The sequence below is a fragment of the Cohnella phaseoli genome (assembly GCF_003386235.1).
Taxonomy (GTDB): Bacteria; Bacillota; Bacilli; order Paenibacillales; family Paenibacillaceae; genus Cohnella; species Cohnella phaseoli.
In genome coordinates, this window is the sequence record NZ_QRDZ01000047.1 from 1 (window position 1) to 56874 (window position 56874).

Genomic DNA, 56874 nt, shown 5'->3' on the forward strand with positions numbered 1-56874 from the left:
TGGAAAGCTTTTTTGCTACGCTAAAGAAAGAGAAGCTATACAAGATCCACACTGAGCGCTATCCGATGGCCTCTATTAAATCGATCATCTTCAGGTACATCGCCGTTTACTACAACAGACGGCGGATCTACACCTCTAATCCAGGGGGCTGGCCCCCAGCTATTTATCGCGAAAGAATGCTGTCACAAGCAGCTTAGCAGGGATTTCTGTATGAGGGTGTTTTCAAACTGCACTTTTTTTGACAACTCCAGAAAATGCTTACAAATTTTCCCCCTCAAGTAGAAGATTTTGGCCTTTTTGAAGAGACAATTCCGTTTACAATTTATGTATCCGAACCAGCAGACGATGCACCTACGAGCCAGAGATCGGCGGGCATTTCATCGTTTTTTGCATTTGCTTCTAAATCAAGGAGGTGGTACGGAGGAGTAAAATTCTATCTCTTGTAAGCGTTTTCTAAGAGAATCTATTATCCAGAGGAGGAGAATTAATGTACGCCATTTTTAATCGCTCGTTAACGCTTGGGTTCCGGGTTACGCTCATTTTAGCATTGGCCTTGGCCGGACTGCTTCAAAGCGCCAATATCAATCGTGCGGAAGCAGCCGTTCCCAACAACAAAATCATCGTCGGCTATTGGCACAACTTCGACAACGGTTCGACCAATATCCGGCTCCGCGACATTTCGCCGGATTTCGACGTCATTCAAGTCGCTTTCGCCGAGCCAAGCGGAGGCCCGTCCAGCGGCAACATGGCTTTCACTCCTTATAACGCTACCGTCGCCGATTTTCAATCGGATATCGCTTACCTGCAGAGTCAGGGCAAAAAAGTGCTGATCTCCATCGGAGGAGCCAACGGCACGGTCGAGCTGTCCTCCGCCCAGGCCAAACAAACCTTCGTTACGACAATGAAAAATCTCATCAACACCTACGGATTCAACGGCATTGACATCGATCTGGAAGGCAGCTCCCTTAGCCTGAACGGCGGGGATACGAATTTCCGTAGTCCGACGACTCCCAAAATCGTCAATCTGATCGCGGCGATTCAAGAGATCCTCGGCAGCTACGGCAGCGATTTTCTGTTGACCATGGCGCCTGAGACAGCCTATGTGCAAGGGGGCTCTATTTCTTACGGCGGACCTTGGGGCGCTTATTTGCCGGTCATTTACGCGCTGCGCAACGACCTGGATTACCTGCACGTCCAGCATTACAATTCCGGGCCAATGACGGGTCTGGACGGCAAATCGTACAGTCAAGGCACAGCGGACTTCCAAGTAGCGATGGCTGAAATGCTCCTTGCCGGTTTCCCGGTCGGAGGCAATACAAGCAATTTGTTCCCTGCATTGCGGGAAGACCAGGTGCTGATCGGACTGCCTGCGTCCCCTCAAGCTGCCGGAGGCGGCTACACTACCCCGGCCAACGTGCAAAAAGCGCTTGATTACTTGATCAAAGGCCAGTCATACGGCGGCACGTACGTGCTGCGCAACGCTTCCGGATATCCAGGCCTGAAAGGGCTGATGACCTGGTCGATCAACTGGGACAAATACACCAACTTCGGGTTCTCCAGCCCTCATCGCACTTACCTGAATCAATTCAACGGACCTGTGGAAAACGTGCCTCCGTCCGTTCCAAGCAATCTGCACGCTACTGGCGTAACGTCCAACAGCGTCAGCCTTGCTTGGAACGCTTCCACCGATAATGTAGGCGTAACGGGCTACATCGTCACCTACGGTTCGACGAATGTCAATGTAACAGGCACAAGCGCGACGATTAACGGCCTTGCTTCCAGCACGCCATATACGTTTACCGTGAAGGCTCGGGATGCCGCCGGCAACATATCGGGCGCCAGCAGTCCGATTACCGTCACAACAGGTGCGCCGCCAACCGATCCGATCAAGCCGACCGCGCCGACCAACCTTACCGTAACTTCCACGACATCTTCGGAGATCGGCCTGTCTTGGACAGCCTCAACCGATAACGTGGGCGTCACCGGATATACGGTTTCTTACGGATCGTCGAACGTCCAAGTCGCCGGCACGAGCGCAACAATCACGGGCCTCGCGGCTGGCACGACCTACACCTTCACGGTTACGGCGAAAGACGCGGCAGGCAACGTCTCCGACGGAACGACGATTCAAGCGACGACAGCAACTACCGGAACTCCTGCCTGGGCGCCGAACACGAGCTACAAGGCCAACGACCGGGTCGTCTACCAAGGCAAGACCTACTACTGCATCCAGGCCCACACGTCCCTTACCGGTTGGGAGCCGTCGAACGTTCCTGCTCTGTGGGGATTACAGTAATAGGATTTTCTTCCAGGGTTCGCATAGAAATAGGAAATCCCCTCGACCAACGAAAGGACCTCAGATTCCGTCTTGCAGCGGAGTTTGAGGTTCTTTTTCTCGATAAACCCATTATGCCGCACCTCCCTTTAGCCGATAAGAACGGACAATCCGCAGTCCTTTCCGCAACCTCGCCGTTCCACAAATATTCGGAATTTTTCCTACTTAATTCTTTTCCTGTCGTTAACTATCCACGGGTATAGTAAAATCGAAATAGTTGTAAAATCAGAAAGTTACATATGCGAAACGAGGCCGCAGCCTAGATGGAACAACCCAAACCTCATCCAACCAAAAAATCAATCGCCAAACGAAACGTCTTGAAATACGTCGGCCTCACGGTCGTCCTATTCGGGATATTGTTCTGCCTGCGGTGGGCATGGTTGCAAGCGTTCTATACGACGGAGGCTCCAAGCCCCGTGGATGGCGTTGTAGATATGCGCGGCGTTGATTTGGCGAGCTCGCCTTCCTTTTTTCTGAATGGACCGTGGCTCTTTTACCCAAATCAACTTCTGTCGTACGAGGACCTACGGTCGGAGGACAAGGCGTTCAGCATCGTCAAGGTTCCGGGAGATTGGAGAAAAGGATTCGAGCCGGACTCCGGCACATCCTACGGGTACGGCACCTATCGGCTGCGTATTCTCATCGATCCTCTTCAGCAACCCGTTGCGCTTTGGATTAAGGGCATTCAAGCCTCCTCCTCCGTCGAAATCAACGGTTTTTCCGAAGGAGCTATCGGCAAGCCGGCATCTGACGTCCAAGATTACACGGCACGGAATATATCCTATACTGCCTCCTACACTGTAGCGGGAACGACTGAGCTGGACGTACTGATTCGAGTTGCTAATTACGACGAGCCGTTCCACGGCGGAATTACTCGCTCCATTCGTTTCGGCTCGCAAGCCGCGATCGATACGATCCGGTTGTTTTCCATCGGCTCTCAGTTGGTTACAATTGTCATTCTGCTGCTTCACGGACTGTATGCTTTTATTCTTTACTTGTTTAACCGCCAGGAGCGAGGATTGTTTACGATGGCTCTGTTGACGCTGTCCGTTGCGCTCGCTTTAATGGCAGGTCAAGATAACATCCTGCAGATATTGGTACCGATTACTTATGCATGGCAGATCCGGATCAGACTGATCGCTTTACTATGGCAAAATCTGTTCATCCTCTTTCTATTTCGTAGATTGGCTTCGGCGGCTCCTCGCCGCGATTTGTGGCTGCGCAGCTACACCGCTTTACTAGTCGTTCTGACGGGAATCCTGATGACGGCTCCCGCTTCCTGGGCTAACGCATTCGTCGATTTTTACGGCTTTATCGGCATCTATCTCATTCCGTTTATTTGGCTGTTCTTTGTCTTGGGCAAGATGATTGCCAACGAACGGAGCGACAGAGACGTTGCGTTTTTGCTGCTGACCGCGGCTGGAATCATTTCCAACTTGATCTGGAGTCTATTCGAATCAGACTTTGACGTGACTACCGTATACTATCCGCTCGATTTGATGATTACGATGATTGGCTTCTCCGCTTACTGGTTCAAAAAATATTTTCGCCAGGCTCACGAGAACAGTATACTGAACAACCAGTTACAAAGAGCGGATAAGCTGAAGGACCAATTTCTTGCCAATACGTCGCACGAGCTGAGGACGCCGCTGCACGGCATCATGAATATTGCGCAGAACGTAGTAGCCAAGGAAAAAGCCTCGCTGGACGAAGGCAGTCTGAAAAATATGGAGCTGCTGATCACGATAAGTCGTCGCATGTCCCATATGTTAGGGGATCTGCTTGACGTTGCGCGGCTGCAAGAGCATCGCGTCTCGCTGCGTCAGGAGCCGTTGCAGGTGCGCGCGCTCGTACCCGGAATCGTCGGCATGCTGCAATTCATGTTCCAGGGCAAGCCCGTAAAACTAAATATCGATATTCCTGAATCGATGCCGCCGGTGTTCGCGGACGAGCAGCGACTCGTGCAAATTATGTACAATCTTATTCACAATGCTTTGAAATACACCGAGGAAGGAACGATTACCGTCGCCGCTGAGGTGAACAAAGGACGAGCCGTCATTCAGGTGGCCGATACGGGAGTCGGCATGAATCGAGAGACTCAGGCGCGCATATTTCTCCCCTACGAGCAAGGGGCGCACGGCGTGAGCGACGGAAGAGGCATCGGACTAGGGCTGAGCATCTGCAAGCAATTGGTGGATTTGCACGGAGGGACTTTGACCGTCCAGTCAGCCCCGGGGGAAGGCTCGATGTTCAGCTTCGATCTGCCGGTGGCGAATTCAACGAATATCCCGCAGGCACCCGTGGAATTGCCGCTGCAGCGAGCATTCGACGAGACGGAAGAGCGTTTCTTCGGGCTAGCCGCCCCGGACATCGCGGCGGAGGAGATCGCAGCGTCCATGCTTGTCCCGCCGCTGTTAAGCGATACAGTGCTGCATATTCTGGCCGTGGACGACGATCCTGTCAATCTGAACGTGCTCGCCGGCATGCTGGAGCTGGAGCCCTACCGGATCACAACGGTGCAATCCGCTCGCGAAGCGCTTGAATTGCTTAGTACAAGGCCGTGGGATCTGCTGATTGCGGACGTGATGATGCCGCAGATGTCCGGCTACGAGTTGACGCAGCGAGTCCGGGAGCGCTACTCCCTGTCCGAGCTTCCGGTGCTGCTGCTCACTGCTCGCAGTCAACCCGCCGACATCTACACCGGTTTTCTGTCAGGCGCAAGCGACTACGTAACGAAGCCGGTGGATGCGCTGGAATTGAAATATCGCATTCGAGCGTTAACTTCGCTTAAACAGTCCATTAACGAGCGTCTGCGAATGGAGGCCGCTTATTTGCAGGCGCAGATTCACCCCCACTTTCTGTTTAATACGCTGAATTCCATTCTGGCGCTAAGCGAGATCGATACCGAGCAGATGCGCCTGCTTGGCAACGCCTTCGCTTCCTATTTGCGGATCAGTTTTGATTTTCTGAACACGGGGGAACTGGTGGAGCTGGCCCACGAGCTGGATCTCGTTCAAGCTTATCTGCAGATCGAAAAGGCTCGTTTCGGGGACCGGTTGAAGATCGAATGGGAGATGGCGCCCGGCCTTGATCTGCTCGTCCCCCCGCTGTCCATCCAGCCGCTCGTGGAAAATGCCGTAAAACACGGCGCGCTTGGCCGAAATGTCGGCGGCACCGTTCGACTGCGAATCGTTCGCAAGGATGGAGCGACAACGATCGAAGTGAGCGACGATGGCCGAGGCATGAGCCAGAAGCAGATCGATACGCTATTGGACGCTTCCCTGCAGGGCAAAGGAGGCATCGGGATCGCCAACACGAATCGACGCCTGCTTCAACTGTACGGTCAAGGCCTATCCATTTTCAGCCGTCCTCTGCAAGGAACGGTCGTCTCGTTCGTCATTCCTGACGCTCGCGGCGGGGCCTCCTTGCCCACAGAACAACGGGAATAAGCAGCAAGGACATCGCACCGCCGATCAGCGAAAGAGCGGCATAGCTGGAACCGGCGACGACCATGCCGGACAATGCGCCTCCCGAAGCTCCGGTCAACGCGATTAGCACGTCGATCGTCCCCTGCGTCTTGGCGCGGGTCGTCGGCGTCGTCGCGTCGACAATCTGGGCCGTGCCGCTAATTAGGCCGAAGTTCCAGCCAAGCCCGAGCAAAGCTAACGCTGCAATCAGCAGCGGCAGCGAATCGGCGGGGGCTGCTGCGGCAAGACCGCCGGCCAGCAGCAGCGTAATCCCGGCCACGCATGACATCGCATAGCGGCCAATCCGATCTACGAGCACGCCAGTCACCAAGGACGGGAGATACATGGCGCCGACATGGATGCCGATAACCAGCCCGACGTCTCCTAGTCCATGACCGTGATGCTGCATATGGACGGGCGTCATCGTCATAATCGCGACCATCACGATCTGCGTCAGTACCATTACGGTCGTTCCGACGACAAGTCCGCGATTGCGGAACGGAGCCGAAGGCTTGCCGGCGGAGGTCTGGGCTCTTCCCGCCTCCTGCCCGGCGGCGATCGCCTTGGCCGCGATGTAGGGATCGGGTCGGAGAAAAGCAAACAAGATCAGCCCGGCCAGAGCAAATGCCGCAGCCGACAACAGAAACGGGCCTGTCAGTGCGGGAAGGCCGAAGGAAACGGCGACATCGCCCATCGGCCGAACCAGATTCGGCCCCGCCACCGCGCCCAAGGTAGTGGACACCATCGACAGGCTGACCGCCTTCGCCCGCTGCTCCGGCTTGGCCAGATCGGTTCCGGCGTAACGGGCCTGCAGGTTCGTCGACGTTCCCGCCCCATAGATCAGCAAGGAAGCAAGCAGAAGCGAGAGCTGATTTGTCGCGCCGGCCAGTACGATGCCGACCGCTCCCGCGCTGCCGGCCAGAAAACCCGTCGACAGGCCGGCCCGCCGTCCGTAACGATGCGTCAGCCGCCCCACGAGATAAGCCGATACCGCGGAGCCGAGCGTGATTAGTGCAACCGGAACCCCCGCATAGCTGTCCGCTCCCAGCATCTCCTGAGCCATCAGCGCCCCGACGGTTACCCCTGCGGCTAGTCCCATTCCTCCGAATATTTGCGAAATGATAATAATGATCAATGTCCTGGAATAAAGCCGTTTTACTTCATTTTCCGTCATGGGATCAGCTCCCTCCTGTTCGTTCGGGTAATTATAGCACCGCTTTGCAGGCGAATCTATTGTTGATTTTGGGGGCTATGAACGGATTTCGACTTCCAGTTCCTCCCGGCTCAGCCTGCTCATCCTCTTCCAATCAAGCAACTGCTCGATCGAAAATACGCCGGCAGGCATTGTCGAGCCGCAGACGGCTTCGGAGACATCCAGCGCGCAAAAAGCGGTCAGCTCGGATTGCCTGCGGCCTTGCAGCCGATATACGGCGGCAGCCATGCGTCCGTCCTTCTCGCCGACCGCTTCGACCTGTACAGCAAAGCGCTCCGAGCCAAGGTGCACGCGGCCGAAGCAGGCGATCGCCGCTGCGCGGAGCGGCTTCAACCTTAACAGACGGTGCAAGCCCAGCTTGCGAAATCCCGCGAGAAATGCCGTTATGAAAGCCGGGTCGAGGCATAATCTCGTCGATATGTCGGGAACGCCAAGCGTGCTCGGCAAGGAACGTTGATCCGAGAACGGAAACCGGTAAGCCGATCTGCGGCCGATAGCGCCCCGAAAATCCGCCAATCTTGCGTCCGTAAAGCTGCCGACCGTCTCTGAGCGACCCTTCTTGATTATTTCGAAACGCGTTCCTAGATTGTCCACCGTCCATTCAAGCGCAGCTTTCCCATGCCTATCGCCCAGCCCGAGCAGGATCGTAATTTCTATAGCTTCGGTACGATCGAGACGACGACAGGCTTCCAGCGCCAGCAGATTCGTGACCCCCGGCGCCAGCCCGACATTCATAACCGCCGTCGCTCCTCCGCGCTCCGCTTCCTTCTGAAGAGCCTCCACCTGAGCCTGGAACGAAATATTTGCCGATACGTCGATATAATGCGCGCCGCTCAGAAGACAGGTGCGAACGAAGGAAACATCCTTCTGATCCAAGCACATGACGACCAGCTTGACGCCCTCCAGCAGCTTGGGATCGACCGGCCGGCTAATGTCCAACTGCATGGGCAAAACCCGCCCCTCCGTCTCTCTGCTGAGCTGTTCCGCTCGTTCCAAGCTTCTGCCCGCCGCATACACTTTGCCAGGGAACCTGTGACCGAGCTCCCGACATACGATGCTGCCAACCGCCCCATAACCTCCTACGACAACGATCCGGTCTTTGTCCATGTTGCTCTTGCCAGCTCCCTTGCTTATTCTAGATGTAATCAGTTTATTCTCACTCTAGACGAATAAGGAGCTGCGGCGCCATCCCAGAAAGGTGGGATTCTTCCGCAGAAGACGATATGAACAACATCAAGCAACGGATCGAACGGCTGGCCGAGCAAGCCGTCTCCTCCAAGGAGTTCAGATTGGCGCTTCTGGCGCATCTACGCGAAGCCTTCCCATTCGAAGGGGCATGCTGCACCGTCGTAGATCCGCGGACGCTGCTTTCTGCGGGAGCCGTTACCGAAGACGGCGTAGAGGCGATTCATCATCGTCTGTTCGAATTCGAATACGGACATCGGGATTATAATCGGTTTGAGGATTTAGCCGAAGCGGATCGTTCTGCTGCCGCTCTGGGGTTGGCGACGAACGGCGATCCTGAACGCAGCGCCCGCTTCCGCGAAGTGCTGCAGCCCGCCGGCTTCGGGGACGAGATGAGGGCGGCCCTGGTAAGCGGGGGAAAATGCTGGGGCTTCCTTACTCTGCTTCGCGGGAAGGATCAGCCTTTGTTTGCGGCAGAAGAATTGGCGCTTCTGACGTCGCTCGTTCCGGCGATCGCCGGCGCCTTGCGGCGAACGAGCCTGGACCTTGCAGACGAATCCGCCGAGGAACCGGGGTTAGAGTCCGGCGTGTTAATCGTGGAGGCCGACGGCGTTCTGCTGTCCGAGCTGGCGGCGACCGATGCGGCCGCGCATTGGCTGGCCGCTATCCGCGAGGCCGAGGGCATCGGCGACGAAGTGCTGCCCCGTCCGATCAGGGCGGTATGCATCCGGGCGCTGAACGGGGAGACGGGGACGGGCAAGGAGCTGGCGCATGGAAAAGCCGCCCGTACCTGCGTCAGGCTTGCGGGCGGCTCCTATGTGACGATTCGGGCCGACAGGCTGCTCGGCAAGGCTTCGAGCGCGCAGCTTGCCGTCATTTTCGAACAAGCCCAGCCGGCCGACAGGCTGCCGCTGATCGCCGAAGCCTACGGATTGTCGGAGCGCGAGAAGCAGCTGCTCGTCGCTGTCGTCCGTGGACTATCGACCCATGAAATCTCACGGGAACTCCACATCTCGGTCTATACCGTGCAGGACCATCTCAAGTCGATCTTCGCCAAGACCGGAGTATCCAGCCGCAGAGAGCTGATCTGGCAGCTGTTCTCTCGTTACGCTTCCCCGATAAGCACCTCGGAACGTCCGGCAGGGGAATCCTGACGACGAGGTGACGCGCAGTTAGCAGCTTGACTCGAGAGAGCGCGCTCCCTCGGGTCAAGCTGCTTTTTTAATCCAGATGGAATACTTCCTCCATGCTTGCCCACCATTCGCCTTCCGCCCGGGTTTCAAGGGGTTGCTGGCAAGGTTTGCAGACGTCCCACCATTGTTGAGTGATCGGATCGGCTGCCATTCTGGCCGAATCCGCTTCGAAATCGGTTCCGGTATACTCGAAATAACTGAACAAAAAACCTTCTTTGTAATAAATCGAATAATTCTTGATATGGCATTCCTTGATCATCCTAAGCACATCCGGCCATACCTTGGCATGCAGCCTCTTGTATTCCTCAAGCCTGTCTTCTTTTACGCGAATTAAGCTTCCGTAGCGCTGCGCCGGCATGCTCGCTTCCCCTCCCCTCGAAAAATTAGCCGATCTCTTCGAGCGCGACGATACGGCCCAACTCCATGGAACGATACGCCGCGAACACCGTTTGCATCGTAATCAGGTTGTCCTCCACGCTGTTTTCCGGCTCCCGCTCTTCCTCGATCGCCCTCATCAGCTCGCCCATCGTCCCCATGAATGCATGAGGGAACCAGCGTCCCTCTAGCTTAGGCGCATACCAGCCGTGCGGTTGCAGATTTTTCGAATAAAGCGCAACGGTATCCTCCTGCCCCACCGGATAATTGTACAGGGCCCCGTTCGTGCCTTTGACGACGCCCTCCGTACCGTCGAAACGGAAGGTCGCGAACCAGTCGCTCTGCTCTATGAAGTTCGTATGATTATCATAGACGAGCCCGCGCGTGTCGTCTTCGTACAGCATTTGGATGGTCGTTCGGGTTTCACCTCGGACGGCAGTCGCTCCCGGATAGCTTGCGCCGTCGGCGAATATCGCTTTGGGCGAACTGCCCAGCACGTAGCGGATCGCATCGAGGTAATGTATGCTATGATACATAACTTCCAATCTGTCTGCCTGAGCCAGCCACTCCCACGTTTCCCATGGGGTGTTCACATGCACTTGTATCGCACCCTGATAGGGTGCGCCGATCCATCCTCGCTTCACGGCAGTGCGGCTCGCCTGAATGCCGGGAGCCCAGCGCATTTGCTGGTTGACGGCGGCCTTGACGCCCGCTCGGCTGCACATCGCCGCAATGTCCAGTGCGTCCGAGTAGCATTCCGCAAGCGGCTTCTGGCAAAGAATATGCAGCCGATAAGGCACAAGCTGGCTGATGACCTCCGCTTGAAAAGCTGCCGGTACGGCAACGTCCGCGATCGCAATCTCGGAGTGGGAGGCCAGCCGCTCCAACGAATCGAAGACGTTCTCAATGCCAAATTCTCGCGCCAGTGCCTCGGATTTGGCTCTATCGCGGTCGTACACCCCGACGATCCGGAAGCCGGCCATTCGATAAGCGGGCAGATGGCAGCTGCGGACGATATCCCCCGCACCGACGATTCCGATACCCATATCCCGTTTTCTCGGCAGCCGAGGTTGATACGCCCAATCCATATTCCCCAGAGTCGATTCAAGAGCCCGTTGGTCGGAGTGCTCCGTGCGGCTCATGCTTCGGCCCCTCCCCGTTTTCTGACCATTAACAGATGCTCGCAGGCAAGCACGACTTCATCCCGTTGATTCAGAATAGCCAAGCTTTCGCTGACGATACCGAAATCCGGCCGTTTCGCATGGTCTCTCTTCCCGCCGATCGCCACCTGCGCGCGGATCGTGTCTCCGATATGCACAGGCTTGATGAAGCGAAGCTTCTCGTAGCCGTATGAGAACGCTTCGGGATTGATCTCCCCGGCAGTCATCCCGACGCCAATGCTGAAAATAAGCGTACCGTGGGCGATCCGCCGTCCGAAGTCCTGCGTCTTGCACCATTCCTCGTCCATGTGATGGGGATAGAAATCGCCCGTTTGTCCCGCATGCAAAACAATATCCGCCTCGGTAACCGTACGTCCCCAGGTGTCGCGGGAATCTCCAATCCGATAATCCTCGAAGAAAATCGACCTCATTCTCGATCAGCTCCTTTCCGAAGGGACTCCCGGTATAGCCGGTTCATTTCCGCTAGCGCCGCTTGCGGCGACATCTCTCTCTTCAGACAGGCTTGAACCGGGTAACCGGCACCGTCTTGAAAATGAAGATAGCCGTTATATCTCGGGCGCACATAGGCCCGGTCCAACGCGGGAAGCGTACGGGAGAAATAAGCGCCGCTGGCCGCATTCAGGCTTTCGCTGAGCCAAGCGGAACGATGCCCCGGTTGGCCGCCGCACTCGGCGTAAAGCGTTCTTTGCAACTCCGGAGACGCGACAAAAGCGGCATAAGCGACCGCAATGTCCCTATGCGGGCTGACCGAAGAGACCGCAATTCCGGTTCCGCCGAGCGTAGTGCGCAGCCGTTCTCCGCCGGTTCCGAACCTGGGTGCGTCGCCGAAAATCAACGTCCGCTGCCCGTACCCGGGTTTCGCGTAGTTAGAATATCCGTATGCGAACGGGCAGTACGCCAAGTCGTCCCGCTGCGTCATCGCTTCGTACATCCGAATCGGATTCCAGCCGAAAACGGCCGGATCGCACAGAGATGCCAATTCGCGCAGCGCCTCAAGCGCAGCGTAAGCCGTATCCGCTCCGACGACCTCATCTTCGCTCAAGAAAGGCGTTTCTCCGAGCGCAATGCAGAACGTATAGAAGTTCATCAGACTATCGATCGGAATACCGGGGATGGCCACCAGTCCCTTGCGAGCCAATGCCAGAACTTCTTGCCATGTCTCCGGCGCTTGTGCGTCATTCCGCTCCAGCACGTCCTCCCGCCAGGAAGCTACCGGCGTCGCGGCATCGATCGCAAGCGCCGTCTGTTTGCCGTTGAAGGAATAGCTTCTGTGGGACGCTCCGACCGTGTGCTCGGCCTGATCGTTCATATAGTCCCGGGGAAGAGCTTCGTTAAAATCGACGAGCGCGCCGCTTGCAGCCGCATACCCCGCCCACGGGTGATCGATGACCAGCAGATCGTAATGCTCAACGAGCTTTTGAATCGGCGCATCGGCGAATTCCTGCAAGGAACGCTTATCCCAGTTAATCGTCACTCCTTCATGTAGTTCTTCGAACCGCTGGGAAGTCGCAACCATTGGAACGAATCCCCTGGAGTGGTTCCATGTCATTCCTTTTAACTGTACCATGCTCGCTTCTTCCTCTCTAGATGCGGTAGAAAGCGGCTGCGGTTCCGCCCAGGATGGCTTCCCGATCCCGTAGCGCGTACCCCGACAGCGCCTTCTTCGTTTCTTCCCATACCGCATCGTAATCGCCATTCAGATTCGCGACCGGCCAATCGCTGCCGTACATTAGCCGACTCGCTCCGAAACAGTCGATTGCAAAGTCGATATAACGCTGCAGCTCCGAAGACGACCAATCGGGGGAGGCCGCCGTATTAAGCCCGGACAGCTTCGCGTACACGTTAGGACACGCCGCGGCTGCCGCCAGTTGAGACGCCCATGGCTCCCACCCTTTGTCCTTGATCGGCGGCTTCGCAAGATGATCGATGACCATGCGCAGATCGGGCACTTGTTCGGCCAGGAAAGGAACATGCTTCAGGTGGTTCGGAAACACAGCAACGACGTCGAAGGTCAAATCGCGTTCAGCGAGCAGCCTTAAGCTTTCGATGACAGCCGGCTGTACGACCCAGTCCGGATCCTTCTCCTCGTGTATCAGATGCCTGACTCCCTTGAAATAACGGTTTTTGGCATAGCGCTCCAGCTTAAGGTCCGCTTCGGCCGGCCGATTCAGCGGCACCCATCCGACTACCGCCCCCACCCAATCGTGCGATGCTGCGGTATCCAGCATATAATCGGTGTCTTCGTAGGAGTCCATCGCCTGGACGATGACCGTTTTGTCTATGCCTGCCTTGCGCAGCAAAGGTTCTAGATCGTGCGCTTCGAACGTGCGATAGATCGGTCCGTGCTCAGGCCCAAGCCATGGATAAGCCACTTTCGTCAAGTTCCAGAAATGCTGGTGCGCATCCACTTTCATCCTCTGCCAGCCCCCTCACATCTCCATCAATTGTTCTTGCGGTTCTTCCCCCATTTTCCTCCAAATATCCTCGGTATGCTCGCCGATTTTGGGCGATCCGACGGGAGAGAGCAGCAGCTCTCCGTCGATTCGAATCGGACATCGAGTCGTCTCCAGCTTTGCGCCCCCCGCGCGAGCAACCTCCTGCGTCATGGACAGGGAGCGGAACGCTTCGTGCTCCAGCAGCCGCGGCCATGTCAGTACGTCCGCGCACCAAATATCTGCAGGCTCCAAAATGCCAAGCCAGTGAGCGGTTGAGCGCTGCGATAGATGGCCCGCCAGCAGCTGCTTGATCTCGTCTCGTCTCGTAAACCAGGTTTTAGCGTCCGAGTATGCGGCAAGCGGCGCGCAGTCCAGCAATTCGCCCAATTGCGAAACCGGAGTCATCGCGATGGCAAGATAGCCGTCGGACGTCTTATAGATGCCGTAAGGCGCAGCCAGGTAGGCATGCGCATTGTTGATTCCGCTTCGCTGCGGAGCCTTCTCTCCGTCATTGAGGAAGGTGGTTAGAACCTCGAATTGGACGTCGAGCAGCGATTCAAGCAGACTGACTTCGACTAGCCCGCCTTCACCGGTTACTCCTCTTCGAACGAGGCAGGCCAAAATGCCTTGCACCAAATGCGCCCCGGCAAACATGTCGGCGACGGCCAGCCCCATTGGAACGGGACCTTGCTCTTGGTCGCCCGACAACCAGGTGATCCCGGAAAGCGATTGTACCAGCAAGTCCTGGCCGGGTTTATTTTTCCAAGGCCCGGTTTTCCCGTATCCCGTAATCTCTCCGTATACGATGCGAGGGTTGATTTTTTTCACAGCCTCGTAGTGAAGGCCGAGCTTCTCCATAACTCCGGGACGGAAATTTTGAATGAGGACATCCGCGCTCTTGATCAGTCGGATGACCTTGGAGAGATCGTCCGGGTCCTTCAAATTGGCCGCGAAGCTCATTTTGTTGCGGTTGATGGAATGGAACAGCGTACTGTCGCCGTCCAGCTCCAGGTTTGAAATATATAGCCGCCGGCACAGATCGCCTCCGTCGGGACGCTCCACCTTGATCACGCGAGCGCCCAAGTCAGCTAGTCTGAGCGAAGCCGAAGGCCCAGACAGGAACTGACTGAAGTCGAGCACGGTGAGTCCTTGGAGAGGTTTCATCGATTTCCTCCTATAATGGATTACTGGTACTACCACAAATATAAAGTACCACATACCTGCCGAAGGTGACAATAGAATTGAATTCGGTTTATGATAGAACAGTGGTAGTACCGCGAAATGGAAATCGATCAAAGGGGATTGTTCGGATGGCCAAGTTTGAATCGATCAAAAAAATTACCGTTACCGAGCAGATCATGGAGCAGATCGCTTCTCTAATCACATCGGGTAATTTGCAGCCTGGAGAGCAATTGCCCCCCGAACGCGACCTCGCGGTCGAGCTCGGCGTTACCCGGGGACGCATTCGAGAGGCGCTGCGTGCGCTGTCGCTAGTCGGACTGGTGACAATCAAGGCAGGGGAAGGAACTTTCGTATCGCTCAAGGAAATGCCCATTCCGGGAGAAACGATTGCCTGGATGTTCCATAAGGAAATCGATAATCTCGATGAGGTGTATGCCGCGCGCAAGCTGATCGAATCGGCAATCTATATGAGCGCCGTCGATCATATGGAAGAGAGCGAGTACGCGCCCCTTGAGAGTATGCTCGACGAGCTTGTCGCGCTCTCCGATACCGGTACGCCCGAGAAGTTGGCCGGTCTGCTCGATCATATCGACATCTACGTCGGGGACAGATGCGGCAATCAGATATACGCCAAGCTCATGCAGACGATCATCCACCTTCGTCGGCAAACAAGCCTGAAGCTGCTATCCGTGCCGGGCGCCGCCAAGACCGGAGCCGAAAACAGACAACGCATCGTCGAGCAGATGAAAGCCGGAAACAAGAGCGCCGCATCGCAAGCGCTCTCCGCCTTTTTTTCTCAATCGCACCGCTTTTACCGCAAAATAGGGGAATAGCGCCTATGAGAGGTTGGCCCATTCCGGATCAACCGGACGTTATCCGTCTCCGCGTTAAGTACCGCAGAACGTTCGATAGGGGAGCCCTGACGGATCGGGAAGCGTGCAGTACGGCGCTTGCTCGGCGGTATGCGCATAAGGCTGCGCGAGGACGGCAAGCAGCCTCTCCATGACGCTGTAGTCCCCGCGTTCGGCAGCAGCCTCCAGCGCTTCTTCCACTCGATGGTTGCGCGGAATGACGGTAGGATTGCTGCTCCGCATCATCTGCCGCGCTTCCTCCCGGCTTGCTACTTGCCGATCGAGCCTAGCCTGCCACCGCTCCTGCCAACGTTGAAATTCCTCGATCTCGTAGAGCGACGTCTTCTCCGGCTCGTCTTCGGCCAGCGCGCGGAAAGTATTCGTGTAGTCGGCGCGGTGCTTCTGCATCAGGACGAGAAGGTCTTGGACGAGTTCCTCATCCTGCTCCTCTGCATTGGAAATCCCCAGCTTTGCGCGCATGCCTCTCAACCAATGTTCGTGGTACTGAACTCCGAACTCTCCAAGGGCTTGTTCGGCAATGGAGATCGCCCTTTCCTCCTCGTCATCCAGCAAGGGCAGCAGCGTCTCCGCAAATCTCGACAGATTCCACAGAGCAATCTGCGGCTGGTTCCCATAAGCGTACCGGCCGTTCGAATCAATCGAACTGAACACTGTCGCCGGGTCATAGACGTCCATGAAAGCACAAGGGCCGTAGTCGATCGTTTCGCCGCTAAGCGCCATGTTGTCAGTATTCATCACCCCATGAATAAAACCGACATGCTGCCATTGAGCGATCAGCTTGGCTTGACGACGGATCACCTCGTTCAGAAGCAGAAGGGAGCTTCCTCTCGCGCTGTCTTTCCCCTCCCCGCCGACTTCGCCGTTCGCGGCAGCCTCCGGAAAATGCCGAAGCAGCGTATATTCGGTCAGCTTCCGCAGTTCCTCTGCGCCTCCCCACGCCGCCGCGTATTGAAAAGTTCCGACGCGAATATGACTGGCCGCTACACGCGTCAGTATGGCGCCAGGCAGCTCCTTCTCGCGCTGGATAGGCTCGCCGGTCGTCACGACCGCAAGACTCCGCGTCGTGGGAATGCCTAGAGCGTGCATCGCTTCGCTGATGATATATTCGCGCAGCATCGGCCCGAGCGCAGCCCTTCCGTCTCCTCCGCGAGAGTAAGGCGTTCTGCCGGAGCCTTTGAGCTGAATATCGAAGCGCTCGCCTGAAGGTGTAATTTGCTCGCCAATCAGCAAGGCCCTTCCGTCTCCAAGCCGGTTGAAATGCCCGAACTGGTGCCCCGCATAGGCCTGAGCGAGAGGCTCGGCGCCTTCGGGAATTCGGTTACCCGCAAATACGTCCGCCGCATCGTCGCTCCGCAGTGCCTCCGCGTTCAGTCCAAGCGACTCCGCCAGCCGCTCGTTCAGAACGACCAGCTTCGGTGCGCGTACCGACTTCGGGCTCATTTTCGTATACAACATATCGGGCAGCGCTGCATAGCTGTTATCGAAATTCCATCCCGCGCTCAGCGGTTTGTTGTTTATATCCATCGTCTCTTGTCCCCTTGGTTTTTTGATCAGCTATCCCCATCGTGTCACAGTTAATTATATTTTACAACAAGTGCCATTCCGATCTCGGTATTCCTTTGTTTTTCCCGGAAACTGCCGGTTAAACTCAATGTATTATTTCCGGTGAGTCATCCGAAGCAATTACCTATGCGGCTACCTAAGCGGTGAAATTCCTCCGCGGGAGGAACGAATTTTAAAAACTACGGCTGACCACCTGGCCTCCGCACTTCTGTCCCTCCACCGTCTAGGCACTTTTTTGGCCTCCACATTCCTGTCCCGCCACCGTCAAGGCACTTTTTTGGCCTCCATACTCACATCCCGCCATCGTCAAGGCACCTTTTTGACCTCCACACTCCTATCCCTCCACCGTCAAGGCACTTTTTTGGCCTCCATACTCCCATCCCGTCACCGTCAAGGCACCTTTTGGGCCTCCATACTCACATCCCACCGCCATCTAGGCACTTTTTTGGCCTCAGCTCCAAATCATCGGCTGGCTAAAGCAACCTTGTTTGCCTGAACCGTGGAGCGACAAATCTAATCTGAAACTGCGGGCACCTAGCATCTGCATAAGAGCCGCGCAAGCAGCGAGAAACAGGCGGAAATTCGAATCTGCTCACATAATCGGCACCCCGGGCTGTAGGGGCGGTCAGTTCGAGCGAAGTTTCATGATTCCCTCAAGTTTATGTATTCGAATTGGTCCGCTTTAGAAAAAAATCTCCCCGGTTGATAAGTTTATATTGTCTTTTTAGCTCCTTTTTGGTTCAATTTGTAATAACAATTTCACTAATCACCTTGGATAATAACTACAATTTTCAACAAAATTATTCCATTTTATTAAGATTTTCAACTTTATTAAAGAGTGGGATGCAGCTAGCAGTCTACGATGTACTGAAATATTTCTTGTTTACAACAAAATAAATACATTGACAATTTGTTATAAACATAAAATAATAAATACGAAATGTTACTACAATTTGAACCAATCAGTAAGGGGAGGGTGACTCAGTACTGCAACCGCTTTCGGATGGTTGGACAGATTCGGCGCAAAACAAGCTGGGGTTACCCGGTATAAAGCCAAAGGAGGAACGAATGTGAGAACAAAATTGCAAAAAGGGATCGCCATCGCTACCATGGCGTCGACCCTAGTATTCGCTGCCGGGCAATGGACGAGCGCATCCGCAACGAAGGAGCCGATTCCGGCTTGGGCTTCGGCGGAACTGGCTTATTGGGTGGAGGCCGGTTTATTGAAGGGGGACAGCAACGGGCTGCTTCGCCCGCAGCAAACGGTTAATAGGGCCGAATTTCTGACCTTCGTTAACCGTGTGTTCAATTATCAGGCTTTGAGCGATAAGAAGTTCGGGGACGTAGACGCTTCGGCCTGGTACGCCGCGGAGATCGCCAAGGCACAAGCCGCAGGCATTCTGCAGGGAGACTCCCGGGGCAATGCTCAGCCCCTGTCCGCGCTGACTCGGGAAGAGGCGGCGCTGATTCTAAGCCGAGTGTTCGATGTAGTTTCCGCGAATGCCCCGTCTGGAACGTTTTCTGATGATGCAGCAATCTCCTCGTGGGCGGCATCTGCAGTATATGCGCTGAAAGAAGCCGGTTACGCGCAAGGGGCGGGAGGAGCGTTCCAGCCGAAAAAGGGCATGTCCCGCGCTGAAGCTGTCAAAATGATCAGCAATATCATGGGCAGCCTGATCTCCGATTCCTCCGTACACGAGAATGTGAACGGACGCAACGTGGTGGTCAACACCGCTGGAGGAGTCCTGAAGGGCGCGAAAATCTCCGGCGATCTGTATCTCGCTCCAGGAATCGGAAATGGCGGCTTCACCCTTGAGGACTGCGTCGTCGAAGGTACGATCTACGTGCTCGGGGGCGGAACTCAGGGCATTGTTTTGAAAAATACGACGGCCGGCACGATCAAGATTAATAACCCGCAAGGCCAACCTAAGCTGACCTTGAGCGGAAGCTCTTCCGTGAAAAACGGGATCGAAGCGCTGACCGGCGCCGCGATCGTTAACGATTCGACCACTCCGATCGGCAGCCTGAACGTTCGAGCAGGGGCATCGGCATCGATCTCCGTTAGCGGAGATGTCACACTCCTAACGGTAGATTCTGCAGCAGCCGTGAGCCTGGGAACCTCGAAGATCGGAACGTTGTCTTTCACTAAGCAAGCCGGCGGCGCGAAAGCCAAGCTGGACGGGAAAGCGCAAGTCGGCAAGGTGATTGCGGATGCAAGCGTATCGCTGACCGGCTCCGGCGAAATTGGCGAAGCCGTCGTTAACGCGGAAGGCGTCGCTTTCGAGAAAGCGCCAGGCAAATGGACGTTAAATGCGAAGAGCGCGACTATCGCCGGCAAATCCGTCACACAAAGCTCCTCCGGCAGCGGCGGCGCTGGCGGCGGCGGAACCAGCGGCAGCGGCAGCGTGGACCTGAGCACGAAAATCTATAGTTACGACCAGGTGCTTAGCGGATTCGCAGAAACAGGAGCCTATGGAGACGTGAAGCAGTATGTGCGTTTTGTGAGAGATTCGACCTACAAACCGTCCGAGGCAAACGCGGTTATCGGAGCGACGTTGCCGAATTTCGCGAATTCCCACACATTCGTCAATGCCGATTATGACGTAAAACCTTCCATCTTCGCTGCCTTACGCAGCGTCAACACTTCCGTTCTGGACGCCAGACGGGAGAACCTGTGGATTGGCACGGACAATGGCGTCATGAAGATCAATTTGGCTACAAACGCCATAACGGAATATACAATGGAAAACAAACAGCTTGCGGACAACAAAACGCTGCTTCTGATCTCGGATGGCAGCTCAGGCGTCTTCGCTATTACCGAGAACGACGTATCGTACATTCGAAAATAAGGAAAGGGGACTGAATCCATGTTCAATACGACCAAACGGACCAAGCTGGCGGCGGGTGCGCTGGCGGCGGCCATGCTCTTCTCGCTTCCCGTCGGCCAGGCGTTCGGAGCGGCAGGCAAGCCTGCAGGAGCGCAGTATCAGACCTATCAATTGGAAGCTACGCCGACGAAGCACGTTTCCTACTATAAAGCGGGTGTGACTCTGCCCGAAACGATCGCTTGGGTGACTACGAAGGATGATTTGACGTTCCTCCCTGCCGCAGTAACCGGAGACGTAACGAGCGCGATCAAGGATGCCGACGGCATCTATTGGATCGGTACGACGAATGGCCTGCAGCGCGTCAATTTCAAGGAGAAGGATGCCCGGGACATCGTCCAGTACATGGCCGGACCGCGGTATATGTATGGCGGAGACGACGTCGTCACTGGCCTGGCCAGCGACGGCCAAGGCGGCGTATGGGTGCGAACGGCAAGCGGTGTGACGCATATCGAGCTGCGGATGAAAACTATTCTGGATAAAACACAAGTCTACGAAAAGTTGAACGATTCCGTGCAGGATCGCCGCGGCATGGTAACGGGAACGGAATATACGTTTACGCCGGATTCGGGTCAGACGGGCATTGATTTCGACATGGGTTCGTTTACGTCCAATCCGAAGACGGACGATAATGACGGCTTATGGACGTCCATGTATGCGATCGGAGAAATTTTCCGCTATCGGACGCTCAAGGCGGAGGGCGCAAATCAGAGCGAGATTGATGCGGCCAAGGCGGATGCGGTTCGGGCCACGAAGGCGGTACTGCTGCTGGACTATGTCTCGGGGCGGGGCAACGGCTTCCCGGCGCGCTCCTACATGCTGACATCCGAGAACGCGGCTCAGACGACGACAGGCGACGACTATGGGTATCAGAGTCAGAACGGCTTCTGGTTCCATCATCGCGTGAGCGTGACCGATGCCGTCTATGCGGCCTCCAATCCGATCATTCCGACGATGCAGCGGAGCGACAGCGTGCAGCCGATCGGCTATTCCATCGTTCGAGTGACCAAGGATTCGGTGAAAAAAAGCGGCGATAGGCTATTTCCGTCCGGCGGTACGAACGTGCTGAACTACAACGGAATCGGCTTAAGCCAGGAGGCGATCGACGAGCTCAACACGACGCGTCCGGTTGGACAAAAGCTGGGCATCGATATTAAAACCAAAGTGGATACGGTGGACGGAGTCGATGTGTATCAGGTTATGCCCGTCATAACAGCTAAAACGAACAACAATCAAGCTGACGAAGACAAGACGACCAGCGCGAGCAATCCTCCGCTGTTCCAACTGACCGTTCCGGTGTACGAACAGATTCCGACCTTCTTTAATGACCTGTTTCCATCAAGCGCCATCGGCTCCAACGGCTTCATCGACATGAACCAAATCGTCTATAAAGCGGATACTTCCTCCGACGAAGTGGCGGGCCATTCCGCGTTGTTCTTCACGGCTTATAAATACTTATGCGACGATTCGTCGGATGCGCAGCTTTCCGAGCTGAAGAATTACGTAGTGGAAGCGACTCACCGCATGGCCAATCTGATTCTCAAAAATGATAACTACTACATCGAAGATGCCACAGGAAAATCCACGCAATGGTCGCGTTGGCTGGCCAAGTATTTCAATGACGGCACTGGCGATATGCAAAGCCAGGCTCAATGGTCCTCCAAGGTCGGCGTGGACGCCAACGGAGACGATGCTCTGTCTTACGGCTTCGAGGACGGCCCGCTTAACGCGCTGCAACTGATGGCGTTCTTGAAAACGGCGTCTACTGTCACAGCGGAAGCATATCCGCTTGATTCGGCCAGATACCAAGCGGCATACGATATGGCTTTTGACGGAGAATACAGCAAAGCTGAGCCTTATGCTAACGGCAAAGGCTACATTCATCTGGCACAGGAATATATCGAACGCCGCCTGATTCGCCAAGCGACGAATGCCTACAATCATATGGGCAACGAAATTGTTACTCGCAACAACTATCGTTATACCGGCAACCAACAGAAGGACAGCAACATCAACTCCACCCTCCATAACGACTGGACGCAGTACATCAACTATTCCGACGAAGAGCTCGGATGGTTCCCGGTCTATCAGTTGGTTTTGCAGGAACAGGATTCGGCTAGACGCGCGGAGATTGTCGCCGCTTTTGATCAATGGTACGAGAACGAGGTCCGCGAAGAGAACCCGTTCTACACGTTCCTCTATCAATTGGCGCATCCCGAGGATACGACTGTAGACATCGCGTCTGCCGTTCGCTATATGTATCGCATGCCGGAATATTTGGTTTCCTTGCCGGCACAGTACAACCGTCAGGACGTCTTATTCATCGAAAACGGCGACCGGGACAAACTAGACAAGCAATTGAACTACGCCCTGCCGACGGACGAACGCCGAGTCATGAAAAACAACGGCAATCCGTTCCGTACCGACGAAGGCAAGTACAGCGTCGACCCGAACTTCAACTATACGTACAAGACGATGGAGAGCGGAACGATCGTTACGCTGCCTTACTGGCTGGGCCGCTACTTCGGAATCATCGAGGAAGCTAAATAATGAAAACACCCCCCAATGTTAGAACTAAGCTAACGTTGGGGGTGTTTTTTCTTAACCAACTATTCGTCCCGTTCTCGCGTTTCCGAACTTCCCTCGTCTCCGTACCACAGTCTGCGGAACGATTCGCTGCGCTCCAGCAGTTGCTCCGCCGTTCCCTCCGCCTCGATTCGACCGTCCTTCATAACCAGAATGTGGTCGGCGCGAGCAAGCGCCGCTTTACGGTGAGACACGACCAGGCAGGTCGCGTCTCCTCTGTCGCTGAACAGCCGCTCCCATAGCTTCTGCTCGGTTTCGACATCGAGCGCGCTCGACAAATCGTCGAATACATACAGCTCCGCGTTCCGCACGAGCATTCTCGCCGCCGCCGTCCGCTGAGCCTGACCTCCGGATAGCTTCACCCCTCGCGGTCCGATGACTGTCTCCAACCCTTCGCGAAAATGTCGCAAATCCTCCTCCATCACCGCCGTATGCAGCGCTCTGTCCAACTGTCCGCCTCGGTCTTCAAGACCGAGTAAAATGTTTTCGCGCAGCGAGTCGCTGTACAGCCTCGGAACCTGAGCCGAATAGGCGCTGCGCGGCGGGATAAAGAAATTGCCCGCGTCGTCCACCTCGCGCCCGTTCCAGAGAACCGTCCCGGCATCCTGCGGCAACAGGCCGAGCAGCGTGCGAACGAGCGTCGTTTTGCCGGAGCCGACCGGTCCCGTAACAACGGTAAAAGTGCCCCGCCGCAGATGCAGCCCGATGTCTTCAACGCCCCTTCCCGTCTCCGGATACCGATAGGTTAACCCACTGATATTGAGCTGCTCCAACCGTCCTTCCACGCTCAGTCCCGTCTCTGCAGCCCTTGTCTCCCGTTCCTTTTCGCCAAGCGTGTTCGCCTCTGTCAACACTTGGGCCGGCGCGCCTTGAAGAAGGCCCGTCAGCCGCTCCAAAGCGACCGACATTTGCTTGAAATAGGTCAGAAACTTGCCGAAGTTGGAGATAAACTGGGTCACGAACGTCAAATAATAGACGAACAGCGAGAAATCGCCGACCGTGAACTCGCCTCCGCGCATTTTGTGTCCGGCCAGCAGGAGAATCAGTCCCGTTCCCAGGTTTACCGTATTGGAGAACACGGAGTCCAACGCTTCGGACATCAGCTTATCCTTGAGCATCGACTTGCGGCGGTCGTCATTGAGCTTTCTGAACCGTTCCGTCACGCGATGCTCGGCGCCGGCCACCTGAATGGCTTGCACGCTGCCGAACATTTCACTGATCGCTTCCGTCACCTTCGCTGTCGATTCCCGGCTTGCCGCTCGATACTTCTGCAGCCTTGTCGTGGCGAGTTGCGCTGCGATAATTACGATGACGAGAGGTAAAAACACGAGCGTCGTCATTTCGGCGTCTATGCGCAGAAGAATGAAGCACGATACAACGGCGAAGCAGGTCATGCCGAAGACGTCTACCGACCAACTGACCGCCTCCTCCGATTGATCGACGTCGTCGCGAAAGTGGCTGATCGCCTCCCCCGGCGAGCCGGGAATCGCCCGCGCACCCGGACGCTTCAAAATGTGCTCGAGCACGTTGCGACGCAGAAGCATCCCCGCTCGGAAGCGGAAATTGACGTCCGTAATGAATCCCAGATACACGATTGCGCTCCTGGCCAATGCGAACCCTACCAGTAGCGCAACCAGAGCCCATATACTGAGTCCAGTTGCCGCATGTCCTGTCAACGAGTCGAAAAACTCCTTCGTGACAAGACCCGGCACTACCGGCATCAGATAAATCGCAGTCCAGACAAGCGCATTAAAAATATACCAACCCGGACGGTAGCGAATCATCCGCCACATATACGAGAATGTACTCATGCCAACACCTCCTCGAGGCCGGCAGCCAACATGCGGCTGAAGCGCGAATTCGAGTCGGCTGCCAACGCCTTTCTCGGCCCGCTCTCAATGATGCGCCCCTGCTCCAGAACGACGATTTTATCCGCACGTTCAACCGTTGCCAAACGGTGCGCGATCATGATGCAGCTCCGATCTTGCAGCAGCTTGTCGACGGCACGCTCCAGCCGATGCTCCGTTAGCGGATCAAGCCGCGACGATGCTTCATCCAGAATAACAAGCCCCGGATCGGTCAGGAACACCCGAGCGAAGGCCAGCAATTGTCCTTCCCCTGCGGATAGACTGCCGCCGCCCGAAGCCAACGACGTATCCAGACCGGCAGGCAGAGAATCGTACCAATCGCCCAGTCCCAGCTCGCGAAGCACGCCGATCATCCGCTCGTCGGGTACGCTTTCGTCATAGAACGTCAGATTGTCGCGAACGCTCCCTTGGATGATTTCGATGTTTTGCGTCACGAACGCAACCTTCGTCCGAAGCTCGCCAAGCTTGCACTCGCGAATGTCCACGCCTCCGAGCCGAACGCTTCCCTCACGGGGATCGTAGAAACGGAGCAGCAAACGCGCCAACGTCGATTTGCCGCTGCCGGTCCGACCGAGCAGCCCAAGCACTTCGCCGGGGGCAAGCCGCAGCTCAATGTCGGCCAGGGTCGGCTCGTCATCGTACCCGAACGTCACGCCGTCGAATACGATCTCCAACGGACCCGAAGGCAGCTCCGCTCCCGGACCGTCCTCGATTTTCGAACGCGTCCCCAACAGCTCGCGAATGCGCACCAGGCTGGCGTCCGCCTTCTGCAAATCTTCGATCTGGGTGCGTATCTTCTCGATCGGCTTGGCGAGCAGTTCCGTATAATAGAAAATCAGGTACACTGTCCCGATCGTAATGCTGCCCTGCTTCCAGAGGTAGGCACTGATCGCAAACGCCATCGCGTTGCCCAAGGCGAACACGATAATCGTCGTGACCCACATCGAGGCGAACCCGAGGAACGCTTTCGTGCGCAGTGGCAGCATCCGGCGCAGCAAGCCGTAAAAACGTCGCATAACAAAACCGGTCGCTCCGTTAGCCCGAGTATCCTCCGTTCCCTCCAAATGCTCGCCGATAAAGCCGTAAAACTCGGCATTAATCTGCCGCCACTTCGTCCAGACCGGCAGCGCAAACTTGCGAATCCACTGGATGACGAACACGGCCCCGATCACGAAGAGAAGCATTCCCGCTCCAATCAGCGGATTTTCACGGAAGAGGAGGATGATGATCCCCGTCATTAACAGCAGGTTGCCAGCCAAATGAATGATAAAGCTGGAGAAGAAATTGGCAAGCGCGTTGACATCGCCGTCCACCCGTTCGATGATCGAGCCTGTCGTATTCGACTTATGGAACGACATATCGAGCTTCAGACCGTGCTCGGCCAGATCGCCCCTTAGCTGATTGGTCGTGCGCCAAGCCAAATTCTCGCTCACATAAGTCGCCACGACTGAGACGACCTGCTGGAACAACGAAAAGCCGATAAATAGCAGCGCGGCGTAATAAAGCGGTTCTAGCGAACGATCGGATTGCGCCGTATCGATAAAATAGCGAATGATTTGCGGATTGACCAGTTGCAAACCGATCGAAGCGAACAGCAGCGCCGCCAACCCAATAAGCGTTTTTCGCTGCGGCAGCAGATATCGGCTCAGCATCTCGTAGTAATGGCCGATGGATCTGGTTTTTGCGGTCTTTTCTTTATTTTCCATGCCTAACCCCCTTGCGCCTCAAACGTAACAAAAGCGATAACCGGCCCTGTTACAGGGGTTATCGCCGATTATTTGACTGTATCCGAATCCTCTTCAGCCGTCAATCCGCCCAATGGCAGATTGGTCCGTGTTGGATAATGCGCCTTTTCTCAGCCTAGAAAGCCTTATCAGCTTGATCTGAATCCCGCACGCAGCCCATCAATCCCGAAGGCCACCGCACAGCCAACTAAATAACGAATCAAATCCACCGCCAAGAAGCCATGACCTAAAATCAAAGCCCCCAACGTCGTCGCACGAATGCCGTTGATCCAGTCCGCTTGATACAGTTGGCTGAACTCGATCGCAAAGCTGAAGCTCAGCGCCGCCAAGAAGGCCATCAGTCTGCTTCTTTTTATTAATAGGGCCCGGAAGCCGCAGTAGACCATCGCTGCCCACAATGCGTCTCCGGCGTGAGCCGAAATCAATGACGGCAACTCCGACGAATACTTTCTGACGCCGAGTCCCAGAACGATAAGCATCGCTGCGGCCGCCAGATAAAGCATGCGATGTTTTATTGTGTCATTCACAGTTTCTTGCCCAATACATGGTTCAAAGGAACCGCTCCGATCGATCGGCTGTCGTCGCTATGATTGCGGTTGTCGCCCATCACAAACACATGTCCAGCCGGAATCTCCCACTTACCTTGAGAATATGCGTTCATCGTTTCTTTAATATACGGCTCGTCGAGCTTTTCGCCATTGCGATATAGCTCTCCGCCGTTGATCTCCAGCACGTCTCCCGGCTTGCCAACTACTCTCTTCACAAAGTAAATACGATCTTCGTCCCTAGTCAGCAATTGTATCAGCGGATTCTCCATTACGTCGTCCATAAAGCTGCGATCTCGGCTAATCCGGCTGTCAATAATGACGATATCTCCATACTCGGGCATGTAAGAAAAAGTGTGAGACAGCTTGGATACGAATAACCGTTGATTATCGCGCAGCGTCGGGTCCATAGAGTGTCCGTCCACTCGATAGGGTTGAAGAAAAAAGATGCCGATTAGCAGCGACAAAACATAGGCAATCGCCAGCGAGCCTATCCAACTACGTACTCTCCTGAACAACTTCACGCGGACACTCCTTTTTTTACTTTTTCTACTATTCTAGCACGATCGCCAATCGAAATCACATTTTCGCCGGTGTAAAAAGAAGAGCAGGCGCCCAGCCTGCGCCGATCCGCTATCTTCGTGCGGGTCGGGTTGGGGGCGCCTGCTTCTTGTTTAGCTTATAGGAACGCTAGTTTTCCCAGACGTTAAGGCGTTACCGGCGGCGTCTGTTCTCCTTGAGACGTCACAGGCGCTTAAGGTGCCGGAGTCGATCCAGCCTGTGTGAGATTGACAGTTGCGGTTGATGCTGAAAGTTTGTGTACGTTAGCGTTGGCTTGATCTGCCACAGACAGTACGTAGACGGTATAAGTCACTCCGCTTATTAATGAAGCACCATCCGTACTCTTACTCCCAAGATTAAATATTGCTTGCCCCTGAGTTTGTCCTGGGACTTTTTCAACCGCCGTATAGACCAGGGAATTATTAGTATAACCGGTCATCGCATCGTTCTCAGTAAAGAGAGTAGACGACTCCCTTACCAAAAATACAGCATACCGAGAGACACCAACCTCACTTGTCGGGACTGTGTACTTCACCGTAACATTCCCGTTACCGTCATGCTCAGCAAGGACATTCGTCACTGTAGGCGCAGGAGTCGATGCTGCTGCAAGCGTCAACGAATTAGATACTGGAGACAATGCATTCGCTCCACTGTTAGCCACCGATAGCACAAATGCGCTATAACTAACACCATTCTTGATTTGCTCACCGTTCACATCGACTGCGTTGGAGGCAAGTCTGAACGAATATTGAGAACTTCCACTTTTAGTTACAACCGTGTAAAGTCCCTGAGTCGTTGTCGCATTAGCTGTAGACAATGGGAAATTGGACGCATAAGCAGTCTTGACGATAAAAACACGATAATGATTCAGATTTGTCTCATCTGACGCTTTGGAGAATGTAACTTGCATGTCTGCTCCACTGCCCGTAGTGCTCGTATCGCCGACATCTTCAATTTTCACTTCAGATGCTGCTGGTACGACGTTATTGGTCAAAGTCACTGCCGGAGAAGCAACGGACAGAGCATTCACACCGTTAGAAACACCGATACCGACCGACAGGACAAAAATTCGGTAAGGCACACCTGTTTTGATAAGTTGACCGTTAGTATCCACTGCGCCACTAGCTAAAGTTAGGCTCGTCGCGGCGCCAGGATTGACCACCGTGTATCCCGTGGTCGAGTTCGCTTTGCTCAAGTTGAACTGACTAGCCCAGCCCTCGGGTACAACGAAAATTCTGTATTGCCCGATGTTCGTTTCTACCGAAGCTTTCGTGAACGATACTTGCAGATCTTGACCGTTGCCGTAGTCGGCAACATCAGTTCCCACGACGTTCGTAACAGCTGTCACTGTACCCTTGTTCTCCAGCAGAATCGTGGCCGAAGCAGCGGATAGCGCGTTGCCATAAGCATTCGTTGTACCTACCGACAGAATAAACACCTTGTACTTGATTCCGTTCTGGATCAGCGCGCCGTCGATGTCGCGCGAATCGGCATTCAACTCTTGGCTAATATTCGCGTTTTTCTTGTAGATGACTGTATAGTGCGATACGGCATTAGCCCAATTCAAATCAAAAGAAGGCGCCGCATTTTCCTTCACGACATAAGCCCGATAGTGAGCGATGTTATTCTCATTCGCAGCTTTCGTAAACGATACACGCAAATCCTGACCGTTGTTGTAATCGGCGACATCGCTAACAGCGACGTTCGTTACTGCCGTGACATTATTGTTGTTAAGGATGATTGAAGCGGATGAAGATGACAATGCATTGCTGCCGCTTGTAGTGCCTACCGACATCACGAATACCCGATAGGCGACTCCATTCTGAATGGTCGCCCCGTCCACGTCGCGCGCGCCCGCTGCCAACGCCTGAACGATGTTCGAGTTCTTTTTAGCGATCGTCGTATAGTTGCTTGAATTCGTGACTGCATTTGCAGTAGCCAAGCCGAAGCTGCCGGCGTTCCACTCCTTGACGACGAAAACGCGATAATTCTGAATCAACGATTCGTTGGCAACTTTTGTGAACGATACTTGCAGGTCGCGGCCGTTGTTATAATCTGCAATATCGCTGACCGAGAGATTGGTTACCGCCTGGACTCCAGAATACTTGAGCGTAATACTTGCGGAAGCCACCGAGAGCGCATTAGCATAATTGCTGTTGTTAGACACGCCCATGACGAACACACGATAAGCGACGCCGTTCGTCAACCTGTTGCCCTTCGTATCTCTCATATTTGAAGTAAGAGTAATGTTGTAGTTGCTGCCCGTTCTGTATTGATCGTAATAATTGCCGGAAGCCACGCGATTCGCTTCCGTCAGGTTAAAGCTGGAGTAGTCGGCCTCTCTTACGACGAAAATACGGTACGAGCCGATTCTGGATTCGTCGTTAGGCTTGTTGAATATCACTTGCAGGTCGCGGCCGTCCCCATTGTCGTCCACATCCGCCACTCCCGTAATGACCGGAGTCTGAGCGGAAGTTCCGAGCGTCGTCGATGCCGAACCGGTTGATAGCGAGTGCGACCAGTTAGCCGTATTCGAGCTGACTGCCATAACAAAAGCCGTATACGCGACTCCATTACGGATTGAATCGCCGGAAGTGTCCCGAGCGCTCGAATTCAGCGTTACGTTAATCGCGCCCGACCCCGACGTTTTGGCAACAGTCGTATAGTACGAGCTGGACATACCGTTCGCTTGAGACAGGTTAAAGCTGGAGGCATTGGACGTTTTAACGATCATCACTCTGTAGCCCGTAATGTTGCTTTCGTTAGAGGCTTTAGAGAACGAAACCCGCAGATCGCGGCCGTCGGCATAATCGCTGATATCCTCGATCTTAACGTTCGTCGCTTGACCGACGGCAGGATTCGATTTCAACGTAATCGAGATCGAAGAGTCGGAGAGAGCATTCGAATCCGTCCCTAACGTCAGGACAAATACTTTGTAAGCTTGATTCGCGCGAAGCAGCGCTCCGTCAACGTCCTTGCTCTGAGCAGTTAGCGTTACGCGCTGATAAGAGCCGGACTTGGATACGGATGTATAATTAGCCGCACCGACGGACAGAGCCTTGGCCAGATTAAAGGAAGAGACGTTCTCCGCCTTCACGACCAGAATCCGATAGCCATTGACATTCGCTTGGTCGGACGGCGTCGAGAAGCTGACCTGCAAATCGCGGCCGTCGCCGTTTTGGGAAACTTCCGTTACTCCAAGCTGCGTAACTTTGCCAACTTGCTGGATTGCCTTAGTCGTAATGATGACGCTTTGCGACAGTTTATCCCAGCGTACGTCGTCGCCCAGCGCTTCGCTGACGAAACGCACCGGAACCATCGTGCTTCCTTGCAGCACGCGAGCCGGAGAATCCAGCGTTACCGTCTGATCGTTGATCGTGGCCGTTCTGGCGCCGATCGTCAGCACGATCGTCGTATCCCGCTTCTTGGCCGTAACCGTCTTGGCCTTCTGGTTCCAGATCACCTGCGCGTTCAGCGCCTCGAAAATACTGCGCAGCGGCACCATCGTATATCCGCCGATCAGTAATGGAGGTTGGGTCGTTTGAAGAACTTGGCCGTCGATGAAAACACGGATTGGAGTGGCGGCTTTGGCTTGTTGCGGTTGATTAAAGAATGAAAATACGATAGCGAAAGCGGCTAACAAGGAAAGAAATTTGCGCACTTGACTCATCCTCTCTGAGTAAATAATTAAGCTTCGTGTGTCTGCAAGCGGCTTATTCCAACATTCGGCGTACGGAGAGTTCTCGGCTCCGCGCCGAATGTCTCCGATCTAACGCTTCCCCGTCCACAAGACGGCACAAGCCGTTTTTATACTGATGATCCTGCTACTTTAACGCAATTACGGCAGCGAAAGTTTCAGCAAATCTTCAGCAAACATATAGACGTTGAAAGATATGGAAAGTTACTCTTTTCCCCGTCTCTCAAGAAAAAATATTGTAGAATGACATAAACCTCTATACAATTCTCTATATATCGCATGTTACATTTCCTAACATACCCAACAAAGAAGGGCCGTTATGAGCGAAATAACAGACAACCGTAAATGGTCCACAATCTACCCGCAAGGCCAACTGCTGACTTATTACCAGCCGATCGTCGCATTGGAGTCGCGTGCAATTGTCGGCTATGAAGCGCTGGGCAGAGAGCGGGTCGATGGCGAGGTACACAGCTTGGGCTCCTTCTTCGCAAACCTCGAAGTTCCCGTCCAAGAACACCTGCAGATTGATCGCCAGCTTCGCGAGCAAGCGATCGCCAAATTAAGCGGACTGGCCATCCCTCCAATGCTGTTTATCAACCTTAAGCCCTCGTGGATTTACCAATCGTACAAGCAAGCAGGGGAACTGCACACGTTGCGGCTTCTGGAGCAATACAGGGTAGATCCTCGCAACGTCTGTATAGAGATTACGGAGGATGAATTCGGAGATTCCATGGGCGAGCTTACCCGAATCGTAAAACTCTATCGGACGGAGGGCTGTCAGATAGCCATCGATGACATAGGGAGAGGCTTCAGCAATTTCGACCGTATCGCCCGCATACGTCCGAATTTTCTCAAAGTCGATGTTCATCTCCTGAAAAACAGCGCTGCTCACGACGGCTACTTGGGCGTTCTTCGCTCGTTCTCCCATCTTGCGGAACAGGTCGGAGCCTCCCTGCTGCTCGAAGGCGTGGAAACCGCACAAGATCTCAGAAGGGCGATTCGGGCAGGAGCGCGTTACGTGCAAGGCTATCTATTTTCTCCGGCTCAGGCGGACTTTCAAGATAAGCACGCTTTTACACCGCTAGTCGAGACAGAATTAAGTGCGAACCGGCAAATCCTCGGCAAAACTTTACGACTTTGGGAGGAGGTGGGCCAGCGGCTCGCCGGTAAAGTTCGCGAATCCGGCATACGCGAGCTGCTGGAAGCTCGTTCCTCCAACAATGCCGACACGACGGCGGAAGCGGAATTCGCCGACCAAGCTATTCGTCGACTGTTGCCCGAACTGGAGGCTTGTTGCATACGTGTTTATTTGTGCCGAACTTCGGGCATTCAGTTGTCCGCCAATCATTCGCGCAGCGAGCCCGAAGGCTGGAAAATAAATCTCGATTACCGGTTTGCGGATTGGAGCTGGAGACCTTATTTCCTCACGCATCTGTCTCATGGAACGACGGAAACGAAAATATCGGATATGTATGCCGATCTGGACTCGCGAGCTTGGATCAGAACAGTCTCGATTCCGATCACTTCGGAGTTAGTTTTGTTAACCGATGTTATCGACTCGTTCGAGTAGCGGCGCTCAGTCCCATCGTCTGACCGACAATTGTCGCTTACTTCAGAACTCCGGGAGAAGCGGAGCAAGCCGTCGACAGGATGCAGGCGCTGCTGTTTACAAATTATTCCATCAAACGTAACGGCGGCGGCTATCCCGATGGACGGTTCACCTAAAGAAGAATAATAAAACCTGTCAAAAGAGGCAATGGCGATGCTCAGGATGTTACTCCTGGCATCGCCATTTCTTGTTTTTTGTCCATTGCCGCTTTCTTGAGCAGATTATGATTACCTCAAGGCTTACTTTTTGCAGGCCTCGAAGCAGAAAACGACGGAATCCCCGTTGTTTTTAAATGCGGCTTGAGACAACGCGTGTCTGTCAGGCGTTGATGCAGGCTGTAGCCGATGATAAATTGGTTTTTTTTCGTGAGCATTTTGGGACAGCCTCTCCTGCGATTCAAGCGTTCCAAATCGCGGTTATGGCCTGTGCGTATAAGCGGGAAAGAAAATCGTTCGGATGATTAATATGATTCCCCGTCATATCCGCATAACGTTTGTGCCGCAATAGGTGGGCATGCAAGGACGTGACATCCACGAACGCTCGACCGGGCCCCGACAATTGCTGAAGCACGGCGACGTATGCAGCCTGATTACCGGCAAAGAAAGTTGCAGGATTGGCTAGCATGGGGGAGACCAAAACAAACTCGGCATCTTTCTTCTTGGCACGGATCGTATCCATGATCGATTCGATGTTCGCTTTGAAGTCCGCAGCAGACCGCCCATGCGTACCGTCATTCATACCAAAGGCGATAATCGTCAGATCGGGGCGAAGCTCCGCTACGTCTCCCGCGTTAGCCCGACCCCAATCCGACTGCATGCCCCCTTTAGCCATGTTCGTCAGATGAACCTCGGCCGGATACTTGCCGTTCAAATCCTGCGCGACCAATTGCGGCCAAGCCGGCATGTATGGCGGCGCGCCTACCGCGCCGCTCGCGTTCGCCCCTTCGGTGATGCTATCTCCGTAGACGGCGAGCTTAAACTTCTCCCCACTAGCTAGCTTTCTAGCCGTATGGGGGAGAAGACGGGATTGATTCGCAGGAACGGGACCTTGCCACCCTGTCCTCGAGTGCATATAGGTTACTGCGATCTGGCGATCATGAAAGTAGCTTCCTTCATGAAACAAGACATAGCCGCCTTCTCTCCCGGGCATCGACTCTCCCGGCGCCTCTTCCTCCATAATAAGCTCGCGTCGAGAAACGACCGGAACGCCGGATCCATGAGGAAAAATCAGCCTGCCATCCTTTAACGCATAGTCCCTCCCTTCCTCGTACTGCACATCCATCCGGGAATGATGCACGGTTACGATGTTCTCCGGTTCGAACAATAACGGAACATACGGTTCAGACCCCTCATTGTCGGATATGACCATACATGATTCGTACCACATCGTATCCCCGTGCCATAGCGGTTCCAACCACCGCTCTGTCCGGCGTTTTTCATCAACTCCATCATGGATCAAGCCCAAACGAACATTCCCCCCTTCCCTTGCCCTGAGATTGATTATGTCCGCAAGCACCGGCGGAGCCTCTGACGTAATTAAGAACCGGCAAGGCCCTTTCAGCGCTCCGCTCCCCGATACGGTTAGCGCCCGTAACCAAATACCGCCAAGCCCCCTCCCCCTCGAAATGGAGCTTGATCGCGAACGCCGTCTCCGCGCTGCCCAGCTGCCGTTCTCCCACGAACGTATCTTCATCGTCTAGCCAGCCGTTTCCGTTACGGTCAAGCCAGATTTGCACCCGCGATCCTGCGGCGGAAGTTCCGGTAATGGTAAAATTCCTACTGTTCGTTTGCACTTCCTGCTGCGGCTGATTGATTATCGGAACGGGCATGACGGGCTCTCTTAATCGCAAGCCGACATAGCGATAAGGTGTATTCGCTTCCTTTAAGGCGAATTGAGACAATCTCTCCAGGGCAGTCCATCGATAGGGATCAGCCGCTTGTCCCATTGTCAGCCCATTCGGCCTGACTTCGACGATCATCTCTGCGCGAACCGAGCCCATATTCGCGCGAACGATCGCGACACCAGGCTTCAGGCCGGTTGCCCGTCCGTTCTCGACGGCTACAACATCCGGCTGATCCGATTGCCAAACGACCGGTAGCGATGGAGCTTGGAAAACGCCGCTATCCGTAAGCTCCGTTACGGCCAAACCCGTCTCGTCGCCAATGCCAAGCTTGGAATACGGCTGAGTCGCGAGCAGCCCGACCGCTTCGGATTGCGCAGGCTGCTTCACGCGGAAGCCTAACTCTACCAACCCAACCTCCAGCGCGATTCCGTCCGCTTTCAGCATGAAGATGTCCGTGTTCTCCAACGTCTGGCCCCGGAACTTCGATACATCGATATCGAAGGTGCCAAGCCGCCCGTCGTACGTCACGGGATAGGAGTTGTAGAACGGCTGTTTCGCATCCCACGAGCGCATGTAGAAGATTGCCTCGCGTCCTTCATATTCAGGATTGTGCAAGAAGCCGAATTTGCCGGTCAAATGCACTTCCTGCTCATCGGGAACCTGCATGGCGATTCTTCCGTTGATTCCCGTTCCCGATGCGCTGCCGGCAAACAAGATCGGATTCGTATACGTTTGCCCATCCTCCATCGTAACGGACGCCGGTCTGGACGCTCCGCCGTAAGCCGTAGAAGAACCGAACGGGAACGCCGCGTAAGTCGGCTCGACCGTCCAAGTCCCTTCATCCGCGTACACGGACAATAAATCCGTATACGTAAAATCGTCTCCGATGACGTGAACGTAGCTTCTGGCTACGAATTCATTCGTAACCAAGGTGATTTCCGCCGTTCCCTTGGCTAAGGCCGTGACTTCGCCTTGCGGCGATACGGCAACCAGATCGGGACGGCTGCTGTGGAAGGCAGCGCCCGTTGTTGATGTCCACGCTTCTTTGCTGCCGTCGCTATAGATCATCTGAACAGCTAGCGCTTCCGTCGAACCCGCTTGCAGTGTCTTATTCTTCTCGGCGAACGCCAGGCTCTGAAGCTTCTTCTGCGGCGCTTCGTCCTCATAGACCAGCTTAAGCTCCGTCAGATCGACTTTACCGTAAGTAATCGCCGTAACGGATTTATTCCTTACGTTCACGTCTATTCTGATCTTCTGTCCCGCGAACGCGGACAGATCCGCTTCCATCGTCGTTCCCGCTCCCGTAACGGACAGATCCTTCTGGAGCACGAACAGGCTTCCGGCGCCGCCTTCCTTGTACCCTTCGAGGATCAGGGAATTGTACGTCCCTTCCGGCGTTCCTTGCGGATAGCGGAACGTCGCCACGGCTTTGACGCCGTTCTTGTTCGGGATCTGCAGCGAATCCAACGACCCGCTAACCTGCTCGCCTGACTGCAGCGGCTCGTAACGATAGACGCCGGAATAGGTTTGGCCGTTCTCGGATACGACATTCGCCATCGCTTTCGCCGTTCCGTAACCGTTGCCGGCCCCGAAAGTAAACGGATGCCAGCCGTTCGTCATCGACCACGTGCTCCAAGTCGCATTCTCCAGCAGCAGAAGGAGCGATTGTTCGGAAGGCTGCTTCACTTTGATAACAAGCGAGCCGCTAATTCCCCCTAAAGTAGCCGTAATGACGGTTTGTCCTTGGGCATGGACGGACAATTGACCCGATGTCGTTATCGACGCTACGCTCTCGTCGCTGCTCGTCCAAGTCGGCGCTCCCGCCATTTCGTCCCGATAGAAGTAGTAGCCGTCGGGCGTTATTCCCGTAACGTCGAGACTCAGCAGCGAGCCGGCTATTACCTCCAACGTTCGCGGCTGGTTCGCCTCCAATTGCTGATGCTCCAGCGTCTCGCCGGACACGCGAACAACAAGCTTCGCAAGCGTCGTAGCATATGCGTGATCTCCTTTTAGATGAAGATCGCTTTTCTTGCCGTTATAAAAGACCAATGTTTGCGGACCTGCCGTCGTAACCGACAGCTTCCCGTCCGGATCGGGGTGCACCGTCCGGTCGTTCATGATATCGTACTTCGGCTTGGCATCCGCGAAATAGATCGTATCGGTTCCAGCCGCAGGATGCGTCACGGCTGTGAACGATTCGTTCGCGTTCACCTGAAGACCCGTTCGGGAGTATAGGTGAACACCCGCTGCGTCGGCCAGGTTGCGGTACAACTGCACCGAGGAAATGGAAGGCGAACCGATCCATACCTCCATTCCGCCCCCGCTATTTGTTCGATAAGCGGCGGTAACCTGCGCATCAGTTCGGCCTAGCACTCGAACGCCGCTCGAATCCTCGGCCGAGAACATCGGGATTTGCGTAACGGAGCCGCCCAATTCCTCGCCCTGGGCGATACCGGCAAGCAAGGGCTCGGCAGGGTCCCCTATGGCCTCAATTCGGTACGAACGGGGAGCCGACTCCTCCGTCGCGAATCCCGTCACTTCCTCGATCTGATCGGCGGAACGGCGGTCTGGGCCTAACGTGTTTCTTTTCCAATATCCCGAAGCGTACAGCCACACAATCGTTTTTCCCGACCTGTCCCATTGATTCAAGGCGATCCTCTGATTGCCGTCCAGCGCATAAGCGTTGGCGAACAGATACAGCTTGTACGAATCCGCCTTGCCCGCCAACACATCGGACAGCAGAACGATATCGTAAGGGGCCCCTGCCTTAGACAACTCCTCACGTATGAGCCTTAATCTCTCGTTCACGGACGAATCGGAGACGGATTGAACCATCTGCGAGAACTCGTCCACGACCAATGCGATCTCCGCCCCCGATTTGCGAGGAAGGTTCACGGAGGCATCGGCCAATTGCTTCATCTTGCGGATTTCATTCGCCATGCGGGCATTGTTGAAGCCACCGTATCCCGCATCGTCGTACCAATGGATACCGTAGGATTTCGTCAGAGCAAAAGCGAAGTTACGCCAAAGCAGGGCAACGGAGCCGTCGACGCCGTCGGACAGCGGAGGAGCCCCATGCGTGTCCGTCCCGATATGCGTGGCGTAATCGTCCTCCCCAACGTAGAGCTTGCCATGCAGCCTGGCCGAATCCATCGCACCGTGAACGCTCGTGAATCCGTCCGCGAGGCTGCGATGTGTATAATCGAGCGGAGAATAGAGCAGATCGATGTCCGGGCTGTTCAGCAACGTTTCCAAGTCCAGTTCTCCGGAGAGCGGGCCGTATTGTCCGAATGCCAGCGTATAGCCGCTATATACGGCCATGAGCTTGTCCCGTGCCGTTTCCTCCTTGACGACGCCGGACAGCTCGGCGACGAACTTCGACAATTGACCGTTTTGATACTGCACATAATCGATTACGCTGCGGTTCGTCGCGGGATTCAGGAAGGGATCGCCGCTTGCCTTGGACGGAATGGAAGCGGATTCAAACGTAACTGCGGAATCGCCCCAAGCCTGTCTGAGCTTGCCGATATCCGACTGATAAGCGATCTTCAGCCATTCGCGGAACGACGCCGTATTTCCGAGACTCCGATCAAAATCGCGATTCGCCCACGTATCGACGTTGAACCATTCGCCGGTGCTTCCTCCGCTAAGCATGTAACCGAGTATCCGATCTTTCATCGGACTGGCTTCATAACGGCGAATCTGCTCGCGCAGGAACAGCTCGGCCCGATTCCGCCACTCCTTGGACCCGTAAGAATTCGCTCCCCAAGAAGCGCCCGTATCCACATTCGTCTCGGCGGTATTTTCCCGGTCGAAGCCGAAGGAAAAATCCGTTCCCAGCCACAGGATCGGGAGGAAATACGCATTGGGGTCCTCCGCCGCGATTCGCTCCATCTCGGGCAGCCACACTTCCAGCGTAGGGAAGCCCGTTGTATGCCTAGGTTGATAGATACGTATGCCCGCATAAGAAGCCGTCTGCGTCATATTCGGATACCAGTCCCATTGGAACCAGCCCACGAGAGGCTGGGGGTTGCCGTTTACGTGAAGCGTAGGATTCCCGTTCAGCGTTTCGACCGTCGCGGTCTTGACAGGCTGGAAGCGCATGGGGTGTCCCCCCGCGCCTCCTTTCGCGTGCGCCTGATTGGAGCCCGGAAGAGCTACGGAGCTTGCAACCCATAAGGAAAAGCAAATTACGAACGCGATTATCCGTTTCATTTTCCATTCCTCCTCAAGTTGATGTTGCTTGCGTCATCCGACCGGCGTCCCGGATAAATGCATATCGATCGCGATCTCGAAAGGGTTCGCCTCCGATACCGTCAGCGTTTGGCCGTTCGGCAGCTCTACGGTTACCGGAACATCCTTAGGCCCCCGCACAAGCAAGCGGAATCGGCCTTCGCCGTCCAATTCCCATTTGACGTACACCGGCCCGGCCGCGGTCGCCACCGTGCCCTCCGCCCACGACAGATGACCTAGCCGAGGCGACACTCTAATGCGTTTGAATCCCGGCTCGTCCGGTTTGACGCCCAATATCTCCGCTGGAAACTCGTAGAGGGGAGTCGCTCCCCAGCCATGGCAGTCGCTTCTCTGGGAGACGGGATCCTCGACCCAAGTCGTCAGGTTCAGATCCGCCAGACGTCTCCAAATGTCCCATAAAGCAAACGATTGCTCGTACAACCCCGTCTCCGACAACGCTCGGAATAGGAAGAACGCCATTGCGTACGAGACGAAGGGCAACGACTTATCCTGCATCGTCGCTTCCATGAGCTCGCGCGCTTCCGCTCCGCGCACTGTACCGGACAATACCGACCAGATTTGGGCGTGCTGTGAATATTCCTCCGAATCAGGCCCGTCTTTGAACATCCGTTTATTCTCCGACCAGCAATGCAAGCGGATTGCGGCGTTGACGCTATTCGACCTTTGTCTATATTCTTCCGCCGTAGCCGTTCTGCCCGCATAGGAGTTCAGTTCCGCGGCTGCCTGCAAAGCCGCCGAGTATAACATGCTGATGACAGTAATCGGCCCCTTCCGACCAGCGGTGGGTACACCTGCGGTGTCTCGCCATTGCTCGACCCAATCAACGAAGGACCAATACTGCGGGGGCATGCGACCGACGATCCTCCGTTCATCCAGATGCCGTTCGAACCATCCTAGCACCGCGTCCATCGTAGGCAAATACTGACGCACCAGCTCCAGATCGGCAAAATAACGGTAATGGTCGTGAACCATCATGATCCAATAAGCTGCAAACCCAGGAATCACCTGCGGATAAAGCGAGGGATATCGGCTTTGCAGCATGCCGTTCGGAAGCAAGGAGCTGTGAAAATCGAACATTGCTTTGCGGGCAAGACGATCGTCTGCGCTTAAATGATAGGTAAACAAGACTTGAAGTCTCGTATCCATCGCATACTGCATCTGTTCGTAAAAAGGGCAATCCTCGTACGTCTCGTGCATGCAGCGTTTTAACGTATTGATGCTGATATCCCACAATCGGCGGAACGACTCGTCCGAGCTGCGGAAATCCGCCTTGATCTCTAGCGGATAACCGGTCTCGCGATATAAGAATCGTTCAATGACGATCGGCTCCTCGCCCGCCTCGACCTGAAGCCGCACGAACCGGAACGTCCGAAACCAGAAGGGCTCGTAAATCTCGCAACGATTCTTCGCGAGTTCCCCATATCCGGCGACGACGTAAATATCCTCCTCTCCGAGCAAAATGCCCTTCGAAGCGTCGTCCCGCACCCCTTTATTGCGGCGTATCGTGGATTCCGAGGCATCCTCGTAGCATTCCGCGCACAGGATGCGGATTCGGCTTCCCCTTCCGCCGGTTAAGGCCAAGCGCAAATAACCCGTCGTTAGCTCGTTCGCATCCAATTCGATCGTGAATCGTTCGCCCGCCGCCACTTGGAAGCTTTGCTGCCTGTCTTCTTTCTCCAAGAGATAGAAGACAGGCACCGATTCTTGGGCGCCCTCCATTTTCGCTATTGAGCGGAAACCGCGTTCTTCTTCAAACAAGGAAGGAATGGGACGCGGAGTTAGCGGCCATGGCGTAAGCTGTCCGTACGTATCGTCATAAGCTGCGGCGATTTCCATCGCATTGTGCCAATGTCGATCGTCATATCGCGTTTCTTCCCAACCGTGCGGCAACGCCGCCCCATCCACTCGCTCGACGCCGCCGACATACAGCGTTTCCAACTCGCCGGGATGGAACGACAGCGCTCGGTCCTCTAGATAAAGCCACTCCGCTCCGCTGTCGAGCGACATGATAACGCAACCATTATGATCAACGAGATCCCCCTCCAAGAAAAAAGCCCCCGTATTGGAACGCCAAATGGATGCAGGTCCGCCTACGCCCAACGCGAAGGGCTCCGAAACGGAGAAATGCAGCACCTTGGCCGCGAGCGCATTCATTCCCGGCCGCAAGCGATCGGTCAGGTCGACCGTCTCGTAATGATGGGTGTTGCGGTCCCCTTTGCATGGCCCGACCGACACCGATTCGCCGTTCAGATACAAGCGGTAACGGCTGTCGGCGGATACCTGCACGACCAGCCTGGCACCGTCCGCGGGAACCGCGAAGCTTCTGCGAAAATAGACGAGCTCGTGGTTCCCCTCCGTCGATGCGAAATCCGTTCTTTTCTTCCATATCCATTTGGCCTTCCATGCCTTATACTGCTCCATTTTAACCTCCTGCGCTTAACTAACGACTACTGGATGATCAACTAAGTATGAAATTCTTGTTCCGTCGATGGCTATAACTTAACGGCGCCGCTGGTCATGCCCGTAATGAATTGCCGGGAAGCTACGATGAAAAATAGCAGCAACGGCAGACTGGTAATGATATATCCGGCAAACAGCGGGCCGACTTGCTCGTTGTATTGCGAAGTAAATGTTAAGAGACCAACCGCCACGGTCTTCTTGGCATCGTCGGTCAATACGATGGAAGGCAAAATAATATCATTCCAAGTATTGAGAATGTTCAAAATCACGAGCGTCGTAATGATCGGACGGCTAAGCGGAACTGCGATTCTCATAAACGATTGAAAGAGGGATGCCCCGTCGATATACGCAGCCTCGAACAGCTCTCCCGGAAGCTTCTCCATGAAACCTCGCATTAAGAAGATACCGAACGGAACGCCACCCGCGATATAAGGACCGATTAGCCCCCAACTGGAATCGATCAACCGCAGGTCTCGGATCAGGATGAACAGCGGAATTAAAGACAGAATACCGGGAATCATCATTAGTGAAATGATAATATAGAAGATCGTCTCCCTAAGCGGAAACTTAAAGCGTGCAAGAACGAATCCGCTGATCGATGACAAGATCACGATGCCTAACGTCGCCGCTGCGGTAACGATCACCGTATTCAGCATAAAGGGGCGAACCGTTTCCCAGGCGAGCGTGTAATTTTCAAAGTGAAAAGGAAGAGTGATTCCCCATGGATTATGGGTATCCTGATTGAAGTTTTTGAAGCTCTTGAATATCATCGAGATAAACGGGTACACCGTCAGCAATAGTAAAATCCATAATACAAGATACAAGCCAAGTTGACCTGCCGGGAACCGCCTGGATAATCCCTTCATAAATATCGTTCCTCCGAATCTATTGATCCGCTTTGATAAATTTCATGTTAATAAACGTGATAGCAAGAATAACGATAAAAATAACGAAACCGATCATCGATGCGTACCCGAAATTGCTGTAAGAGAAAGCCTGTTCGTACATGAGCCAGCCCGGCACTGCCGTTGCCGAACCCGGACCGCCTTTCGTCAATACGAGCTGAACGCCAAAGCCTTGCAAGCCTCCGATGATGCCCAACACGATCATCAGCTTGATCTGGCCGGTTACGAGGGGCAAATCGATTCGCAAGAAACGACTGACTCCGACCGCTCCTTCTACCTTCGCAGCCTCGATGACCTCTTGGGAGATGCTTTGAAATCCCGCTAAGTAAATGAGAAATCCCAGTCCCGCTACCCATGGAAAACCGATTAGCACGATGGAGGAGAGTGCCATAGCGGGATCTCCCAGCCATCCGTATTCATGAGGCAGGCCTAGAGAAGCGAGCACTGTGTTGAACAAGCCGGTCAACGGATCCATTAAGCTTTTCCACAGCAGTAACACGACGACTCCGGGAACTACCATCGGCAAGATAAACATATAACGGAAAAATGCGGACATGCCGCTATTTTTCAAATTGAATACGAACGCCGCCCCGAGCAGACTCATCGCATTGCCGGTGATCAAACCTGCGATCAGCAGGAAAAGCATATTCCAGACCGAATCTATCAAGAAGGAATCTTCCAGCATATACTTGAAATTCTGTAACCCGATCCATTCGGCCGTCGCTCCATTCCAGTTCGTAAAAGCATGGTAGAGCGCGGACAACGGAGGGTAAAATCCGAAGATAAGCAGAATCGCCAGCGTCGGTAATAGAAATAAATAATAGAGCCTCGCCTGGTATAACCGCTTAATGTACCCCATACGATCTTCTCCTGTCCAAAGACGATATTCGATGACAGCGGCGAAGCGCATTGCATCCCTGCGCTTCGCCGCTGTCATTACTGCCTTACCACTTCGATTCGTCGTATTTATGCTGCTGAACGATGCCATCGACGCTTTTCTTCATTGATTTCTCAAGCTCGACGAGCAGTTTGTCCAAACTGATCGAACCTAACAAATAGTCGACGGAAAGCTTTTCATACGCTTGCCCGTACTCGGAACCCGCAAGTACCGCGGCATAGAAGGCCCCCCAAGTCAAATATCCGTCTTTATAATCCTGCTGAAATTGGTCGTACATCGGTTTGAACATCTCCACTGCTTCGGCGCCGTTCGCAGCCGGGATGGCCGCTTGCAGATTGTTGACCAGGCGTGCGTTATTTTTCGGCGTAGTTAGGTACATCAGGAAGTCGGCCGCCAAATCGGCCGTTCCTTTCTTTGCAGCCGAGTTGGTCAACTGCCATGCCGTTGCATACCCTGCCGTGCCGCGAATCGTATTGGCTCCGCCATAAGCAGACTCTTCCTGCGACAGAATCGGGAACGGCATTGTGCCGTATTCAAACTTGCGCTCTTTATCGTCCTGGACGTTGCGCATATGAATGCCTACCGCTTCGATCATGGCTACTTTCCCGGTCACGAACGCTTTGTAGGCATCAATGCTGTTCCAACCGTTCGGATATCCGTCCGCCTTCTCTTTCTTCAGCTTATAATACTCGCGGTTTTCGGGAGAATCGACTTGGTATAAGCCCTTCTTGTAGGCGCGGACGAATTCTTCCTGATCGACGATGCCGTTCGGCGTAAGCACGTCCCACTCCTTGATCTTGTTGGCGAAAACAGCCGTTTCGAGCGTAATGTCGGACCAACGATAAATCGGCATATAGGAAGCGATGCCGATCCCCTTCAACTTCTGCTGAGCATCGAAAAATTCCGTATACGTGACGGGTGGCTTGTCGATGCCGGCTTTCGCGAACAATTCTTTATTGTAGATAATGCCGATTGGAACCGCATCGATCGGAATATAATACACCTGACCGTCGCCGGACCTGTTCAGCCAAGACTCGTTGTAGAGATCTTTCCATTTCGCATTGCCTTCCGCATAAGGATTAGGCATATCCAAGTACTTATCAAAAGGCAGCACCCAGCCCTTAGGATAATCCTCGTCCTTGAACGTTCCGATTTGATAAATAATATCTGCGGCCGTTCCCGCGGCCAACTGTGCGACCGCCACTTTACGATCTTTGGACTTCGTCGGGGACAGAATTTCGATTTTCGCTTCCGGATGAAGCTTCTCCCATTCGTCCGCCAGTACCCGAATCTCGTTGTAAGGATGCGGATTGGCGTCGGACTTCTCCATGCTCGTCGTCGGAGCATAGTCGGTGAAATCTCCACCCGGATCGACGACGATTACTTTTTTCTCAGTAGGCGCCTTGCTTGAACTGTCGACATTCGTAGACTCGCTTGCACCGGCGCTCGGCTTCGATTCGTTGCCCCCGGAACCTGAGCTGCATGCGGATAACACCAAGGTTGTCGACAAGGCGACAGCTAACGATTGATGCCACTTTTTAGACCAGAACATTGAATGACCCCCATATTTTCGATATTATGGTAACGCAACCATTTCACTTGATAGAGAGGCTCTCCCGCCTTAGCGTTCGAGCGGAGTTCCTTCCAATACGCGTACGCCATAGGCGTCCAATTGTAACGACCATCCTTCGATCATGTCAGTGTCGCTCAACATGCGCAGAGATTCCGTCGGGTTCATCAAATCGTTCACTTCCCACTTCATCGAATCCGTTTGAATGAAATGAGTATGTTTACTTCTGCTTAACCGCATCTCAACGCTCTTCTCGGCGCCGTCCGAATTGGCAACGTAGAGCAGCCAACGCTGTCCGTTTGTCCATAGAATCGCAATAATTCGAGAATCGTCGGCGATCATTCCAGTGTAACTGCAATCGCCGAATGCGACCGTTTTGTGATGCCGAAGCGGCAATAGGCGACGATAGAACGCTTCGTTGCCTAACTCGGCGCCATAGAAGGACATGAATCCGCCCTTCATGAAGGCAGCCATTCCGACAAACACGCGATGAGCGTCTAACCCGAACGCTTCCCGGTTGAATTGACCTTGATGAAACCCCGCCCATTCGTGGGAATCGTGCGAGTCGGTATGATGCACGACTTCGACGCCATCGGGGATCGCCGCTTCGGCTTCCTCCAGCCACTCTGCCAGGTCGCTCCATACGAGCGTGTTCTCCGAAGCTTTTCTCCAGAACTTGTCGGACATCCCGCGCGGATCTATAACGGTGGCCATCGCCGGATAAATCCAATGATAATCGTAGTTGTAGCGGTAAGGATGGTACCGGGCGACCAACGGCCCGCAGCCCTCCGTATACATAATTTTGTGAGGATACTGTACGGCTACCTTAGCTCCGATCTCTTCGATCATACGATAACCCGCGTATAATGCCGCATAAGGCGGCCTGTCGATCGTCGGATCCCAGTTGGGGAAGAAATTCCACGTCTGGGCATCGAGCCGAAAGCCGTCGACGTTAAGCACCCGGATCAGATGGATCATTGCGTCGGCGATATGATGCTGAAGTTCGGGATTGGACAGATCGAACGATCGCGTGTATGTACGGGCGAAGTCGCCGTTCTCATGACGCGAGAACCATTCCGGATGTCCCTCCAGGTAGGGCGAATCAAAGCGATAATTTCCCTCCGGCATGCACCAGTCCTTAGGTTCCTCTTCGAGCGGACCATGAAACACGATATCGATGATTACCTTGATTCCGGCCTTATGCGCGGCCTTTACCAGTTCGATTAACCCGGCTTGATCTCCGAATGTCGTCTCAATATCGTAGAAGTCGTAGACCGAATAGGAAGGAAACGGAAATCTCGGCATAATCTCCAACGCATTGAAACCCAATTCACGGATATCTTCCAACCTCTGGATCACATCATGATAGCTCTCGAATACGGTACGCGCCATTTTCTCTCCGACCTGAATCTCGCAGATGCTTAATCCGCGACGGTCTTGAATCGGCTCTCCAGCGTACCGGTAAGGAGCAAAGGAGCTTGCCGCTTGCTTGACGGCATCGACCCTGTCGCCGACAAATCTACCGAAGTAGAACGTGCCGATTTCCACCGACTCTTCCGGCGCGAGTCGACAAGGGCAATATACCGTGCTCTCCCTCGTGACTTGATCGTCGATCCGCAGAAGCCGCGACTTCATCGGGAAAGTGTCGCTTACCCACCAAGTCAGCAGAGCGACGCCTTCCTTAGCGTCATAGATGCCCATAATACCTGAACGATTACCTGGTTCATCCGCCCCATAAGGCGTCGCCCCTTCTGTTGCAAACTGCATCGGATTCGGATACTCGTCCAGCGGGCGGCGCGGTAAGTAGGGTAGCTCCACCTCGGGCGCGTACCCGGGCATTAAAATCTCGCAATCTCTGAGCCGATTGCGTCCCATTCCTCCTAGCGTCCATTTGAGGGAGCGAACCACCCGGTCTGTCGTCCCCTTGTTCCTAAGCGCGACCCGCAAGGCCACGTCGGATCTCCCTATCCGGAAAGTAAGAGACATCTCCCATTCCCTGTCGATGGTCCGATTCAACGTCAATACGGCGTCCTCGTCCGCTTCGCCCGGCGAGAAAAATGCAGATAGGAGACATCCATCCTCAGCACCGATGCGGTTCGTTCCCTGAACGCGAACCATCTGTCCGTCATTATTCGGACCGCTTTCGCCGTCCGTATCGAACTGAATAAGCGGCAGAGAAAACGTTAGCTCCTGACGTCCATTCCATCCCATTGATTTGAGCTCGCCCGTCGAAGCGTCATACCCGATGCGAATGCCTTGATGTTCGACATAGCTGATCATTTATTTTCCTACTTCCCGGAATGTCTCCGCGTACGCGGGCGGATCGTTTTTCTACACCATTCCTCAATGATATCGCTATCATAAAGTAATGACTTTCAAGCTGATTCTCATGGGATCAGATCTTCAAAATTAGCTCAATAACAGGAATCACACAAAATGATTGCGCAACCATTTGTTTCATCATATCGAGGCCAATTCGCTTTGTCAATAGTCAAATCGGCATAACTCATTATCCATTATTAGATCTGTGTATGGGCTGTACTTTCTCTAATGAGCAGCGCTGGTTTAAGCGTAATATTGCTGTTATCCTCATCGCCATTGATTTTTTTTACAAGTAATTGGACGGCAGCCTCCCCAACCTTGTACTGCGGGTGGGATACTGTCGTAAGCCGCGGGTAGATCTGATCTCCGATACTGATCCCGTCAACGCCGATTACCGAAAGTTCTTCAGGGATTTTGACGCCTAAGCGGTGAGCGGCGTGAATCGCTCCGACTGCCAGCAGATCGTTGCCGGCGAAGATCGCGGTCGGACGGGGTTCCATACGCAGCAAACGGGAAGCCGCTTCCTCCGCTAGCTTGACACTTTCGAACCGAATCAGCTCAATTCTCGCGGAATCGAATGGCAGATCATATTTATGATGGGCATCTTTATAGGCCCGCAGGCGTTCAATCCATACGTTGGCATCCCGCTCTAAGGAAATATGGGCGATTCTCCGATGCCCGAGCTCGCACAAATGACTCATCGCGATACGTCCGGCCAAGTAATTATCGACTTCTATGCACGACAAAATCGTCGATCGCGGATTGGGATCCATAAGGACGATCGGAATGCTTTTTTGCTTTAATTGTGACAGTTCCTCTAGATGAGCATGGAATTTCTCTTGCAGCTTCAATGAATCGAATTCGATCGACGTGACAACGATCCCGTCCACTCGTTTCTCCAGCAGCAGCTCCAGATTCTGTGTCGCCGTATCGTAGTCTTGCGCATTGCAAATGATGACGTTCTTGCCAAGAGAGCGTGCCATCGTCTCGAGACCGAGTATGAATTCGGGATAGTACGGATTGGCGACGTTCGATAGCAAAAGACCGATCGTATCTGTTCGATTGGTCACTAGGCTCCTCGCTATGCTATTCGGCTTAAAATTCAATTCTTCGATCGCTCTCGTAACCTTCGCCCGTGTGGCAGGTTTTACTTGCTCAGGAGAACTGATTACCCGAGATACGGTAATGGGGGACACTCCGGCGAGTTTTGCGACATCCTTCATAGTAATCATAAGGCTCTCCATCCTGCTCTTGCAACAATAATGGTTGCGTTATCATTCTTATGATAATTTGATTTTAATCGGGTGTCAAATCCCCTGCTCCCGTCGAGCGATAGGGTTTGGCATCCGCAACAACCTCGACGCATATTTCTCCGTCCCCCCGCCCCATACTACAAGGAAAAAATCTCCTTGCAGATATGGAGGGCAACTTCAATGGCAGAACGGACAATTGTCGCTTACTTCAAAACTCCGGGGGAAGCGGAACAAGCGGTCGACAGGATGCAGGCGCTGCGATTGACCAATCATTCCATCGAACGTAACGGCGGCGGCTATCCCGATGGCGACGCTCCGCAGGCGGGCAATCTTGAGTTTTCGCTGTTTGCAGGTTTCCCCGGGGCAAGCTACCTGGCACTCGGGAGCAACTTTATTCCCTCCGCCGGAATGCTGGCCGCCGCCAACATCAGTGCTGGCGGTTTCAGTTCGGACGGTTACACAAACGGCCGGGATCTTGTGCTGACTGCAACTGTGGATGAGGACGACTACGAGCAGGCGCTGCAAATCGTGGAGGAATCCGGCGGCAGCAGATAAGTCAAAAACAAAACGAAGCCCGATCTGTGCATGACACGCAGAGCGGGCTTTCGTTGTTATTATTCCTGCTCGACGGGGATAGCCCCGTTGGCGTTCTGGCGATACTCTGAAGGGGTCAGGCCGCTCTTCTTGCGAAAAATTTGCGAAAAATGGCGCATATCCGGGTAGCCGACGCGCTCGGAGATGTCCGCGATCTTCAGCTCGGATTCCCGCAGCAGCTCCATCGCCCGCTCCAAACGCAGTTGCGTGATGTAATCTTTAAATCCATTGCCGGTTTTCTGCTTAAACAGTTGGCTGAAATAAATCGGGTTCAAATAGACAATCGAGGCTACCTTCTCCAGAGAGAGATCGGCTGCATAATGCCCAGCAATATATTGAAGCGCGACTTCAATCGCCTGGTCTCCGCCGCTGGCGTAATGGTCGTACACTTGAGTGGCTGCGGCCTTCCTCATCCGCTGCATCTCCGCGGGAACCTGTCTGAAGTCGGAAAGCCGATCAGTATGCTGAACTTGGAACGGCGCTTTGAGATACCGTTTAAGATGGCTTCTCAGTTGATCGACAATCCGATGCGGAGAGCCTTCCTCACGCAGCGTCACGAGCCCGAGCAAGCTCTTGGCGTCGATGCTGGCGACAAATCCGCTCCCTTCCGATTCGATCAACTCGGTAAGTACATTTTCTACAATAAAATGCTCCAGCTTCATGTCGCGCTCGCTCTCCATGCGAACCATGACGAGATGGAAGCTGGGATGATTTTCGATAAACGGCTTTAGGTCAATGCCCCCCAGATCCAGTCCCGAAGCCCAGCGTGCAAATACGGCTTCCCTCAACAGACGCAGATTGCTCTTCAGCAAATGGGTCTCTTGGTTACGCGTGTTCTCCTCGGCAATCTCCTCGCCCAGCTTAGCGATCAGTTGGATCAAGCTGTCCTTGCCGATCGGCTTGAGCAAATAATCTTTGGCCCCCAGCCGAACCGCTTCGCGAGCGTAGGCAAACTCGGAATAGGCCGAGATGACGACCCATTTCACATGAGCATGGCTCTTGCGGGAAATTTCCATCAGCTCAAGACCGGTCATTCCGGGCATCAAAACGTCGGTAAGCACAAGATCGATCGTCTCGGTCTTCAGCAGATCGACGGCTCCCTCCGGACTTCCGGCCAAGAATACGCCATGCTCAGGAAACTGGTTGCGAATCGTGCGTTCAATTCCGCTGCGGATGACGCTTTCGTCGTCAACGACAAGAATATTCACGAAGCTACCCCCTTTCGGGCGGAATGGGAATCGTTACGATAACCTTGGTTCCTTCATTTAGACGGCTCGCAATCCCGATGCCGTAGTTTTCCCCGAACATGAGACGAATGCGCAGATGCACGTTTTGCAAGCCGATTCCTCGCCGTCCGGTCCCGCCATGTTCTCCGCTTTCCAGCTCCCGCCGCGAAGAGCCGCTCTCTTCAAGAGTACGCGAAATATGTTCAAGAGCCGTCTCTTCCATGCCGACGCCGTTATCTTCAACTATAATTTCCAGGTTGCCGTCGCGTTCCTGAGACGAAATGCGCAGCAGGCCCGGGCGATCGAGCGGCTCAAGACCGTACTTGACGGCGTTCTCGACAATCGGCTGAAGGAACATCTTCGGAACCTCTAGCTCGAGCCAGCGATCCTCGATCGCAAACTCGGTGTGAACCCGGCCCCCAAGCCGAGTCTGGATAATGGTTAAATAATGACGAAGCTGCTCCAGCTCCCTCCGCAACGGAGCGCGAGAGGCTTCCTCCCACTCGCTGCCATAGCGAAAAATTTGCGACAACGCCAAGATCACCTTGCCAAGACGATCGTTCTCGCGTTCGTCCAGCATCCAGTAGATCATATCCAGCGTATTAAATAGAAAATGAGGATTCACCTGAGACTGGAGCGCCTGTAGCTGAGCGTTTTTCTCGCTGATCGAGGCTAATTTGATCCGTTCGATCAATTCGTCCATCTGGTTCACCATTCGGTTAAAAGAGCTGACGAGCACGTTCAACTCCTGATACGACTGTACGCGCACCTGCCCTTTGAAATTGCCCAGCTCGACCTGCTTCATCTGCTGAATCAATCTCTTGAACGGAGAAGAGAAGGAACGCGACACGAAGGTCGCCAGTAAGGTAGCCGCAAAAACAAGCACGATGACGACGGACAGGAGAAACCGCCGCGTCTCCCTCAGTTCCAGCTGCAGGTCCCGCTTAGGCGTAATTCCGATGACCGTCCAGTCCGCCATGTCGATGCCGGCCGCCGTGATCATCGCTTCCTTCTGTTCCGTAAGCAGCACTTCCCCCGGCTTAAGCGGGCCGGGCCACCCGAGCGGAATTCGGTCCATATCGCTCTGAACAGGGTTCGTCCGAATAATCTCCACGCCGTCGGCGGCTTGAATGACAACGTTGCTGCCAGGTCCCAGACTGGCGTTCCTGAGTGCGGAAGCAATAGCGTCGGCATCGGTCTCGATCAGCACGATCCCCACCGACTTAAGCGCGCTCAGCTCGAACAGTTGGCGACCGAACGCAAAGACCGGCTTGTCGATTCCTCCGCTCATAAGCGAATGAGGATAGACGCCCAACCAGATCATCTCTCCGGTAGATCGCTGCAGCCGAGTGTACCATTCCTGCTCGGAGTGGTCCCTTACGGTCGCTCCGACCGAACGATCGAAGCTGTATACTTTTCCACGGTTAGTGACAATATGAATCCCGACAATGTCGTTGCGGGAATAAAAGATGGCGCCGAGAATATCGGTTATTCTGCGCTCTAGATTGACGCCTTCTACCGATTGCTCGGAGGAGCGATCGCGGAGCAGCCGCATCAGTTCGTTGTTGGAGTTAAGCGATTTGGTGACGCTGTCGTACCCTTTGAGCATCAAGTCGAATAAGCCGACCGTCTGCGAAATATTTTTCTCGGCCACGACGCTCATCTTGTCGCGAATTTGCTCGGTTGCTCGCTGATAGTAGACAAAGCTGACGATCAGAAGCAGACCCAGCATGCTGAAAAGGAATATTAGAAAAAGTCGTCCGTGAATAGATCGGAAGTTTATCATCCTTCCATGTTACCCCTTTACCGCGCCGGCTACCATCCCCTTCGTTATTTTCTCCGCCAGCAGGAAGTAAATGACGAGGACCGGCAAAGCGCCCAGGACAAGGAACGCGCCAATGGCGCCGTAGTTAACCGAATATTGGCTGACGAAGCTGTACACGCCGAACGGCAGCGTCTTGAGCTTCTCCGAAGAAATAAACGTAGCCGCCAAAATATACTCGTTCCAAACATTGATGAACGCCAGAATACAGACGGTCATCACCGGAGGAATGGAGACGGGCAGCACGATGGAGCCGAAAATTCGGAACACTCCCGCGCCGTCCACAATCGCCGACTCCTCGATCTCCGTCGGAATCGTCCTCATAAATCCGCTCAGAATAAATACGGCGATCGGCGTCTGGAAGGCGATATAGGGTAGAATCAGCGACAGGTGCGTATTCAGAATGTTGATATTTTTGAAAATAAGCATCAGCGGCAGCAGCGTCGACTGCAGCGGAATCATCATCCCTAGCAAGAAGATCAGCAGAACGACTTGACCGTATTTCCAGCGAAAACGGGTAATCGCGAACGCCGTCAACGAAGCGAGCAAAATAATGCACAGCATCGTCACGATCGTAACGAACCCGCTGTTGTACAGATACTTCCAATAGTTCCCGCTGTCGATCGCGGCGGAATAGTTGCTCCACTGCCAGACGGCAGGCAAGGAAAAAAAGCTGCCCGATAGAATCTCCTCATTCGTCTTAAGCGAGTAGATAAGCAGCCAGACGAGCGGATACAGCTGCGTGACGAGCAGAATACCGAAAAGCGCGAATACGGCCATTTTGCCGACGGATATTCGACGTTTGTTCCGGGCCACGACGACAGGCGCGTCCTTCTTCAGACTTAACGTTTGATTCATGCGGAGCGCCTCCTTTTTACGAGAATCGTTTGTCCAGCCGGTTGAACAGCAGGTTGATGACTACGGTTGCCGCCAGGCAGACGACGACCAGGAATGAAGCGATCGCGCTTCCATAGCCGTACTTCATGGAGAGAAAGCTCATATTGTACATATAGCTGGCCAGAACGTTGGTCGCGTTCGCAGGACCGCCGCCCGTCATGACCATGATCAGATCGAACGACTGCAGCGAGCCGATAAACGAGAGCACAACGGAGATTTTGAAAATCGGGACGATTAGGGGCAGTGTAATGTATCGATCGGCTTTGAAGCCGGAAGCGCCGTCGATTTTCGCCGCCTCGTAAATATCGGACGGGATGTTCTGGATTCCGGTGAATTGAATGAGAATGTGATAACCGAGATACTGCCACAACGCGACGACGATAATCGCGTAGATCGCAATCTTCGGCTCGGTCAGCCAGGAATGCGTCCAGGAATCCAGTCCGAGCTTAATTAAGATTTGGTTGATCATGCCCCCCATGGGAGCCGGGTTGTAGATCGTTTTCCAGAGCTGGCCGATGACGGCTACCGACAGGATGACGGGCAGAAAGTAGCTCGATACAAGAAAGCCTGTGCGACGCACGAAACGACTGATCAGAATCGCCACGAACAAAGCGACCGGCAGTTGAATAAGCATGGAAAATCCCGCAAGAAGGAACGTTCGACCTACCGCAGGCCATAGTAGGGAATCGTTCGTGAACATTTTTTGGAAATTAGCCAAACCGACGAACTTCGCTTCGCCGATTCCGTTCCAGTCGAGCATCCCGTTGTATACGGAGACGAGGATCGGAGCGAACACCAGACATACGTACAACAGCAGACACGGCAGCACGAACGCCGCGATCGTCCACCAGGATACTCTTAACACCTTCAAGGCTCCCGCCCCCTTCAAGCGATACATCGATGACGAAAGAGGGGCGCGAACGCGCCCCCTCCGTTCTTGGTCGACGGATGTTATTCCTTGTTCTCCTCATAGCCCTTCTGATGATCCTTGGCCACTTCGGCCGAATCCTTCTGAGCTACGAACAGGTTTTGGATGCTGGACAGGTGAACCTGCGCCGTTCCCGGGTTCATCGTATTGTCGAACGCGAGGTCTCCGCCTTTCACGTCCTTGAACATGCCCAGAACTTCCATCGCCATATCGGAATATCCGGCCGCCTTGAAGTCTTCTTCGATGTTTTGCGCGACGCCGACGGCGCCTTTGACCGCAAATGCTTCTTTCGGGTAGTTCAGCATGAAGTAGTTCAGGAAGTCGAGCGTCTCTTCGAGATGTTTGCTGTTTTTGGATACCGCGAACGCGCTTCCCGGCGCCAGCATGAATTCGTCCGGATTGCCCTTGCCGCCGACCGTCGGGAACTTGAAGACGCCGACTTCGCCGTTCTCGCCTACCGTGGAAGTCTCGATGCCGCCCGTTGCCCAGCTTCCCATGAAGTACATGGCCGCTTTGCCCGTTTTGAACAAGTTCTCTCCTGCGTTATAGTCGAAGGAAGTCGCGCCTTCTTGGAACGCTCCGGCTTGAACGAGATTCTGGAATGCGTCTACGGCTTCTGTGAACGCCGGATCTTCGAATGTCTTCTTGCCGTCCAGCACGTCCTGCAGGAAGCCCGGTCCGCCGTTCGTGCGAAGTAAGACATTCATGAACAAGAACGATCCGGTCCAGGAGTCCTTCTCGCCGATCGCGATCGGAGTCATTTTTTTGGACTTGAGCAGCTTTACGGTGTCGACCAGCTCTTCGAACGTCGTCGGAACTTTCGCTCCCGCTTCCTCGAACATTTTTTTGTTGTAATAGATCAGCGCGATATTGTTGCCATCCGGCAGAGCGTAAAGGTTGCCGTTAAACGAATAGTAATCCAGTATTCCTTCTTGGAACGTACCCTTCAGCCCGTTCTTCTCGACCATCTCGTTCAGCGGGGCGAACAGATCGGCATCCACGAACGGCTTCATCTGCGCAGCCGGGTTGACGATCGTAATGTCCGGCACTTCCTTGGAAGCCGCTTGCGTCTTCAGCTTCAGCTTCTGCTGGTCGGTGTTGAGGGAGTCCAGCTCGATTTTTATGTTAGGGTGATCGGCTTCGTATTGTTTAACGATCTTCTGCAGCATGTTGTATTTCGGGTCGGTCGGGTCCGGGTAGATATTCTGGAACGTAATCGTTACGTTTTCTTTGCTGCCGCCGGACTCGCTCGCCTTAGGCGATTCGGATGCGGACGGGCTGGCTGCCGGGGAGCTTGCTTCATTGTTTTTGTTGCCGGATGATCCGCAAGCGGCCAAGCTGACCGCAAGCGCGCCCGCCATGGCGGAGGCTAACACCTTTTTATTCAGAACGTTCATCGTATATCCCCCTTGTGTGTTGTGGTAGCCTCATTATCCATCGAAGCCGCCGGACGAACAATAAACTTACTTAAGGGTTGATGTTTGTTTTTTTAAGGTGCCCTGTTGGGCGAGGTATATTGAGGTATGGGATGGTTGGGGTGAACGCGGTGTGGGTGGATTCGAGTGTTTGGTTGCTTCTTGCGGTCTGCGAGGCCGTTGCGCGGGCGAATTCGAGTGTTTGCGTGCCTTTTAGGGTCCGCCAGGCCCTTATGCGAATAGGTTGGAGTGTTTGCATGCCTTTTAGGGTCCGCCAGGCCCTTATGCGAATAAGTTGGAGTGTTTGCGTGCCTTTTAGGGTCCGCCAGGCCCTTATGCGAATAGGTTGGAGTGTTTGCGTGTCTTTTAGGGTCCGCCAGGCCCCTATGCGAATAGGTTGGAGTGTTTGCGTACCTTTTAGGATCCACCAGGCCCTTATGCGAATATATTGGAGTGTTTGCGTGCCTTTTAGGGTCCGCCAGGCCCTTATGCGAATAGGTTGGAGTGTTTCACCACTTTTTAGAATAAGGCCAGCTATAGAAAAAACGTAAGCCATGCCGATTTTATCGACATGGCTTATTTACGGGAATGTTTCAAAACTTCAGACAATATATTTTTTGCCATTTCAATCGTTTGTACGTCATGTCGGACAAGCATGGAGACGATTTCTTGGATTACTTTCTCATTGGTAGGGAGTTGCTCATATTGGTACGAATACGTAAAAAATTGATGTACACCTACATCCAAACCTTCAGCTATTTTTTCTAAATTAAGCAGCGAGATATTTTTCTCAGCCCTCTCTACACCGCCAATATATGAAAAAGTAAATCCACATTTTTCAGCCAGAGCGCTTTGAGATAATCCCTGTGCCTTTCTAATTTCACGAATTCGTTTTCCGACATTCATTAATATTTCAGACATGGTCTACACCTCATTTTGAGTGTAGAGTTTATTGGCAGTCCATTGAATAGCATTAAAAACATCAAAATATAATAATTGATACAAATAGTAGTCATTGATATAATGATTTATAACTTGAGGTGCAGTTTTATTAATAACTATGCGAGTTTCAGAGAGAAAGAGATTGTGACGCTACTTGTTTGCTGGGAGGAATGCAATCATGGAGTTTCCATCATGGTTCCACAACGCGATTCAGGAACGACTGGATGATGTATCTGCACGAATCCAATTTCATCCGGAACTGAGTAAGCATCGAGCAGAGGAGAAAAGCGCGTTTGAGGCACTGTTTTCCTGGGTGGATACAACGCAATGTCCCGAGTTTATGGAATGGGAGGACAAGCACCATTACTGTCGAGCCTTGGAGAATGAAAGGTTATATTTACAGGGAATGCGTGACGGAGCAAAATTGGCTATTGCACTCCTGTCAGATCCATTTGCCATTCCTGCTGAGCAAGAAGGAACAACAAATTAGGAAGGATCAATCGAGGTTTGAGGTTTCGGAACGAAGCTGGCGAATGTAACCGTACGGATCGTTAATCGGAGATAGAGCAAATTTCTCTAGGGCTTCCGCTGCCAGCTTGCTTGTCTCCGCCTAATGTTGTCAGGTTAAGCGAACAACACTATGGGCGACCGCGGCTATTGGGCATTAAGGCACATTCTTGGCCTTCATTCCACAGCTTAGGCAGCATCAAGGCATATTCTTGACCTTCACTCCGCTACTTGGGCCGCGTAAAGGCACTTTCTTGGCCTTCACTCCACAGCTTGGGCAGCATCAAGGCACATTCTTGGCCTTCACTCCGCTGCTTGGGCAGCATCAAGGCACATTCTTGCACTAGTCATGCATCAAACCTGACATAATAGTCGAAGGGTGAGGCCTAATCCAGTATTTTAATTTGGTTTCATATTCTTCCATTTGATTTTCTTCCCAGTAAGCCAAAAAATCAGAGCAGGAACAGGAGACGCGATTTTCCACAAAATTGGATATTCATTTATCTTTGCCTAACGTAGTATGACGCGCTGATTCTCCTCG

38 protein-coding genes and 1 pseudogene are annotated in these 56874 nt (G+C 53.9%); 10 read left to right on the forward strand and 29 right to left on the reverse strand.

Annotated elements, in window-relative coordinates; genetic code table 11:
* The 3 genes from DFP98_RS35570 to DFP98_RS35580 form a co-directional block, all read left to right on the forward strand.
* On the forward strand, positions 1–197 hold a 197-nt coding region (locus DFP98_RS35570), incomplete at its 5' end, for an IS3 family transposase (RefSeq protein WP_147310326.1).
* Between the two features lie 290 nt (positions 198–487).
* Positions 488–2296, forward strand: coding sequence for a fibronectin type III domain-containing protein (locus DFP98_RS35575; protein WP_116065394.1), 1809 nt, complete (start codon positions 488–490; stop codon positions 2294–2296).
* Positions 2297–2598: 302 nt separating this feature from the next.
* Entirely contained in the window at positions 2599–5784 is a 3186-nt protein-coding gene (locus DFP98_RS35580; protein WP_116065395.1) for a hybrid sensor histidine kinase/response regulator, read from the forward strand.
* Here DFP98_RS35580 and DFP98_RS35585 read toward each other — a convergent pair.
* Both DFP98_RS35585 and DFP98_RS35590 read right to left on the reverse strand, forming a co-directional pair.
* Entirely contained in the window at positions 5732–6976 is a 1245-nt protein-coding gene (locus DFP98_RS35585) for an MFS transporter (protein ID WP_116065396.1), read from the reverse strand. The two genes, DFP98_RS35580 and DFP98_RS35585, sit on opposite strands and share 53 nt — an antisense overlap.
* Before the next feature lie 75 nt (positions 6977–7051).
* Positions 7052–8122: a saccharopine dehydrogenase family protein gene (locus tag DFP98_RS35590; RefSeq protein WP_116065397.1), complete on the reverse strand. Its 1071-nt coding sequence runs from the start codon at positions 8120–8122 to the stop codon at positions 7052–7054.
* A gap of 116 nt (positions 8123–8238) precedes the next feature.
* Between DFP98_RS35590 and DFP98_RS35595 the strand changes: the two genes are divergently transcribed.
* Complete coding sequence (locus DFP98_RS35595; protein ID WP_116065398.1) at positions 8239–9354, forward strand: helix-turn-helix transcriptional regulator; 1116 nt, start codon at positions 8239–8241, stop codon at positions 9352–9354.
* 67 nt (positions 9355–9421) lie between these two features.
* Here DFP98_RS35595 and DFP98_RS35600 read toward each other — a convergent pair whose 3' ends face one another.
* Genes DFP98_RS35600 through DFP98_RS35625 form a run of 6 tightly spaced genes read right to left on the reverse strand, consistent with a single transcriptional unit; the run spans position 9422 to position 14548 of the window.
* Positions 9422–9751 carry an L-rhamnose mutarotase gene (locus tag DFP98_RS35600; RefSeq protein ID WP_116065399.1) on the reverse strand — a complete coding sequence of 110 codons (330 nt, stop codon included), beginning with the start codon at positions 9749–9751 and terminating at the stop codon, positions 9422–9424.
* Positions 9752–9776: 25 nt separating this feature from the next.
* On the reverse strand, positions 9777–10910 hold the full coding sequence (locus DFP98_RS35605) for a Gfo/Idh/MocA family protein (protein ID WP_246017063.1): 1134 nt from the start codon (positions 10908–10910) through the stop codon (positions 9777–9779).
* Positions 10907–11359 carry a MaoC family dehydratase gene (locus DFP98_RS35610; protein WP_116065400.1) on the reverse strand — a complete coding sequence of 151 codons (453 nt, stop codon included), beginning with the start codon at positions 11357–11359 and terminating at the stop codon, positions 10907–10909. The genes DFP98_RS35605 and DFP98_RS35610 overlap by 4 nt, the downstream gene beginning before the upstream one ends.
* Positions 11356–12516, reverse strand: a complete 1161-nt coding sequence (locus tag DFP98_RS35615) for an extracellular solute-binding protein (protein WP_116065401.1) — start codon at positions 12514–12516, stop codon at positions 11356–11358. Before DFP98_RS35615 ends, DFP98_RS35610 begins: the two co-directional genes overlap by 4 nt.
* Positions 12517–12532: 16 nt before the next feature.
* Entirely contained in the window at positions 12533–13363 is an 831-nt protein-coding gene (locus DFP98_RS35620) for an amidohydrolase family protein (protein WP_116065402.1), read from the reverse strand.
* A 15-nt stretch (positions 13364–13378) separates the two neighbouring features.
* Positions 13379–14548, reverse strand: a complete 1170-nt coding sequence (locus DFP98_RS35625; RefSeq protein WP_116065403.1) for a CaiB/BaiF CoA transferase family protein — start codon at positions 14546–14548, stop codon at positions 13379–13381.
* Between the two features lie 146 nt (positions 14549–14694).
* Here DFP98_RS35625 and DFP98_RS35630 point away from each other — a divergent pair, with 146 nt between their 5' ends.
* Positions 14695–15399 carry a FadR/GntR family transcriptional regulator gene (locus DFP98_RS35630; protein WP_116065404.1) on the forward strand — a complete coding sequence of 235 codons (705 nt, stop codon included), beginning with the start codon at positions 14695–14697 and terminating at the stop codon, positions 15397–15399.
* A gap of 54 nt (positions 15400–15453) precedes the next feature.
* Here DFP98_RS35630 and DFP98_RS35635 read toward each other — a convergent pair whose 3' ends face one another.
* On the reverse strand, positions 15454–16962 hold the full coding sequence (locus DFP98_RS35635) for a protein adenylyltransferase SelO (protein WP_116065405.1): 1509 nt from the start codon (positions 16960–16962) through the stop codon (positions 15454–15456).
* A gap of 1109 nt (positions 16963–18071) precedes the next feature.
* Between DFP98_RS35635 and DFP98_RS35640 the strand changes: the two genes are divergently transcribed.
* Both DFP98_RS35640 and DFP98_RS35645 read left to right on the forward strand, forming a co-directional pair.
* Positions 18072–19850 carry an S-layer homology domain-containing protein gene (locus DFP98_RS35640; protein WP_116065406.1) on the forward strand — a complete coding sequence of 593 codons (1779 nt, stop codon included), beginning with the start codon at positions 18072–18074 and terminating at the stop codon, positions 19848–19850.
* An 18-nt stretch (positions 19851–19868) separates the two neighbouring features.
* Positions 19869–22436 carry a hypothetical protein gene (locus tag DFP98_RS35645; RefSeq protein ID WP_116065407.1) on the forward strand — a complete coding sequence of 856 codons (2568 nt, stop codon included), beginning with the start codon at positions 19869–19871 and terminating at the stop codon, positions 22434–22436.
* Positions 22437–22495: 59 nt separating this feature from the next.
* On the opposite strand, the gene DFP98_RS35650 is transcribed toward DFP98_RS35645, so the two are convergent.
* The 5 genes from DFP98_RS35650 to DFP98_RS35670 all read right to left on the reverse strand — a co-directional run bounded on the left by DFP98_RS35650 (position 22496) and on the right by DFP98_RS35670 (position 30852).
* Complete coding sequence (locus DFP98_RS35650; protein WP_116065408.1) at positions 22496–24283, reverse strand: ABC transporter ATP-binding protein; 1788 nt, start codon at positions 24281–24283, stop codon at positions 22496–22498.
* Positions 24280–26046, reverse strand: a complete 1767-nt coding sequence (locus DFP98_RS35655) for an ABC transporter ATP-binding protein (RefSeq protein ID WP_246017064.1) — start codon at positions 26044–26046, stop codon at positions 24280–24282. The genes DFP98_RS35650 and DFP98_RS35655 overlap by 4 nt, the downstream gene beginning before the upstream one ends.
* Positions 26047–26213: 167 nt before the next feature.
* Positions 26214–26564, reverse strand: coding sequence for a ribosomal maturation YjgA family protein (locus DFP98_RS35660; protein WP_246017068.1), 351 nt, complete (start codon positions 26562–26564; stop codon positions 26214–26216).
* 44 nt (positions 26565–26608) lie between these two features.
* On the reverse strand, positions 26609–27154 hold the full coding sequence (gene lepB, locus DFP98_RS35665) for a signal peptidase I (protein WP_116065410.1): 546 nt from the start codon (positions 27152–27154) through the stop codon (positions 26609–26611).
* A gap of 230 nt (positions 27155–27384) precedes the next feature.
* The gene (locus tag DFP98_RS35670; RefSeq protein ID WP_181918148.1) at positions 27385–30852 is read right to left on the reverse strand and encodes a copper amine oxidase N-terminal domain-containing protein; all 3468 of its coding nucleotides are present in this window, start codon (positions 30850–30852) and stop codon (positions 27385–27387) included.
* Positions 30853–31207: 355 nt separating this feature from the next.
* On the opposite strand from DFP98_RS35670, the gene DFP98_RS35675 reads away from it, so the two are divergent.
* On the forward strand, positions 31208–32458 hold the full coding sequence (locus tag DFP98_RS35675) for an EAL domain-containing protein (RefSeq protein WP_116065412.1): 1251 nt from the start codon (positions 31208–31210) through the stop codon (positions 32456–32458).
* A gap of 435 nt (positions 32459–32893) precedes the next feature.
* Here DFP98_RS35675 and DFP98_RS35680 read toward each other — a convergent pair whose 3' ends face one another.
* From DFP98_RS35680 to DFP98_RS40355, 9 genes and pseudogenes are all read right to left on the reverse strand, one after another.
* Positions 32894–33961, reverse strand: a complete 1068-nt coding sequence (locus DFP98_RS35680) for an SGNH/GDSL hydrolase family protein (protein WP_220377220.1) — start codon at positions 33959–33961, stop codon at positions 32894–32896.
* Positions 33945–38555 (reverse strand): Ig-like domain-containing protein, encoded by a 4611-nt coding sequence (locus tag DFP98_RS35685; RefSeq protein ID WP_116065414.1) that lies wholly within the window; start codon positions 38553–38555, stop codon positions 33945–33947. The genes DFP98_RS35680 and DFP98_RS35685 overlap by 17 nt, the downstream gene beginning before the upstream one ends.
* Before the next feature lie 33 nt (positions 38556–38588).
* The gene (locus DFP98_RS35690) at positions 38589–41015 is read right to left on the reverse strand and encodes an alpha-L-rhamnosidase-related protein (protein WP_116065415.1); all 2427 of its coding nucleotides are present in this window, start codon (positions 41013–41015) and stop codon (positions 38589–38591) included.
* Positions 41016–41086: 71 nt separating this feature from the next.
* Positions 41087–41920 carry a carbohydrate ABC transporter permease gene (locus DFP98_RS35695; RefSeq protein ID WP_116065416.1) on the reverse strand — a complete coding sequence of 278 codons (834 nt, stop codon included), beginning with the start codon at positions 41918–41920 and terminating at the stop codon, positions 41087–41089.
* A gap of 19 nt (positions 41921–41939) precedes the next feature.
* A complete protein-coding gene (locus DFP98_RS35700) occupies positions 41940–42818 on the reverse strand; it encodes a carbohydrate ABC transporter permease (protein WP_181918150.1) in 879 nt (292 codons plus the stop codon).
* 85 nt (positions 42819–42903) lie between these two features.
* Positions 42904–44409, reverse strand: a complete 1506-nt coding sequence (locus DFP98_RS35705; RefSeq protein WP_116065418.1) for an ABC transporter substrate-binding protein — start codon at positions 44407–44409, stop codon at positions 42904–42906.
* Between the two features lie 69 nt (positions 44410–44478).
* Positions 44479–46707, reverse strand: a complete 2229-nt coding sequence (locus DFP98_RS35710) for an alpha-amylase family glycosyl hydrolase (RefSeq protein ID WP_116065419.1) — start codon at positions 46705–46707, stop codon at positions 44479–44481.
* Positions 46708–46946: 239 nt separating this feature from the next.
* Positions 46947–47819 (reverse strand): LacI family DNA-binding transcriptional regulator, encoded by an 873-nt coding sequence (locus DFP98_RS35715; RefSeq protein WP_246017075.1) that lies wholly within the window; start codon positions 47817–47819, stop codon positions 46947–46949.
* A 30-nt stretch (positions 47820–47849) separates the two neighbouring features.
* Positions 47850–47993, reverse strand: a pseudogene (locus tag DFP98_RS40355) (LacI family DNA-binding transcriptional regulator); the annotation flags it as partial.
* 189 nt (positions 47994–48182) lie between these two features.
* Between DFP98_RS40355 and DFP98_RS35720 the strand changes: the two are divergent.
* Entirely contained in the window at positions 48183–48557 is a 375-nt protein-coding gene (locus tag DFP98_RS35720; protein WP_116065421.1) for a hypothetical protein, read from the forward strand.
* Between the two features lie 59 nt (positions 48558–48616).
* Here the strand turns inward: DFP98_RS35720 and DFP98_RS35725 are convergent, their stop codons facing one another.
* The 6 genes from DFP98_RS35725 to DFP98_RS35750 form a co-directional block, all read right to left on the reverse strand.
* On the reverse strand, positions 48617–49804 hold the full coding sequence (locus DFP98_RS35725) for a response regulator (RefSeq protein ID WP_116065422.1): 1188 nt from the start codon (positions 49802–49804) through the stop codon (positions 48617–48619).
* Between the two features lie 4 nt (positions 49805–49808).
* Positions 49809–51608 (reverse strand): sensor histidine kinase, encoded by a 1800-nt coding sequence (locus DFP98_RS35730; protein ID WP_116065423.1) that lies wholly within the window; start codon positions 51606–51608, stop codon positions 49809–49811.
* A 9-nt stretch (positions 51609–51617) separates the two neighbouring features.
* Positions 51618–52424 carry a carbohydrate ABC transporter permease gene (locus DFP98_RS35735; protein WP_246017077.1) on the reverse strand — a complete coding sequence of 269 codons (807 nt, stop codon included), beginning with the start codon at positions 52422–52424 and terminating at the stop codon, positions 51618–51620.
* Positions 52425–52518: 94 nt separating this feature from the next.
* Entirely contained in the window at positions 52519–53412 is an 894-nt protein-coding gene (locus DFP98_RS35740) for a carbohydrate ABC transporter permease (RefSeq protein WP_116065430.1), read from the reverse strand.
* 80 nt (positions 53413–53492) lie between these two features.
* Positions 53493–54866: an extracellular solute-binding protein gene (locus tag DFP98_RS35745; RefSeq protein ID WP_116065425.1), complete on the reverse strand. Its 1374-nt coding sequence runs from the start codon at positions 54864–54866 to the stop codon at positions 53493–53495.
* Positions 54867–55460: 594 nt separating this feature from the next.
* Entirely contained in the window at positions 55461–55805 is a 345-nt protein-coding gene (locus DFP98_RS35750) for a helix-turn-helix domain-containing protein (protein ID WP_116065426.1), read from the reverse strand.
* Between the two features lie 199 nt (positions 55806–56004).
* On the opposite strand from DFP98_RS35750, the gene DFP98_RS35755 reads away from it, so the two are divergent.
* Positions 56005–56316, forward strand: a complete 312-nt coding sequence (locus DFP98_RS35755; RefSeq protein ID WP_116065427.1) for a hypothetical protein — start codon at positions 56005–56007, stop codon at positions 56314–56316.
* The last annotated feature ends 558 nt before the right edge of the window (positions 56317–56874 follow it).

What these genes read in the sequence shown, in the direction of transcription:
- DFP98_RS35575 (WP_116065394.1), top strand. Translation starts at nt 488, where the DNA reads ATGTACGCCATTTTTAATCGCTCGTTAACGCTTGGGTTCCGGGTTACG.
- DFP98_RS35580 (WP_116065395.1), top strand. Translation starts at nt 2,599, where the DNA reads ATGGAACAACCCAAACCTCATCCAACCAAAAAATCAATCGCCAAACGA.
- DFP98_RS35585 (WP_116065396.1), bottom strand. Translation starts at nt 6,976, where the DNA reads ATGACGGAAAATGAAGTAAAACGGCTTTATTCCAGGACATTGATCATT.
- DFP98_RS35590 (WP_116065397.1), bottom strand. Translation starts at nt 8,122, where the DNA reads ATGGACAAAGACCGGATCGTTGTCGTAGGAGGTTATGGGGCGGTTGGC.
- DFP98_RS35595 (WP_116065398.1), top strand. Translation starts at nt 8,239, where the DNA reads ATGAACAACATCAAGCAACGGATCGAACGGCTGGCCGAGCAAGCCGTC.
- DFP98_RS35600 (WP_116065399.1), bottom strand. Translation starts at nt 9,751, where the DNA reads ATGCCGGCGCAGCGCTACGGAAGCTTAATTCGCGTAAAAGAAGACAGG.
- DFP98_RS35605 (WP_246017063.1), bottom strand. Translation starts at nt 10,910, where the DNA reads ATGAGCCGCACGGAGCACTCCGACCAACGGGCTCTTGAATCGACTCTG.
- DFP98_RS35610 (WP_116065400.1), bottom strand. Translation starts at nt 11,359, where the DNA reads ATGAGGTCGATTTTCTTCGAGGATTATCGGATTGGAGATTCCCGCGAC.
- DFP98_RS35615 (WP_116065401.1), bottom strand. Translation starts at nt 12,516, where the DNA reads ATGGTACAGTTAAAAGGAATGACATGGAACCACTCCAGGGGATTCGTT.
- DFP98_RS35620 (WP_116065402.1), bottom strand. Translation starts at nt 13,363, where the DNA reads ATGAAAGTGGATGCGCACCAGCATTTCTGGAACTTGACGAAAGTGGCT.
- DFP98_RS35625 (WP_116065403.1), bottom strand. Translation starts at nt 14,548, where the DNA reads ATGAAACCTCTCCAAGGACTCACCGTGCTCGACTTCAGTCAGTTCCTG.
- DFP98_RS35630 (WP_116065404.1), top strand. Translation starts at nt 14,695, where the DNA reads ATGGCCAAGTTTGAATCGATCAAAAAAATTACCGTTACCGAGCAGATC.
- DFP98_RS35635 (WP_116065405.1), bottom strand. Translation starts at nt 16,962, where the DNA reads ATGGATATAAACAACAAACCGCTGAGCGCGGGATGGAATTTCGATAAC.
- DFP98_RS35645 (WP_116065407.1), top strand. Translation starts at nt 19,869, where the DNA reads ATGTTCAATACGACCAAACGGACCAAGCTGGCGGCGGGTGCGCTGGCG.
- DFP98_RS35650 (WP_116065408.1), bottom strand. Translation starts at nt 24,283, where the DNA reads ATGAGTACATTCTCGTATATGTGGCGGATGATTCGCTACCGTCCGGGT.
- DFP98_RS35655 (WP_246017064.1), bottom strand. Translation starts at nt 26,046, where the DNA reads ATGGAAAATAAAGAAAAGACCGCAAAAACCAGATCCATCGGCCATTAC.
- DFP98_RS35660 (WP_246017068.1), bottom strand. Translation starts at nt 26,564, where the DNA reads ATGCTTATCGTTCTGGGACTCGGCGTCAGAAAGTATTCGTCGGAGTTG.
- DFP98_RS35675 (WP_116065412.1), top strand. Translation starts at nt 31,208, where the DNA reads ATGAGCGAAATAACAGACAACCGTAAATGGTCCACAATCTACCCGCAA.
- DFP98_RS35685 (WP_116065414.1), bottom strand. Translation starts at nt 38,555, where the DNA reads ATGAAACGGATAATCGCGTTCGTAATTTGCTTTTCCTTATGGGTTGCA.
- DFP98_RS35690 (WP_116065415.1), bottom strand. Translation starts at nt 41,015, where the DNA reads ATGGAGCAGTATAAGGCATGGAAGGCCAAATGGATATGGAAGAAAAGA.
- DFP98_RS35695 (WP_116065416.1), bottom strand. Translation starts at nt 41,920, where the DNA reads ATGAAGGGATTATCCAGGCGGTTCCCGGCAGGTCAACTTGGCTTGTAT.
- DFP98_RS35700 (WP_181918150.1), bottom strand. Translation starts at nt 42,818, where the DNA reads ATGGGGTACATTAAGCGGTTATACCAGGCGAGGCTCTATTATTTATTT.
- DFP98_RS35705 (WP_116065418.1), bottom strand. Translation starts at nt 44,409, where the DNA reads ATGTTCTGGTCTAAAAAGTGGCATCAATCGTTAGCTGTCGCCTTGTCG.
- DFP98_RS35710 (WP_116065419.1), bottom strand. Translation starts at nt 46,707, where the DNA reads ATGATCAGCTATGTCGAACATCAAGGCATTCGCATCGGGTATGACGCT.
- DFP98_RS35720 (WP_116065421.1), top strand. Translation starts at nt 48,183, where the DNA reads ATGGCAGAACGGACAATTGTCGCTTACTTCAAAACTCCGGGGGAAGCG.
- DFP98_RS35730 (WP_116065423.1), bottom strand. Translation starts at nt 51,608, where the DNA reads ATGATAAACTTCCGATCTATTCACGGACGACTTTTTCTAATATTCCTT.
- DFP98_RS35735 (WP_246017077.1), bottom strand. Translation starts at nt 52,424, where the DNA reads ATGGCCGTATTCGCGCTTTTCGGTATTCTGCTCGTCACGCAGCTGTAT.
- DFP98_RS35745 (WP_116065425.1), bottom strand. Translation starts at nt 54,866, where the DNA reads ATGAACGTTCTGAATAAAAAGGTGTTAGCCTCCGCCATGGCGGGCGCG.
- DFP98_RS35750 (WP_116065426.1), bottom strand. Translation starts at nt 55,805, where the DNA reads ATGTCTGAAATATTAATGAATGTCGGAAAACGAATTCGTGAAATTAGA.
- DFP98_RS35755 (WP_116065427.1), top strand. Translation starts at nt 56,005, where the DNA reads ATGGAGTTTCCATCATGGTTCCACAACGCGATTCAGGAACGACTGGAT.